Origin of the sequence: Rhodopirellula europaea 6C (assembly GCF_000338295.1) — a bacterium.
GTDB classification, from domain to species: domain Bacteria; phylum Planctomycetota; class Planctomycetia; order Pirellulales; family Pirellulaceae; genus Rhodopirellula; species Rhodopirellula europaea.
Map to the genome: position 1 here is coordinate 1 of NZ_ANMO01000102.1, position 56,303 is coordinate 56,303.

General features: G+C 55.6%; 38 protein-coding genes. 23 read left to right on the forward strand and 15 right to left on the reverse strand.

Annotated elements, in window-relative coordinates:
- On the reverse strand, window positions 1–3,136 hold a 3,136-nt coding region (locus tag RE6C_RS09730; protein ID WP_039961718.1), incomplete at its 3' end, for a [protein-PII] uridylyltransferase family protein.
- 252 nt (window positions 3,137–3,388) lie between these two features.
- Here RE6C_RS09730 and RE6C_RS09735 point away from each other — a divergent pair.
- The gene (locus tag RE6C_RS09735) at window positions 3,389–5,077 is read left to right on the forward strand and encodes an RNA polymerase sigma factor RpoD/SigA (RefSeq protein ID WP_039961719.1); all 1,689 of its coding nucleotides are present in this window, start codon (window positions 3,389–3,391) and stop codon (window positions 5,075–5,077) included.
- 54 nt (window positions 5,078–5,131) lie between these two features.
- Here the strand turns inward: RE6C_RS09735 and RE6C_RS09740 are convergent, their stop codons facing one another.
- Both RE6C_RS09740 and RE6C_RS09745 read right to left on the reverse strand, forming a co-directional pair.
- Window positions 5,132–6,346, reverse strand: a complete 1,215-nt coding sequence (locus RE6C_RS09740) for a chorismate synthase (protein WP_039961720.1) — start codon at window positions 6,344–6,346, stop codon at window positions 5,132–5,134.
- The gene (locus tag RE6C_RS09745; protein ID WP_039961721.1) at window positions 6,334–7,608 is read right to left on the reverse strand and encodes an LL-diaminopimelate aminotransferase; all 1,275 of its coding nucleotides are present in this window, start codon (window positions 7,606–7,608) and stop codon (window positions 6,334–6,336) included. The genes RE6C_RS09740 and RE6C_RS09745 overlap by 13 nt, the downstream gene beginning before the upstream one ends.
- Window positions 7,609–7,894: 286 nt before the next feature.
- Between RE6C_RS09745 and RE6C_RS09755 the strand changes: the two genes are divergently transcribed.
- From RE6C_RS09755 to RE6C_RS09770, 4 genes are all read left to right on the forward strand, one after another.
- Window positions 7,895–8,740: a sensor histidine kinase gene (locus RE6C_RS09755; protein ID WP_008656119.1), complete on the forward strand. Its 846-nt coding sequence runs from the start codon at window positions 7,895–7,897 to the stop codon at window positions 8,738–8,740.
- 292 nt (window positions 8,741–9,032) lie between these two features.
- On the forward strand, window positions 9,033–10,133 hold the full coding sequence (locus RE6C_RS09760; protein WP_008656120.1) for a redoxin domain-containing protein: 1,101 nt from the start codon (window positions 9,033–9,035) through the stop codon (window positions 10,131–10,133).
- Between the two features lie 286 nt (window positions 10,134–10,419).
- On the forward strand, window positions 10,420–11,370 hold the full coding sequence (locus RE6C_RS09765) for a thiamine-phosphate kinase (RefSeq protein ID WP_008656122.1): 951 nt from the start codon (window positions 10,420–10,422) through the stop codon (window positions 11,368–11,370).
- A 19-nt stretch (window positions 11,371–11,389) separates the two neighbouring features.
- Window positions 11,390–11,902: a glycine cleavage system protein H gene (locus RE6C_RS09770; protein ID WP_008656123.1), complete on the forward strand. Its 513-nt coding sequence runs from the start codon at window positions 11,390–11,392 to the stop codon at window positions 11,900–11,902.
- An 84-nt stretch (window positions 11,903–11,986) separates the two neighbouring features.
- On the opposite strand, the gene RE6C_RS09775 is transcribed toward RE6C_RS09770, so the two are convergent.
- Genes RE6C_RS09775 through RE6C_RS09785 form a run of 3 tightly spaced genes read right to left on the reverse strand, consistent with a single transcriptional unit; the run spans window position 11,987 to window position 16,148 of the window.
- The gene (locus RE6C_RS09775; RefSeq protein WP_008656125.1) at window positions 11,987–14,185 is read right to left on the reverse strand and encodes a sialate O-acetylesterase; all 2,199 of its coding nucleotides are present in this window, start codon (window positions 14,183–14,185) and stop codon (window positions 11,987–11,989) included.
- A gap of 41 nt (window positions 14,186–14,226) precedes the next feature.
- Window positions 14,227–15,087, reverse strand: coding sequence for an SDR family NAD(P)-dependent oxidoreductase (locus RE6C_RS09780; protein WP_008656127.1), 861 nt, complete (start codon window positions 15,085–15,087; stop codon window positions 14,227–14,229).
- Window positions 15,084–16,148 carry a DUF6807 domain-containing protein gene (locus tag RE6C_RS09785; RefSeq protein ID WP_236618074.1) on the reverse strand — a complete coding sequence of 355 codons (1,065 nt, stop codon included), beginning with the start codon at window positions 16,146–16,148 and terminating at the stop codon, window positions 15,084–15,086. Before RE6C_RS09785 ends, RE6C_RS09780 begins: the two co-directional genes overlap by 4 nt.
- A 237-nt stretch (window positions 16,149–16,385) precedes the next feature.
- Between RE6C_RS09785 and RE6C_RS09790 the strand changes: the two genes are divergently transcribed.
- The 4 genes from RE6C_RS09790 to RE6C_RS09805 all read left to right on the forward strand — a co-directional run bounded on the left by RE6C_RS09790 (window position 16,386) and on the right by RE6C_RS09805 (window position 22,296).
- Entirely contained in the window at window positions 16,386–18,383 is a 1,998-nt protein-coding gene (locus RE6C_RS09790) for a DUF1549 and DUF1553 domain-containing protein (protein WP_039961730.1), read from the forward strand.
- Between the two features lie 86 nt (window positions 18,384–18,469).
- Window positions 18,470–19,777 carry a DUF1501 domain-containing protein gene (locus RE6C_RS09795; protein WP_008656135.1) on the forward strand — a complete coding sequence of 436 codons (1,308 nt, stop codon included), beginning with the start codon at window positions 18,470–18,472 and terminating at the stop codon, window positions 19,775–19,777.
- Between the two features lie 12 nt (window positions 19,778–19,789).
- Window positions 19,790–20,839: a DMT family transporter gene (locus tag RE6C_RS09800; protein WP_008656137.1), complete on the forward strand. Its 1,050-nt coding sequence runs from the start codon at window positions 19,790–19,792 to the stop codon at window positions 20,837–20,839.
- Window positions 20,840–21,486: 647 nt separating this feature from the next.
- Window positions 21,487–22,296 (forward strand): hypothetical protein, encoded by an 810-nt coding sequence (locus RE6C_RS09805; RefSeq protein ID WP_236618076.1) that lies wholly within the window; start codon window positions 21,487–21,489, stop codon window positions 22,294–22,296.
- Here RE6C_RS09805 and RE6C_RS31555 read toward each other — a convergent pair.
- The 3 genes from RE6C_RS31555 to RE6C_RS09820 all read right to left on the reverse strand — a co-directional run bounded on the left by RE6C_RS31555 (window position 22,282) and on the right by RE6C_RS09820 (window position 26,851).
- Window positions 22,282–22,815 carry a hypothetical protein gene (locus tag RE6C_RS31555; protein ID WP_144054722.1) on the reverse strand — a complete coding sequence of 178 codons (534 nt, stop codon included), beginning with the start codon at window positions 22,813–22,815 and terminating at the stop codon, window positions 22,282–22,284. The genes RE6C_RS09805 and RE6C_RS31555 overlap by 15 nt on opposite strands.
- Before the next feature lie 846 nt (window positions 22,816–23,661).
- Window positions 23,662–25,095 carry a sulfatase family protein gene (locus RE6C_RS09815; protein ID WP_039961725.1) on the reverse strand — a complete coding sequence of 478 codons (1,434 nt, stop codon included), beginning with the start codon at window positions 25,093–25,095 and terminating at the stop codon, window positions 23,662–23,664.
- A gap of 82 nt (window positions 25,096–25,177) precedes the next feature.
- Entirely contained in the window at window positions 25,178–26,851 is a 1,674-nt protein-coding gene (locus tag RE6C_RS09820) for a sigma-70 family RNA polymerase sigma factor (protein ID WP_007331910.1), read from the reverse strand.
- 763 nt (window positions 26,852–27,614) lie between these two features.
- Here RE6C_RS09820 and RE6C_RS09840 point away from each other — a divergent pair.
- Genes RE6C_RS09840 through RE6C_RS09855 form a run of 4 tightly spaced genes read left to right on the forward strand, consistent with a single transcriptional unit; the run spans window position 27,615 to window position 32,653 of the window.
- Window positions 27,615–29,225, forward strand: coding sequence for a hypothetical protein (locus RE6C_RS09840; RefSeq protein ID WP_008656156.1), 1,611 nt, complete (start codon window positions 27,615–27,617; stop codon window positions 29,223–29,225).
- 12 nt (window positions 29,226–29,237) lie between these two features.
- The gene (locus RE6C_RS09845; protein WP_008656158.1) at window positions 29,238–30,308 is read left to right on the forward strand and encodes a hypothetical protein; all 1,071 of its coding nucleotides are present in this window, start codon (window positions 29,238–29,240) and stop codon (window positions 30,306–30,308) included.
- A 58-nt stretch (window positions 30,309–30,366) separates the two neighbouring features.
- Window positions 30,367–30,612 (forward strand): 50S ribosomal protein L27, encoded by a 246-nt coding sequence (gene rpmA / locus RE6C_RS09850; RefSeq protein ID WP_007327901.1) that lies wholly within the window; start codon window positions 30,367–30,369, stop codon window positions 30,610–30,612.
- Window positions 30,613–30,637: 25 nt separating this feature from the next.
- Window positions 30,638–32,653 (forward strand): ATP-dependent helicase, encoded by a 2,016-nt coding sequence (locus RE6C_RS09855; protein ID WP_008656162.1) that lies wholly within the window; start codon window positions 30,638–30,640, stop codon window positions 32,651–32,653.
- Between the two features lie 287 nt (window positions 32,654–32,940).
- Here the strand turns inward: RE6C_RS09855 and RE6C_RS09860 are convergent, their stop codons facing one another.
- The 3 genes from RE6C_RS09860 to RE6C_RS09870 are packed head-to-tail and all read right to left on the reverse strand — an operon-like array spanning window position 32,941 to window position 36,148.
- The gene (locus RE6C_RS09860; protein WP_039961729.1) at window positions 32,941–34,431 is read right to left on the reverse strand and encodes a sulfatase; all 1,491 of its coding nucleotides are present in this window, start codon (window positions 34,429–34,431) and stop codon (window positions 32,941–32,943) included.
- Between the two features lie 47 nt (window positions 34,432–34,478).
- Window positions 34,479–35,555, reverse strand: a complete 1,077-nt coding sequence (locus tag RE6C_RS09865) for an oxidoreductase family protein (protein WP_008656164.1) — start codon at window positions 35,553–35,555, stop codon at window positions 34,479–34,481.
- Complete coding sequence (locus RE6C_RS09870) at window positions 35,552–36,148, reverse strand: peroxiredoxin-like family protein (RefSeq protein WP_008656165.1); 597 nt, start codon at window positions 36,146–36,148, stop codon at window positions 35,552–35,554. Before RE6C_RS09870 ends, RE6C_RS09865 begins: the two co-directional genes overlap by 4 nt.
- 140 nt (window positions 36,149–36,288) lie before the next feature.
- On the opposite strand from RE6C_RS09870, the gene mch reads away from it, so the two are divergent.
- The 3 genes from mch to RE6C_RS09885 are packed head-to-tail and all read left to right on the forward strand — an operon-like array spanning window position 36,289 to window position 40,032.
- Window positions 36,289–37,290, forward strand: a complete 1,002-nt coding sequence (gene mch / locus RE6C_RS09875; RefSeq protein ID WP_008656166.1) for a methenyltetrahydromethanopterin cyclohydrolase — start codon at window positions 36,289–36,291, stop codon at window positions 37,288–37,290.
- The gene (locus RE6C_RS09880; protein WP_008656168.1) at window positions 37,287–38,294 is read left to right on the forward strand and encodes an ATP-grasp domain-containing protein; all 1,008 of its coding nucleotides are present in this window, start codon (window positions 37,287–37,289) and stop codon (window positions 38,292–38,294) included. Before mch ends, RE6C_RS09880 begins: the two co-directional genes overlap by 4 nt.
- Entirely contained in the window at window positions 38,287–40,032 is a 1,746-nt protein-coding gene (locus tag RE6C_RS09885) for a fatty acid CoA ligase family protein (RefSeq protein ID WP_008656169.1), read from the forward strand. The genes RE6C_RS09880 and RE6C_RS09885 overlap by 8 nt, the downstream gene beginning before the upstream one ends.
- 27 nt (window positions 40,033–40,059) lie before the next feature.
- On the opposite strand, the gene RE6C_RS09890 is transcribed toward RE6C_RS09885, so the two are convergent.
- Window positions 40,060–41,613, reverse strand: coding sequence for an anthranilate synthase component I family protein (locus RE6C_RS09890; RefSeq protein WP_008656170.1), 1,554 nt, complete (start codon window positions 41,611–41,613; stop codon window positions 40,060–40,062).
- 22 nt (window positions 41,614–41,635) lie between these two features.
- Window positions 41,636–44,215, reverse strand: coding sequence for an ATP-dependent Clp protease ATP-binding subunit (locus tag RE6C_RS09895; protein ID WP_008663795.1), 2,580 nt, complete (start codon window positions 44,213–44,215; stop codon window positions 41,636–41,638).
- A 407-nt stretch (window positions 44,216–44,622) separates the two neighbouring features.
- Between RE6C_RS09895 and arsS the strand changes: the two genes are divergently transcribed.
- From arsS to RE6C_RS09920, 4 genes are all read left to right on the forward strand, one after another.
- Entirely contained in the window at window positions 44,623–45,621 is a 999-nt protein-coding gene (gene arsS / locus RE6C_RS09905; RefSeq protein ID WP_008656175.1) for an arsenosugar biosynthesis radical SAM (seleno)protein ArsS, read from the forward strand.
- A 94-nt stretch (window positions 45,622–45,715) separates the two neighbouring features.
- Window positions 45,716–46,804 (forward strand): methyltransferase domain-containing protein, encoded by a 1,089-nt coding sequence (locus RE6C_RS09910; protein ID WP_008656176.1) that lies wholly within the window; start codon window positions 45,716–45,718, stop codon window positions 46,802–46,804.
- Between the two features lie 184 nt (window positions 46,805–46,988).
- Window positions 46,989–49,736, forward strand: a complete 2,748-nt coding sequence (locus RE6C_RS09915) for a hypothetical protein (protein ID WP_008656177.1) — start codon at window positions 46,989–46,991, stop codon at window positions 49,734–49,736.
- A 203-nt stretch (window positions 49,737–49,939) separates the two neighbouring features.
- Complete coding sequence (locus RE6C_RS09920) at window positions 49,940–51,493, forward strand: hypothetical protein (protein ID WP_008656179.1); 1,554 nt, start codon at window positions 49,940–49,942, stop codon at window positions 51,491–51,493.
- 27 nt (window positions 51,494–51,520) lie between these two features.
- Here the strand turns inward: RE6C_RS09920 and deoC are convergent, their stop codons facing one another.
- Complete coding sequence (gene deoC, locus RE6C_RS09925; RefSeq protein ID WP_008656180.1) at window positions 51,521–52,246, reverse strand: deoxyribose-phosphate aldolase; 726 nt, start codon at window positions 52,244–52,246, stop codon at window positions 51,521–51,523.
- Between the two features lie 259 nt (window positions 52,247–52,505).
- On the opposite strand from deoC, the gene RE6C_RS09930 reads away from it, so the two are divergent.
- From RE6C_RS09930 to RE6C_RS09940, 3 genes are all read left to right on the forward strand, one after another.
- A complete protein-coding gene (locus RE6C_RS09930; RefSeq protein ID WP_008656183.1) occupies window positions 52,506–53,477 on the forward strand; it encodes an alpha/beta hydrolase in 972 nt (323 codons plus the stop codon).
- Window positions 53,478–53,707: 230 nt separating this feature from the next.
- Window positions 53,708–55,114: an ArsB/NhaD family transporter gene (locus tag RE6C_RS09935; RefSeq protein WP_008656186.1), complete on the forward strand. Its 1,407-nt coding sequence runs from the start codon at window positions 53,708–53,710 to the stop codon at window positions 55,112–55,114.
- A 29-nt stretch (window positions 55,115–55,143) separates the two neighbouring features.
- Complete coding sequence (locus tag RE6C_RS09940; protein ID WP_008656188.1) at window positions 55,144–56,091, forward strand: universal stress protein; 948 nt, start codon at window positions 55,144–55,146, stop codon at window positions 56,089–56,091.
- Window positions 56,092–56,303: the final 212 nt, after the last annotated feature.

The window sequence follows — 56,303 nt, forward strand, 5'->3', positions numbered from 1 at the left end:
CGATCAGTTCGATGTCGACCAATCCACCGGCACCGCGTTTCAGGTTGTTTGGTCCGGCGGTCGATTCGCTGTTCTCACGCCACTCACGAAGTTCGCCATTCATGCTGTCTCGCCAACTGACGCTTCGTGTCACGCGGCGAAGCATACGTTCAACCGATTCACGCGCGTCGCGAGAACCTGAGATCGGACGGGCTTTGCACAAGGCAACCGATTGCCAAAGCGACGCCGTTCTTTGACGAAACGGTTTGAGGAATTGGTCGCGTGACATCGCCAAGACAGATTCGTCCGCTCCCCCAGCGAAAGGCAAGTCCATTTCATACAAACGTCCTTCGTTGGATTGATCCATTCGACGAAGGATATTGCCGGCGAGTTGATTGAAGAATTGACGATTGGAAAGCGTGGATCGAGGACCACCAACACGGCGTTGGGTCTCGCCTTCGGCTGTGTACACGAACGTGACATCGAGGTCGCTGTGGTAATTCATCTCGCCACCCGCGAAACGACCCAATGCCACGGTAACCAGCTCTGATGGTTCTCCGTTTGAGGCGAGTGGATCACCGTATCGTCGTGCGAGGAGTTCGTGTTCCTGATCAACCACTCGTCTCAAGCAAGCTTCTGCGATGTCAGTCAATGACCGGCTGATCGCCTCAATCGATTCTTTGCCAAGCAAATCGCGAACACCGATCCTCAGGTGAGCACTCGCTTTAACGTGTCGCAAAACCTCGACAATCTCATCAACTCCATCGCACAATCGAATCGTCTGAGCGTCTAAACGTTCGGTGGTGGGCAAGCGATCCATTACCAAAGAGTCAATCAACTCGTCGATCATTCCTGGGTGATCGATCAAGATGTTCGTCAAATAGGGGGCCAACGAACACATCGAGATCGTGAGACGCAGTGTGGCGTCGTTGGTTCTCAATAGTTCCCACAACGTCGCTTTCGCACCGATCGAATCTGTCATCGCGACCAAACGAGCGAGTGTCGAATCGGGATCGGGTGAGGCCGAGATTTCTTGCAACACGCGTGGAGCGACGGCGGCAAAGAAGTGGCGGCACCGGCGTGGGGACAAGAACGAAACCGTCTCTTGACTGAGCGCGATCACGTTCGAAATTGCTTGCGGAACATTGCTGAACCGATACTGAGCGATCGTATGCTCGAACGCATCGATCTCGGGATCCGGGTCCAAAATTAATTCTGTGATTACCGCTAGGTCGCGATGAACGCCAGTGTCACTTTCGGACCTTTCGTCCTGCCCTTCGCCAGATTCAGGCAACTCGCTCGGTGGCACTTCATCGACCATCAAGTGGTTGATGATTTTCCGGTTCACATCGAATGTTTCCTGCAACATTTTCGCGAATCGTTCGGCGTCGCCTTTGACGTGGATCGCTTTGCCGCTCTCGGCTTTCGTTCGGACGCCTAGACGCCAAGCAAGACTCGCCCGCACGTCGGGATCGTCAGGCAGATGCGAGATGCGATGATCAAACAAAACAGCCAGCAAGTGCTCCAAACGGCAAAGTTTCGCGTGGTTGGTCGACAGAATGGTGGCTTCTTGCGAAGTCAAACATCCGTGACGCGAAAGTTCGGTGATGGCGTGAAGTGTTCCGGTGACTCGAACGTCAGGAAGGTCCCCACCGTGCAGCAGTTGTAGAAATTGGATCGTCAATTCAATGTCGCGGCGACCGCCGGGGACATCGGAAATCGGTGTGCCTTCGGTAGACGTTGTTGCGAGGGCCCGCTTCTCTAGCTTGCGACGCAGGACTCTGATGTCAGCGATCTCGCTGCGGGTCAGCAGGTGATGGTAGACCCATGGTTCTATGCGATTGAGAAACTTTTGGGACAACGCTTCGTTTCCCGCCGCGTGCCTAGCTTTGACGAACGCGAGCCGCTGCCAGGTGCGGCCGTTCCTTTCGTAGTGCGTCGCCGCTTCGTTGATGCCGAAGAAGTCGATGTCCGCCCCAGAGTTGACGCTGGTTTGTCTTCCCAATGAAGGCTGAGGTCGTGTCGATTGAACGCCGAGTCGCTGAGTGTCCGACAACGCCAATTCGTTTTGTGTGGGTTGGTGATCAAACCGCAGGCTGAACGGGATCACTTGACTGCCGTTGGACTGCAGCAATTCCACCAGACTTTGCGCGACCCGCCTGTGAAATTCGACGTGGCTGGAATTTTTGCGGTCAATTTGGTCGCACAGTAGCAAAAGGTCCAGTTGCGATTCGTAGCCGATTTCTTGTCCGCCATAATTGCCCAGAGCGATGACTGAGAATTGAGGCTGACTTCCGTCGATGCGCTGAGGAGCCGGCTTTCTGGCTGAGACGGATGTGATCGCGAACGCCAACGCGGCCTCCATGATCGCGTCGGTGACGAAGCTGATCTGCATCTGAACTTTGTCCGGTGGCAATTCACGGACAAATTCGCCGTACGCAATTCGCAGAATTTCGCGACTGGCGAAACGCCGGATCGCAAAAGCGGCTCGGCGGTTTGTTTGGATCGTCTCCATTTCGCCCGATAGTTCGTCGAGCAAAACGGATCGCTGGGCGGGCGAGCCGTCGCTGGCTCGGATCAGGTCGAAGCTTTCCGGGTCATTGATCAGCAATTTCGCGATGGCGGGACTCGTGCTCAAAACTTGCAGCAACGCCGGCAGCATCATCGGGTCGCGTTCGAACAACGCGAGCAACGCCATCGGGCTGCGAGAAACGCCGATGAACTGACTCAATCGATCGATCGATTCGTCAGGATCGTCGGTTAAGTGCAGGTGCTCAGCCAAACCTGACCACAGGAATTGCAGCAAATCATCAGATACACCGCTGTCGGCGATCGCGGCCAAAGATTTGGCAACACGAAGCGGATCGGCGACATGTTCGGGGCTTAGCGGCGAGTAGTCGGCCCAGTCACTCATCCCATCCATCCAGTCGCATTCGAGGGCTCCACGGAACTTCGCGTCGTCGAGTTGCGTCCAAATGATCGAACCGCATTCGCGATTGAGCTGTTTTGTTTCGACGCGACGAGCGAGTTTAAACGGTGGGTGGGGATCGTTGTAGCGGACGGTGGGGCACCCTGATTCACCGCCGCAACTCAAGGAGGGTTTGCTATTGCTGGTCGGGTGGATCGTCGTCCCCACGGACCAGCTGGGTTGATCCACCATTGGGCCGAAATGATGACAACGAATTGCGAATCTTGCGTGACATCACTCAGACGTGACCTACGTTTTCATATGCGAGGCGGGGGAACGTCGTGCATCAAATAATCACGAAGTTGAGGCGTGTGGTGGTTTTTCATCGAGCGTTGCGGGAACGCAACATCGGTGATGTCTTGAGCCCACACGTCACGTCGCAAGCTTATCCACCCCGCAGGCGGGTAATCCGCCTAAACCTCTATGCGACAACGGTTTGCTATGATTTATGCGTTGCCTCAACAGGCGACTGGCACCGCCGGTGCTTGGTCTCATTCACCCAACCGTGTTGATGTTGTTTCGGGTGTCGAGGAGACCTTGATGGGAAAGAAGCTCAGCCGCCGTAGCTTGCAGGACGACGCCTTTGATGCCGAGGATTCGGTGAATCGCCGATCACGCACGATGGGGCAAGAGTTCTCGGATTCTATTTCCGAGGAAATCGAATTGGGTGCGGCGGGGGATGAAGACGCTGTTTCGCGTCGTGATGAGTTTCCAACCGACCCAACCGAAGATCCCGTGCGGATGTATTTGATGCAAATGGGGCAGATCCCATTGCTGACACGAGATCAAGAAGTGGCCGCTGCCCAGCAGATCGAAGCCACTCGTGAACGATATCGCCATTGCATGATGGCGACGGATTTTATGTTGCAAGCCGCTTTGAAGTTGCTGCAACAAGTCCGTGACAAGCAATTGCGTTTGGACCGCACAATCGAAGTCAGTGTGACCAACGCGGCTGAGAAGAAGGCGATCATGAAACGGATCGTTCCCAACACTCGAACGCTCGACTACTTGCTGCGTCAAAATCGTGGCGACTACATGGTGGCGATCAACTCGTCGTTGCCGATGCGTCGTCGACGTGCCGCTTGGCGGAACCTAGTGATCCGCCGAAACAAAGCGGTTCGTTTGGTTGAAGAAATGAACCTTCGGACCAACAAATTGCAGCCCATCTTTGAAAAGCTGCGTCGCAGTTGCGAACGCATGCAAGAAATCAAAGCCATTCTGGCGGACGCTCACCGTTCGACCATGCCGGGTATGCCATCAGGTGATGAGCTGCGTTCCGAGCTTCGCAGTTTGATGCGATTGACCTACGAAACACCTCGCACGCTGTCTCGCCGAGTCGAACGATGTGATACCTATCGCGATGACTATGACGCGGCCAAGCGTGTTCTGTCCGCCGGGAACCTGCGATTGGTCGTTTCGATCGCCAAAAAATATCGCAACCGCGGTCTGTCGTTCTTGGATCTGATCCAGGAAGGCAACACTGGTTTGATGCGAGCGGTCGACAAGTTCGAACATGCTCGTGGCTACAAGTTCAGTACTTACGCAACATGGTGGATTCGGCAGGCGATCACGCGAGCGATTGCGGATCAAAGTCGTACGATCCGTGTGCCCGTTCACATGATCGACACGATGAACAAGATTCGCCAGATCACTCGTGATTTGGTCCAAGAGCACGGACGCGAACCAACCGCCGAAGAAGTTTCCAAGCGAAGCGGTTTGTCGCTGGATGACACTCGTGTGATCCTGAAGATGAGCCGTCAACCATTGTCGCTGGATCAACCGGTGGGCGATCACGACGACAGCGTCTTCGGCGAATTCCTACAAGATCACCGGGACGATGATCCATTGGTCGAAACCAACCGAGAGGCTCTCAAGCATCAGATCGACTTGGCGATGGAAACGCTGAATTACCGCGAACGGGAGATCCTTCGCTTGCGATACGGTTTGGCTGACGGGTACACGTACACGTTGGAAGAAGTCGGCCGGATTTTCCAGGTCACTCGCGAACGTGTTCGTCAGATCGAAAGCAAGGCTGTTCGCAAGTTGCAACAACCTTATCGAGCCAAGTCACTGGTCAGCTTCTTGGACGGAGCTGAGGTGTCGTTGTTCGAAGGCAGCGAAGCAATCTAATATCGACGGTGCAAGACTCGCTCGGTTTCGACCGAGCGAGCAACGTTTGCCCGTTCAAAAAAGCTTGATCGAGTCACCACAATGTGCGGTGGCTTGATACGCCAACACTGAGTTGAGCAGTTCGATCGCCATGCGTGATTCCAAAGTCACGCCAGCTCGCACGCCGACGCATGGATCGTGCCGGCCCTTTGCCAATTCAAATTCAATTTCGTCCAAGCGTTTGTTGACGGAATCTTGTGGCAGGTTGATGGTCGAGGTGGGTTTGAAACCAACTCGTGCCACCAATGGACTGCCCGTTGTGATGCCGCCGATTAATCCACCGTGCGTGTTGGATTGATAACCTTGGCTGCGAATCGGATCGTTGTTCTCGCTTCCGGTCCTCTCGATGACATTGACTCCCGATCCGATCTCGCAAGATTGGACCGCATTGAGTCCACCGAGCGCTCCCATCAGCCGAACCTTTAGGCTTTGGTAGAGTGGTTGACCGAGCAGGGGCGGGACGCCGACGGCAACCACTTCCACAGCCGCACCTAGAGAATCGCCGCGTTTGCGAGTTTCCTTGATCAGCTCGCCCGCTTCATTTGCAAAGTCGTGATCGATCGATGCGATCTCGGCTTCACCAAGCGAGGTTTCGATTTCGTCAACGTTGTCGATCGTCAGCGTGTCGGCCAAGCTCTTTTTGGATTTCAGCGATCCGACTTGGCAAATGGACGAGACAAACCGCGTTCCAAAACACTCTCGCAGAATGATTCGAGCAACGCTGCCGCCAATCACATCGGTGATCGTGGAACGATAGCTCGATCGTCCGCCGCCGCGAACGTCGACGAAGCCTTTGGATTGATGAAACTTCACCAAGTCGGTGTGCCCGGGACGGACTTCGCCGGTCGGGCCGCTGAACTGGGTGTAGTCGCCTGACTTTTTGCTGGTCGACAAAACGATTGCTGCGATGGGTTCACCGGTCGTGAATCCATCTTCATAGCCTTCTGTTTCGAAGGATTGATCGTCGACATCGACCGTCAGTTTCGATCCGGTCAGCAACGCGTCCGTGTCGTCTTGATACAGACCGCTTAGAAAGACAACTTTGTCCTTCTCGTTTCGGGGCGTGCCATGTTTGTTACCGCCGGGGCGACGTCGATCAAGGAACGGTTGCACATCGCAGCGACTAATCCGGAATCCCGGAGGGGATCCATGAATAATCGTTGTGACCGCGGGGCCGTGACTTTCGCCAGCGCCCGCAACTGCGAAATGGGGACCGCCTAGGATTTCCATTGGAAACCGGCTCCGCTCAACCGGGCAGCCGTTTCGGCCATCAAAGCGTCTTCGGCGGCTTCGTCTTCGGCGATGTAGGTCACGCTGAAACGAAGGAACGAACCGGCGTCATCCCATGGCACGGTGACGATACCGTTTTCTTCGATCAAGAATCGAGTCGCGTCTTCCGCGGCAGCAAAGGTTTCGCCACTCGCCGTACCCGTGGGCGACTTGGTGTAAAGGAAGTACGTGCCGCCTGGCATTTCAGCTTCGAAACCGCAGTCACGCAGGACCTTGACCAACTTTTCCATTCGTCGGCGGTACTTGGTGCGAATGCGTTCGGGAATCGAGTCGTCGTCGAGAGCCGCGGCAGCCGCTTTTTGAGTGGCGATGAACTGACCACTGTCGCTGTTGTCTTTGACGTCCGAGAACGCTTTGACGACCAATGGGTGACCGGCGACGAATCCCATTCGCCATCCGATCATGTCGTAGCCTTTGCTCATCGAGTGAACTTCGACACCGACATCGAGTGCACCGGGAACTTCGAGGAAACTGGTGGGTTTGCCATCAAAAGTCAGCATGATGTGGGCGGCATCGTTGACGACCACGAACTCCTTTTCTTTCGCCAGTGCGATCACGTCTTCAAAGAAAGACTTCGGTGCGGTGCCGCCTGTGGGCGAGTTCGGGTAGTTGAGAATCATCAACTTCGTACGCCGATACACGTCGTCAGGAATCGCGCCCAAGTCTGGCAAGAAATTGTTCTCAGCCAGCAAGGGCAAACGGTACACGTCGCCACCGTAGTAACGAGTGTGTGTGCCGGCGACTGGATAGCCGGGCACGGTCATCATCGTGATGTCGCCTGGGTTGATGAAGCAGGCTGGCAACATCGCGTAGGCGGGCTTGCTGCCGATGCAGTGGTTGATCTGCGTTTCAGGATCCAACTTCACGCCGAATTGACGCTGCATGAAGCGAGCGGCGGCTTCCTTGTACTCGGCGACACCGTTGTCGGCATATCCGCGATTTTCGACTTGGTTGATTTCGCGGCCCATCACTTCGCGAATCGAGGCGTCGGCCATCGAGTCGTTTTCGCCGATTCCGAAATCGAGCAGCTGTCGTTCCGGGTGATCGGCGAGGGCTTTCCGCTTGGCTCGCTTGATCTTTTCGAACTTGTAAATCTCGGTGCTTTTGCCGTAGTTCGCTCCGCCAATTCGTTCGGCAAACAGCGATTGAATGTACGGGTCGGAGTTCTGAGTGGTTTCGGAAGCTGCGGCAGCGGAAGACATTTGCGACCCATCGAGATCGTTCGGGAAATGAAATGAGCGAGCCAAATGTTTTAGCTGCGAATGATGCATTCGTCGAGGTCGCGAGATCCTCGCCTTGGGCCTTCGAATCGTGTCGCATGCTTGATCCACTCGCCCACGCTGCAGATGACGGAATCAGGACGATCGCCCATGAAATCGCCACGCCGGCAATCGGCAGCGACCCGATTCAGCGATACAATTGACGGTTGCTGAGCCCTCCGGAGAGATGGGGCCGAACCGTCGCCCGCCCTTTGTCCCGCGTTCATCCATGTCCGAGCCCGTTTTTTCCAGTCAAGACAATCCCAGCCAGGACAACGCCTATCCCCCGGCCGAGTCGGGTGACGAGGTGAATGTTGGACGATCGGCGGCCTCTCGCAGCAAGCGTTCTCGCGACGAAGCCCGTCATGAAGCGGAGATGCGTGAGGCTCGCGGCCAGTATGAGGAATTGGCTGAACTGGCCGGATCGCTGGCTCACGAGATTAAAAACCCGCTCTCGATCATTCATATGAACATCGACTTGTTGAGCGAAGATCTGATGGAGATTGATTCTCCGTCGAGCCGGCGCTGCCAAAATCGAGTCGACATGGTTCGAAACCAATGCGAGCGCATGGAAGGTTTGCTGCGAGATTTTTTGCGATTCGCCCGTTTGCGTCACATCGATTTGGTTCCTGGCAGTCTGAACGATCAGATCCAGCAAGTCCTCGATGCCTATCAGGCTCAGGCTGATTCTCAGGACGTGGAATTGCAACGGTATTTGGATCCCGACCTGCCATCGATCCGTTTGCACAGTGATGCGTTGCAATCGGCACTGATGAACTTGGTGAAGAACGCTTTGGAAGCGATGCCCGACGGCGGCCAACTTTGGGCACGAACGTACAGCACTCGCGGCGGCGTGAACTTGGATTTGATCGACACCGGAACCGGCGTCGACGATAACACGGTGCTGCACATGTTCGAGCCTTTCTACAGCACAAAAGACGGTGGGTCCGGACTCGGTCTGCCGACCGCTCGAAAAATCATCGAAGCTCACGGGGCACGCATTTCCGTGCAAAGCGAAACCGGCCGCGGGACCAAATTCAGTTTGCAATTCCCGGTGCCAGCCCGATTGGGATGATCCACACCCAAGAATGACTGATGGCGGGGAATGGGTGGAAATGACCATTTCTGACCGGATCAATCGTTGACGATCGCACGGCTCGACTTCACGAAAAGACGTGCGAGAAAAACTCACTGATACCGCCTCCGCACTACCGGTCTGTCACAGCTAGAAGTGAGGGTTGATCGTCGTGAACGCCGCCATGAGTCCCTGGATTTACACCAGTTCAGGACTGGTGGCTTCGTCCACTACCCTAAAAATAAGTCGTGATAGACCACCAACGATTCTGCCTTTTCAAAAGAGATTCCCTATGTCGATTCGAGTTGTTTTGATCTTGTTCGTCGCGGCAATGGGGACGTTGTCGGCATCGTTGATGTCGCCTCCAGCGGTCGCGGCTGAACCGTCTGCCGCACCGGCTCAGCCGTACGTGTTGCAAATGATCCGTGACGATTCCGTTCACGCGGAACTGCAGCTTTCCACCGACCAAGTGGAACAGGTGTACGACGCCATTGGCGAAGTCGATCCTCGATGGTGGGTCAACCGAATCGCTCCACTGGAAAAGCAAGGCAACGAGATTCGCGAGCTGACGGCGATGTTGAAATCACGACTCTCCAGCATCTTGTCCGACGATCAGATGAATCGTTTGGAGCAACTGGAAAAGCAAGCCGCGGGGACTCGGTTCGTGGTTCATCCCGATGCGGTCACGGCTCTGGGGCTGAGCGATCGCCAAGTCGAAAACCTGAAGGAAACCTTTGCCGCAACGGACAAAGAGGTCGCGAAACTGCAGAAGCAGGTTGCAGACAAGGAACTGGAAGCCACCGAGGCGGCCGCAGACGTGGCCGCGATCCAGGCACGTGAACGCCAGAGTTTGGTAGGCGAATTGACTCGGGATCAGCAAGCCAAGATTGGGGCGTTGTTGGGCAAGACGTTTGATTTTTCCAAGGTGAAACGAACCTACCCAAGAGCACCGGAGTTTGTGCTCGACGGTGCTGAGTGGCTTCAAGGGGAACCCGCGACGATGGAAGATCTGCGGGGCAAAGTTGTCGCTGTGTATTTCTACGCGTTTCAGTGCATCAACTGCCAACGGAACTTCCCGCACTACCAAGCCTGGCATGAAGATATGGCCGACAAGGGATTGGTGGTGATCGGGATTCAACGACCCGAAACGTCCGCCGAGCGAAGCCGAGAACGTGTGTTGGCAGCCGTCAAGAAAGATGGTTTCGAATACCCCGTGTTGTTCGATGAAGAATCCGGCAACTGGAACGCTTGGGGAAATACGATGTGGCCGACGACCTACTTGATTGACAAGAAGGGGTTCATTCGCAGATGGTGGCAAGGCGAAATGAACTGGCAGGGCACCCCCGGTGAGCAGCAAATGCGAGAGAGCATCGAGCAATTACTTGCCGAGTAGGCTGTGGGGGATTGTATTGACGGGGCGTTGAGGCGAAGACAATCGCTTGTCGATTCAGCCATTTGGAATGTGTCGGCGTCCGGTAACCGCGGGCTATCGCCGATCGGATGATTGTTTGATCCCCGAACTTATCGCATCGACAGCCTATTCACTTCGGTTTCGGTGGAAGGAACCGTGGCGAACGCCAGCACGGCTGATACGATTGGAATGCAACGAATCGAGGTAAGTCACATTCGGTGTGTCGCTGCCAGCTAATTTACCCCTGACATAGAAGCTGAAACTCAGAATGGAACAGTCCTTTCTCGCCTACCTTCGCGGTCGAACTCGCCAATTGCCTCAGGTCGCGGTCGGCATTGGCGACGATGCGGCTGTGATCGATTGGCCGGGATCCGCCGCGTCCGACCAACCTCAGCTTCGTCAGGTCGCGTGCACGGATCAGATTCTCGACGGGGTCGATTTCCGATCGGAAGATCAGTCGCTGTGCGACATTGGTTTCAAAGCCATGGCGATCAACCTCAGTGATATCGCGGCAATGGGAGCGAAGCCTTCTTCGGCGTTGGTGACCCTGGCGTTGCCCGCCGAAAACGCAACCGAGATTGCCGGCGAAGTCTACGAGGGCATCCTCGAAGCGGCACAAAAGTATCAAGTTGCGATCGCGGGCGGCGACTTGTCGACCTATGACGGCCCTCTGTCGATCAGCATCACCATTCTCGGTTGGACGGAGAAACCATGGTTGCGTACGGGTGCCGAAGAAGGTGACGCTTTGTTCGTCACGGGAGCTTTGGGCGGTAGTTTGCTGGGGCGACATCTTCGACCTGAACCACGCGTTGAGTTGGCCGCAAAGCTCAAAGACAAAGTCAACGTGCATGCTGCGATCGATGTCAGCGACGGATTCAGTTTGGATCTCGACCGGATGCTCGCCGCCAGTCGCATGGGGGCGGAGTTGGAACTTGAAACACTGCCGATCTCAGAAGCCGCACATCAGTTTGCTGAGAAAAGTGGCCGGACTCCGCTTGAGCATGCTTGGAGCGACGGCGAAGACTTCGAACTGATTTTCTGTGTGGCGCCCGAAGAAGCGGCGATCATCGAATCGACCGATTGGGGCGTGCCGGTAACGCGAGTTGGCAGAGTCGTTGGGCGAACTGGGCTATGGAAACGAGTTGCGACCAGCAAGTTTGAACGAGTGTTCCCGCAAGGTTTCGTGCATGGCGAAACCGATGTCGCCGCGACCAATTGATCCAACGAGCGCAATCTAAATGAACGATTCCGATTCGGACCTTGGAAAGCAATTCACGTTCGCAATGGGCGAGTTTGATGCGTCGTTTCCCAAAGGTTATCGCTACGCGAAAAATCACATGTGGGCGACGCCATCGCCGGACCAATCGGCTGCCACCGGCGATGATCAATGTGTGTGGCGGTTTGGTTTGTCGGCTTACGCCGTGCGTCTGCTGCAAGACGTCTACTTCCTGGATTGGATCGTGGACCCCGGGACGCCCTTGTCGGTCCGCAAAACGATCGGATCGATCGAAAGCAAGAAAGCGGAAAGCGATTTGTTTTCGCCCATCGCCGGTGAATTGGTTGCGATCAACAGTGACGCGATGGACGAACCTTCGGTCATCAATGCGTCGCCTTACATCGACGGATGGCTGATCGAAATTCGTGGCAACTCATCCGAAGAAAATCTGTTGTCTTCTGACGTCTACGCCGAGCATCTCAACGAGGCCTGGGAAGTCGCTCAGCGAACGATCAAAGGCCAGGCCAACCACTGAGCCACAAAGCTTGTAGCTCGGTGGTCCCTCACCGAGTTAAAGCTCTGCGACCTCAAACGACGTTCACATTGATGATCTTCGCGATCATTTCACCGGACGAACCAGGACCTGCAGTTTCTTGCTGGCGTACTGAGCCGCGTTGCTGGTGAAGGTCCAATCTTTGTGCTCGCCAGAATGGTTGCCAATTCCCAGATCAGCACCCGAGCCTTTCTTCCAATTGTTGATGGCAAAGACGGTTTGGCGAGCACTCACATTGTGAACTTGCATGCAGCCGTAGCCATCCACTGGCATACCGGGATCATCGCCAAAGTCGAAAGCGGTCCCGGATGCGCCCGGCACTTTGGCGGCATTGCTAGGGCTGTAATTGTTGGGCCAAAATTCAATTCTGCCGTTCTTGATTTCGTTCCCCGACGACACGCTGCTGTCACTGGCGTAGACATTCATTGACTCGACGGTTTGTTGGAACTTTGCCTTTGCGTCGACGGTCGGAATTCCAATTTTCGCAATGTCGTCGGTGAATGCGTCCATGCTGACAAAGACTGACTTGACGTTGCCGCCGGCATCTTCGAGAGACACCAAGTAAGCCACTCGATCGAACTCGGAGATGTCTTCATGTCGGTCGACGTCGTACTGGATCTTTGATCCCAGCTTGCTCAGGTCCAACTCATAAACCAGTTCGTAGTCCGCCGCGTTTGGAATCGTTTGAGCAAACTCGGGCACCTCGCCGGCTCGGAATGCAGAAAGCGGCAGTCCGGTTGCTCCGCGAAGATTGGGTTCGGCAAGTTTGTCCCATCCAAATCGCATCGCGGTTGGTTGCTGGACTTTTGCAGAAGACAAAACGATTTCATCGCCTTCGATCTTGGCATCTGCTTTTTGGAATCCGCCGGAGTTGGGGCCGATGATTTCGAACCAATCAGGCGCCTCACCATCGCTGGTTGTTAGTTTGCCGCCGGTGTGTTTGAACCGAAGACGCAGTTGATTGTCCTCCGTTTGTATCGAGTCCAACACAGGGCTGTGCGCGACCAGATCGGTTTTTCCGTAATCGTGGTGCAGTGCCAAGTCGGCCAAACGCTTGCCAACATCTTGTTTGTTCGGCGGGTGAATGTCATTGACGGTCGCGATGTCGTTGGTGACGACCATGCCCGTGTTTGGAATGGCTAGAGCAGCTGCTTGTGCTTCCCAGAACTTGGCCAAGATCGATCCCGCTTCGTCGCCATATTGATAAGGTGCGATCTGTACGAAGTAGAACGGGAACGGCCCTTGGTTCCACTTGGCTCGCCAACCTTCGATCAGAGCCCGCATTTTCGCGGTGTACAGCATTCCTTCGCGATGATTGGCTTCACCTTGGTACCAAATCGCACCTCGGATCGGCATGTGGATCAACGGATGAATCATGCCGTTGTAAAGCGTTGTCGGTTGGCTGCGGGTTGTGAACGGCGTCAACGAGCTTGGGTATTCAGGGGCAGGCTCGATGAATGAGTCGTTTGCCAATGCTTCTTCGGCTTTCGCGACCCAGTTTTTGGTCGATTGCAGGTGCTTCTGAAGTGCTGATTCAAACGCGTCTGTTCCCGGTGTGCGTTGCGTGACCGATTCGGAGATGTCTTTGAGTTCTTCGACACCTTCGAACCCAACCGGTGGCGTCCATGGTTCGATACGAGTCCCGCCCCAAGATGAGTTGACCAGTCCGATCGGCACGTTCAGCTCTTGGTGCAGTCGCCGAGCCATGAAGTAGCCGGCGGCGGTGAATTGGCCAACGGTTTCGGGGGAGCAGACTTGCCAAGGTGCGGGAACGTCATCCGCGGCAACCGGCGAAGGAACACGCGGTACTTTCATGTGCCGGATCTGCGGGAAGTTTGCCGCTGCGATTTCTTCTGCTGCGTTGACGCTGGACTGGACTCGCCATTCCATGTTGGATTGACCCGAGCACAACCAAACTTCTCCGACCAAAATGTCGGTGAGCTGAATTTCGTTGTTGCCGGTTACCTTGATCGCAACCGGATCGGCGCTGGCGGAGCGGGCGGGAAGCTCCACCATCCAATTCCCCTTGCCGTCAGCGGTCGCGGTCGCTCGATCGTCTCCGATAGAAACTTCGATCTTCTCCGATGGCTCGGCCCAACCCCAAACTCGGATCGGCTTTTCTTGTTGAACGACCATGTGATCGGTGAAGAAGCCTGGCAACTTCACATCGCCGTGGGCGATGAGCGGTTGCAAAATGCTCGCGGAAAGAGCAAGAGCGATGGCCGCAAACAGCGAACTTCTGGGACGCGAACCGAGTTGTGTCATGGTGAAAAACTTTGCTGGGAAGGAGGGGGAGGGAAAGCAGATCAACGTTCTGCGGGGAGGTCGGGTTGTTGCCACGCACTCATGCCGCCATCGACCAGCAGCGTTTGTCCGTGAACGTGCTGGGCGACATCACTGAGTAAAAAGATTGCCGCACCCACGCATGCATCAGGCGACGGGATTTGGCCATTGGGTGTGTGCAATTGCATCCACGATTCGATGGAAGCATCGTGATTGACCACATCGGTGAGTCGGGTGCGAACCAGACCGGGGGCCATTGAGTTGACACGGATTCCATGTGGGGCCAATGACACGCAGAGCGAACGGACCATCGAAGCCACGGCGCCTTTCGAAGTGTCGTAGGCGGTGTGATCGGGTTCGGCTAAGAAGCCATTGATTGAACCGGTGAATAGGACGCGACCGGCGATTTGGTTTTGTACCCAACGTTTCGCGAAGGCTTGCGTCAGAAAGTACCCTGCCCCGACGTTCAAATTCATCGTGGTCTGATAACGCTCGGGAGTCATTTCCAGAAACGGCACGTCGATGAACGTTCCCGCGTTGTTGACCAACGTGTCGACTCCCGGCAACGCCTCGTCAATCTTGGCTAGCAGGTCATCGATCCAGGTTTCGGCGGGCTTGGACAAATCGCAGAGTATCAGCTCGGCGGTCCGGCCGTTTTCGCGGCAAGCGGTTAAAGTGGCTTCGGTCGCGGCGTCTCGTTCCAGACCAATCAAAACCAGGTCCGCGCCGACGCTGCTTAGTCCACGGGCGATCGCACCGCCGACACCTTGCGTGCCGCCAGTGACGACGACGCGGCGTCCGTCCAAACGAAATCCATTTGGATGAAACGCCGCTGCAGCAGATTCCGGTGAAGCGTCACCGGGGGATGCATCTGGCGAATTCAAAGCGACGGTTTGGTTTCTGAGTAATCAGCGAAGTGCTGCTCTGTTTTTTCGCGATCAAAGTCACCGTCGTGCAACACGATGCGGAAATGAAGATCCAAGTGTTCTCCATCGGCAATCTTGACGCCGTCGTATTCCGGTTGGCCAAAGTGATGGCGTCCAAACGGGTTGGCCGCGAACAAACCGTACGTGCGAACGTGCCAGTAGCAGTCGGGTTGCGAGTTATCGGGATGATAAAACATCGTGATGCCCGCTGTTGGCCAATCAGATGGCTCGTCCGAATCGGCTTGTAGAATTGGGCCGCTGTAATCAACCCACGAAGACTTCTTGCCCCATGCGGCTCCGTCTTTCAAGCCTTCCGCGTTCTGTCCGGTGCCGCCGAGTTTCGCATCGACTTTCATCGTGCCTGCCACCCGGGCTCCCAGTGTGCCTTCCTTGGTGTCACCAAATACAACGTCGCCATCGGTTGCCATCAAACGAACGTCCAAGTCGATGACGGTGTCGCCCTGCGATTCGGAAAAACTCCAACGTCGTTGATCACTCAAGACGCGGTTGCCATCGGGGTCGTTCCAATCGTTCTTCGTGGTCAGGGTGACTCCGTTTTCAGTTTCTTCTTTCGAGAGTGATGTCTGTACGACGTAGCCGGTGTGTGGCGTTGGCTTGTCCAACCAGAAGTCGAACTCGTTGACGATCCCATGGGTGAACCAAAGCGAACGATGGTGATGGTGATCGTCTTTTTCGTACTTCCCCTTTTCCTCCATTGGGTAGTCGCGGGTCAGCGGTTGTCCCGATGGCGAATGCAACGGATAGAGCCCGGGCGTGCCGAGGAGGCTGGAGTGGTGACGGGCGATCAATTTTCCACCCCGATAAATCTCAACATCCTGTTGATTCGAATCCTTATCATCAGACGCGACGGTTTTGGCTTCCCACGTGGCAGTGGCGTCGGCGGTTGCTGCTGCAGGTGGGGCGGCGGAAACGGCCTGAGCGATCGACAACGCTGCGACGGCGACGCAGGCATGTTGAGTCAGTGGCCGAAGGAACCGGTGAAAACAGAGTTGATTCATCAAGGTGAGTCCGTTTGGGTTCATAGTCAGTGGGAATGCGTTTGAATGATTGGCGGCAATCGTTGACCGAAGTGATCGCGGTCCCAATGGCATCGGGAGTTTTTCGTGATCGCGGTGCAACCAGTTGCTGCAAGGGTGGGATTGGGAGGGGGGAGCGAAAATCAGCGAGCAAACTGAGCGTCTGATTGGCCGGTTGCTCGCAGGTCGATGGATTATGATAGAGGGGGACGAAGCACGATGCCATCTTTTCTGATTTCTGTTTTTTCCGGAGCGGACACAATGTGTCACCGAGGCGGTTCGAAGTGTTTGATCTGGGGTGTGTTGTTGCTGTTTTGCGTTGGCGGACCCAATGCGGACGCCCAACGAACGAATCAGAGAAACGTCAAGAAGCCAAACGCAAAAACAAAGATTCGGCTCCCTGAAAGCGTTCGCACGAAGAAGCCGGTGGACATGGACGTCGCTCCCGTCCGGCAATCCAGTCGCGATGAGATTCGCTACGCGGCAAACGAACTCGATACCTTCATCGAGCGAGAGTTATTGGCCGAAGGAATCGCCCCTCAAGAATTGGCCAGCGACGAAGTCTTTCTGCGCCGGATTTACCTGGACGTTGCCGGCCGTATTCCAACTCTGCAAGAAGCGGAACAGTTCCTCGCATCGAAATCAAGTGATCGTCGAGAAGAGCTGATCGATCAATTGCTCTCCAGCCCCGACTACGTCAGCCACACGTACAACTGGTGGGCGGACACGCTGCGTCTGGTGGATCGCCCTCAACCCAACTTGGTTGCCGATCCATACAACGGATACGTCAAGGAATCGATCGCCGAGAACAAACCGTACGACCAATGGGTCTACGAGATGCTGACGGCGGACGGCAAAGTTTGGGACAACCCGGCCGTCGGTTTCCAGCTTCGTGACGATGGAATGCCGCTGCCATATATCGACAATACGGTGCGAGTTTTCCTGGGCACACAGATCGGATGCGCTCAGTGTCACGATCACCCGTTTGATGAGTGGTCGCAGTACCAGTTCTATCAGTTGGCTGCGTTCACCGCCGGTACCAGTACCCGCATGCGAAAAGGCGATCCCGGTTATGAAAAGACGAACCCCGCCAACGCCCTCATCAACGAAGGCAAGAAACGATTCGACAAGGGCCGTGTGCCCGGAGAGTTCCAACGTATCGCTCGAGCGAACACTTACATCGTCAGCGAACGACCTCGACGTTTGCGTTTGCCTCATGACTATGCCTATCGCGATGCCAAGCCAAAGGATTTTGTCGAGCCAAAGGTGCTGTGGGGAGAGATCCCATCGTCCGCCGCCAAATCCTCACCCCGTGAGCAATTCGCGGCGTGGGTAACCAGCCCCGAAAATCCTCGGTTCAGCCAAACGATAGTGAACCGCCTGTGGAAGCGTCTGATGGGAGTTGGCTTTGTCGACCCAGTCGATGACTTTCGGGATGAGAATCCATGCGTCAACGAAGCCGCGATGGATTACTTGTGCAAAGAGCTGGTTCGCCGCGGTTTTGATTTGAAAGAGCTGACACGCATTGTGCTGTACAGCCAAACCTACCAACGCAAAGCCGTCGACTATGACATCACCGACGGTGACTTGTACTACTTCCCCGGACCCACCGTTCGTCGGATGACCGCCGAGCAGGTTTGGGACTCGATCTTGACGCTGGCGGTCGACAACCCTTGGCCATTTCAGCGTCCAACGGCAGAAGAAATGAAGCCAGTGATGGACCTGGATTTTTCCAAGGTCGATTTCGCGGAGGTCCAACGACGATCCGCGAAGTTCAAGGAAACTTATTTCGCGTCCGTTTACAAACGGAATCTCAATCAACACGCCTATCAACGCAACGTGTTGTGCCGTGCCAGCGAATTGCCAGCACCATTGCCTGCGGATCACTTTCTGCGTCAGTTCGGACAGGGCGACCGAGAGGTCATCAATGGTTCTCAAGACGAAGCCACCGTGCCGCAAATTTTGGCGATGTTCAACGGTCCAATCACTCACGTGATGCTGGAGCCCGGATCGGCTTTGGTCGACAACGTTTTGGAAAAGAACAACATCAAGAAACGGATCGATGCCATCTTCCTGAGCGTCTTGACGCGCGAGCCATCGACGGAAGATCGCGTCCTCGCCTCTCGCGAATTATCGAGTCAGAACCAGACCGGTGTCGGTTACGGAAACATCATTTGGGCATTGCTCAACACTCGAGAATTCCTGTTCGTCCAGTGACGCGGACTGTCACGAATTGATGTTTCTTTTCAATCCTCATCCCACTCATCACCCGCGTTGCGGTTCAGCCCCCACGAGATCGAATCATGGCCGGAATTGAATTCACCCTGGAAGATCGACGACGATTCATCAAACGATTGGCAAAGCAAACACTCGGCGTGTCGTTCGCCGGTGGCATGCTAGGTGGACCGTGGTGGGATGAGTTGTCGCCTCAAAACCGTGCACATGCGGCATCGGCATCCGCCAAGAAAGCCAAGCACATCATCTATCTGTTCATGGATGGTGCGATGTCACACTTGGATACCTTTGATCCGAAAGAAGGCGTGGAGGAGGCGGGGGAGACGAAACCGATCTCAACGCGAGTGCCCGGCATTCAGTTTGGCGACCGATTTCCAAAGCTGTCGTACCTAGCAGGTGCAATCGCGACGGTTCGGTCCTTGTCGACAGAAACCGGGGCTCACGAACAAGGCCGCTATTTGATGCGGACCGCGTACAAGCAAATCAATTCCATTCAGCATCCCGGTATGGGAGCGTGGATGGTCGATCGACAAGGTCGCGCAAACAGAGAACTGCCGGGCAACTTTTTGATCGGCAGCGGCAACCGGCATCCGGGAGCCGGCTTCTTACCGCCGGCGCTCTCGCCCGTCCCGATTGCGAATGCAAACTCTGGTTTGCAAAACATCAAATTGCCAAAGTATCTGGATGAGAAACTGTTTTACCGACGATTGGCTTTGGCCAACCGATTCGACAAATCGTTTCAGTCACAGCGCACGAACAACGACGTCGAAGCCTACAACCAGCTTTACCTGGAGACTCGCAAGCTGATGGGAAGCGAGCATTTGAAGGTCTTCGATTTGAACGAAGAAGATGCAAAGATCCGCGATGCCTATGGTCGCAATTCGTTTGGCCAAGGTTGCTTGCTCGCACGCCGTTTGGTGGAATCGGGAGCTCGGTTTGTCGAGGTCAATTTCGGTGGATGGGACATGCACCAAGACCTCTATTCTCGTTTGGACGAGAAGGCGACCCAGGTCGATGACGGGATGGGCTTTTTGCTTCGCGACCTTCACTCGAAGGGATTGCTGGATGAAACGCTCGTGGTTTTAACGACCGAGTTTGGGCGAAAGCCCAAGATCAATGCGAATGCGGGTCGGGATCACCATCCCGGAGTGTTCTGCAGCTTGTTGGCAGGTGCCGGAATCAAGGGTGGCCAAGTGTTGGGGGCATCGGATAAGCACGGCAGCTATGTCGATGAATACCCGGTCAGCGTTTCATCGTTCAACAAAACCATCGCTGCGGCGGCCGGATTGCCGTTGGACGAGGAGTTCTTCGCGCCCAACGGACGTCCCTTTAAGATCGGGGGCGACGACGATCCCATCCCCGAACTTCTTGCCTGATGTAAGCTCCCATTGTCAGAAACAGCTCAGTTGGTCTCGCATCGTCGTGCTGTTCTGGCGTTGGTCGTTGTCAACGTTCTCTGGGGATCTTCTTTTCCCTTCATGAAGACGTTGAATCTTCTCGCTGACGAACACTTTGGTGTGGATGAGCACACGGCCTCTGGAGCTTTTCGGGCGGCGGCATCTGCGTGGATGATCGGTTTGCGATTTACATTGGCCTTCGCGATGTTCGCGATCTGTTGCCGGGGCGTGATGAGACGCGTTCGCTGGCCGCACTTCCTCGCCGGAGTCGCGATCGGTTGCTTGTTCGTCATCGGCATGGTTTTGCAAGTAGCCGGGCTATCGACCATTCCCGCATCTCGCAGCGGGTTCCTGACCAGCCTCGCTGTGGTTTGGACGCCCGTACTCGCAACGCTTTTTGAACGACAACGTCCACGAGTAATCGTTTTGCTCGCCGCCGGAGTTTCCTTGTTCGGTGTGGCGATTCTGACTGGATTGCTGCAGTGGGCCGACGGCGGCCTGCGTTTCGCACCCGATGGACTTGGGCAATGGAAAACTGGCGACACGCTGACGCTGCTGGCGGTGCTGTTCTTCAGCGGCCAGATCGTTGCGGTCGATTGGTTTGGAAAACGGTTGGATTCGCTCGCATTCACACCATCCATGTTCGGAACCACCGCCGTGTTGGCGTTGCTGTTCTTCGTGCTGATCCAGCCCAGCATCCCTGAGTTATCGGCAATCGATTCGGCTAGCGCGGGATGGTACGCATTGACGATTCAGCCGAGGTTCTACGTTCTGATCGTGTTGCTTTCGATCTTTCCGTCGTTGGTCGCGTTCTCGCTGATGAATCGATTTCAACCTAGCGTGTCACCGACGCAAGCATCGGTGCTCTACACCCTGGAGCCTCTGATGGCGTCCACCTGGGCCATGTTCGTTCCCGGGCTGCTCAGTGTTTGGTGTGCCGTCCAGTACGCAAACGAAACGTTGACCTTTGAACTCGTGCTCGGCGGAACCATCCTGATCCTCGCCAACCTGCTGGCACTCTGGCCATCAAAGGAAGCGTGATGAATACGCGAGAACTGTCCTAAACGGTTCCGTCACGTGGCCGTCCGAACCGAAGCTTCACAGTCCCGGCAAGGGCTCTGTCACCACTCCCGTAACCAAGAACGCAACTTCAAACCTCTTGCCTTGGGAAACCGATGCTCTTGCATCGGAATGTCTTTTCACTAATAGAGACTCCCCAGAAATTGCTAGCACCGCCCCCGTTGGGGCTTTGCAATCTTGGTGCCGTCACAACCCAGGGCCTTGCCCTGAGCTGGCATAGGGTTGCCCCGTTGGGGCGAAGTCGTGGAACAAAACCTACGCAGCCCAAAGCAGCGTCCAACCCAAAGATTGAGCAACCAGCCTCATCACCACACAACTCATTTTCTAACCTCACATCTTCGAATCGATTCACGGCTGCCCTCACTCCGTGACCACGCGAGATAATGTGACGCGACAGAACCGTGCTGCGCTGACATCCTTCAGCGAGCCGCAAAGGGGGCACCCTGACGCAGGGAATTCGATGGGCATTTTGGCTGCGAGATTGAACGCACCGGCGGACGCGAGTGTTCTTCCGCAGCCCCTTCGGATGTGTAATCTTGGTGCCCCGTCCTCGGGATGACGATCCTGGCGGTCACCGAACCGAACGCACCTTCCCTGCCGAAACCAACATGTCTCACGAATCAGCCGATGCCCAGAGTTCAGCTGCACGTTCCACCGAACCCAATCTCGATTCGACGAAATTTGCCGAGGTGACATCAGGGGTCTATCGTCGCTTTGATGCGGAATCGGTCTGGATGGCGTTGCGTTATGCGGTCGGGCAACGATTGTTCGATGAGAACCCGACGATCATGTTGATGTTCGTGCGAATTGCGGAGATCTATCCGGAGGCTCATGCACGATTGCAGGAGATCCGGTCCCAGGAATCCGGTCCGTTGCGTCAAGCGATTGACTTGATTGTCGATCCCCCCAGCGAGCTTCGTGAAGCGAAGTACCTGCCCGATTCGATTCAGTCGCCCGGTGAGATGGATCTGTGTTGGGCGGAATTTCTAGTGACCGGGAAAACGGAAGTCATCGAGAAGATTGTTGCAGTGCTGGACCGTGACGACCGGACTCGTGAATTCCTCAATGAAACGCTCTCCAGCGACGCGACTGATTTTCAATTGTCCGATGCGGAGCGCACTGAGCTTCAACAATTCGGAATCGGAATCGGAAAGTTGTCGGAAGATGACTGCTGGGAGGTCATGACGCCAGGTGATTGCGATCTGTTTCTATGGCTGGCGATCAAAGACCAAAATGAAACCTGTTCGCGAATTTTGCAAGCCATGGACGAACCACTGAAACTGCACTTGGCGAGCAAGGGAGCCGCGTTATGGTCACTTCAGGCGAATGCTACGCAGCACGGGACAATTCGCTTGCTTTGTGAGCAGGCAAGCAAGCAACCTGGTGGCTTCGGGCGAAAACTTCTAGTCATCGCCTAATATTGATTCGAACTCACGGGGGATCTCACCGCCGTCGCCGGTTGCCCGGAACATCCCCCCATCAATGTTATCTGAAATCACAGCACCCTCCGGAAAGACAATCGAGACGTCGTTGGGATCGACCGTTCCGACCACGTATTCGAGGATGCTGGTTGTAAACACATTGACGGTTGGAGTCCCGTAGCGATTATTCATCGATTTAGAACGCGTCGTGTCATCAACCGTTTCCAAAAGCACTCGACCATCCAAGCTGCTGTCTTCGTAGGAAAAAACGACGGACCTTTCAAGTATCGGCTCAATCGCGCCATCCGCAATGATCTCACGACGGTCTTCCACCAGGCGGAAACCGAGCTTCTCGGAGAATCTTAGGACGCGAGTCCCAATTCTTTCATTGGATGATTCATTGTGTATCGGAAGCGTTAAGGAAGGATGTTCTTTCTCTCCCTTGGAGCTCAGCTGCCAATCGCTTTTCGAACTCAATATTGAGGAAAGAAACGTCTGACCATTCGCGTCTTCCATTCCAAAAAAGTAATATCCAATCCGAAAGAGACGTTCAGACCCATTTCGCCCTTTGTGAATCCGACCATAGGTAGTCGCGGTCGGACCAGCAACTGGGTCATAAACCTTTGACTTGTCATCGCTGCCGTCGTACTCCAAGACCGAATGAAACAGTTGTTCTCCTGCATTCGCGTCTTGACCCTCCGTCGCGATCACCTCCAAACGAAATGAGTCATCCAACACGTGTGCCGTATACGCGTATCGCTTATCGAATTTCAACAAGCTGCCGACCGTCCCCGATTCATCCTCGAAGAACGCATTTGTAGCAGTTGCCTTAACTTGCACGTTCTTCGGAACCGAGCACTGTTGCTTCAACTTCCCAGCAATGAAACTAACCGACCAGCCTAGCGTCGGCGACGACGTACTGGCTGGGGGAACACTTTCGGCTTCATCAGCACCTGCAATAGGAAGAGCGGAAAGACAGATCAGGCAACAAGCCAGCAGGCGTCTATTTGACATTGCAACGGTACTATTTCGAGTTCGAGCAACTGTGATGAGCAGGAACTCGTTACGTGAGTCAAATAAGGGCGGTTCGTTGCCTCGGCTTGCGTCGCCATCGTACTGCCGGAAACAGGTCGCGTTTGCCTGCGAGTTATTTACCCCTGTTAGAGTCGCCGAAAAGTTTCAAAGGGAGGCAATTGACTATTGGCAGAACCGCGGGAGTTGCTTCGTTAGTGGCATCGTCGCCGGGTGCGATTGAGGCGGTTCTTTCTTTGGTGGAACCGCCCCTGAAACGTTTTCGATTCAGAGGCGGTAGGTTGTCTGCTTTGCCGTAAGACGCCAAGCAGCTTTTGGTAATCCGTCTCTTTAGGAGCCGATCAGTTCGCCGGAAAGTTCAAGGTTGTCGCCGAGTTCTTTTTGCAAACTTTGCAGTTGCTCGAAGAGGTGTTTGACGATCGGTTGCATGGCGGGATTGGTGGCCAGGTCGGTTTGCTCGCCGGGATCGTTTTGCATGTCAAACAGTTCTACCGTTTGGGCTTTGGGGAACACGATGAGTTTGTGCTCGGGTGTGCGAATGCTGCGTTGCAGATTCAGGTAGGCGCCGTAGATGGCTGGGTACGGTGTCACGCCTCCGTCCATCAATGGAAGCACGCTGTGGAAGTCAACGTGATCGGGTTTCTCGATCTTTGCTAGTTGCAATGTTGTTGGCATCACGTCTTGCAGGTAGATCGGTTCTTCAATTCGTACGCCCGCTTTAACGCCAGGGCCTTTGACGAGAAACGGCACGCGAACGCTGTGGTCGTACGGGTTCTGCTTTCCGAGAAGACCATGTTGGCCGACTGCGAGGCCATGATCAGCAGTGAAGAAAATCCATGTGTTGTCGGCTTCTCCGGATGCTTCGACCGAATCGAGGATGCGGCCGATCATCGCGTCCATGTGCGTTAGCAACGCGTAGTACTCGCGACGATGAACTCGAACGGCGTATTCGGTTCGTGGAAACGGCGCCAGACGCTCATCCCGAAGTTTGCGTCCACATCCAATTTCTTCCGCATAGGGATGCAGTGGCTGGTAGTTTGCAGGAACCAAGATGTTTTCCGCAGGGTATTTGTCGAGGTATTCCTGCGGAGCCTGGCGGGGGTCATGAGTGGCGTTGAAGGCCAAGTACATGAACGCAGGTTGGTCGTGCTTGGCCGCGTCGGCGAAGAAGTCATCGGAGTGGTTGGCGATGACCTCGCTCCAGTGCGTGCCGCCTTCCCAGAATCCGCCCCACTTGGGATCTGATGGCGACCACGGATCGGGTTGGCCCTCAATCGGCCGGTTGTAGCCTTCCGGGAAATCTTTGGGCATGCCGGGGCGGGTATCTCGAACGACGTCAAATGACTTCTCGGCGTTTGCCCGGCAGTGCCACTTACCAGTCATGTAGGTACGGTAGCCGGCGGACTTCATCATCTCGCCCCACCAGCGTCCTTCCTGACGTTCCTGTTCGGATTGGTTGTAGATTTCCTGTGCTTGCCAAACAAAACGTCCCGAGTTCAGCATCGTGCGGCTGGCTAGGCAAACGGCACCGCTCCAAGAGCCCATGTTGTAGGCGTGATTGAACGACGTGCCTTCGCGAGCGAGGCGATCGAGGTTGGGAGTCTCAACCTCTTCATTGCCAAGTTCCGCGATGGAATCAAAGCAAAGGTCATCTGCGAAAATGAAGATGATGTTGGGGCGTTCGTCCGCGAAAGATTGAGCCGCGGAGAGGTTCAGGAAAAGCGTGCCTAGAGCGAGGCACGCTGCGATCATTGAGCGAGGCATGAGCAAGAAAGCTAGGTGGGAGGTGGGGAAGAAGCCTCCCAGTCTAGCTCAATGAATTTGCTTTGGGGGAACTCGATGGAGTTCAGCTGGCACCGAGTTCGACGTCAATTTTGGCATCTCGTGCTGCGTCGCGAAGTTTGCTCAGTGCACGAGCTTCCAATTGACGAACTCGTTCTTTGGTCACGCCCATTTCTTCGCCGACCTCTTTCAAGGTCAAAGGTTCCACGCCGCGTTGCAGACCAAAGCGAGCGGTGATGATCTTTTGTTCGCGTTCATCCAGGCGATCCAAGATGCGAGCCAACTCACGTTGACGTTGCAGCTGAACGGTCTCTTCCAAGTACGGGTCCAAGCGTTCGTCTTGATGTGCGACGAACATCTCGTCCGGCGTTGCTCGGAAGCGATCGCGATGTTTGAATTCATTCGGAATGGTCCGAGCGAAGTTCTTCATGATCGCCCATGAGGCGTAGGTGCTGAACTTGTTGCCTCGCGAGTAATCGAATTTCTCGACTGCTCGGATCAAGGACATGTTGCCGTCGCTGATCAGCGAGAAGAAATCTTCCGCCGATGCAACGTGGCGTTTCGCGATGGAAACCACCAAGCGCAAGTTCGCTTGCACGATCTTGTTCTTGACCTTGACCGCTTCTTCGTACAGTGATTGGATTTGGTCCATCACTGCCGTATCCATGCGATCGGCGTCTGTCAATGATTGACGCAGTTTGTTCGCACGGTGCTTCAGGTAGTTCATTTTGCGGAAGAGGTGACCCTCTTGTTCCCGCGTCAACAGCGGCACGTCGTACAACGCAGCCAAGTAGCTCGGCAATTCCGAAGGGGCTCGCACTTTACGAGCGGTTTCGGAAACGGGCATCTCAGCCAAGTACTCGCTTTCGCGAGACGTGTCTTCGAAGTCTTCGTTGTAGATGTACTCAAGCGGCATCTCGAGCAAATGCTGCATCCGAACTTCGTTCAAAATCCGCTGGATGCTTGTTCGAGTTCGTTTGAACCGTTTGCACAATTGCGGGATGGTCGCACCGTGCAATTGCAATTGGTGAATGACTCGCTTGTCTTCGTCGCTGAGTGTTTCTCGGTGATGAGGGAAAATGGCCAGTTGGCGATTCTTGGCGTCGAAATTCTTCAGCGTGTAGCGAACCGTTTCAGGCGAGCGATGCATGATCGTCGCGATTTGCTGGATCACTTCGGCGAAGGTGGCGCCACCCTCGACCAATTGCCGAGCACGTTCGACCATCTCGGTCTTTTCGTTGTCGGTCAGTTGGCTGAATCGTTCGCCACGACGGACTTTGTCGCGGTTGTTGGCGATGAATCGATCGACGCTGCTGTTGAGAAAGCCAACGCGTTTTCGTTTGCCAAACAAGAATTTGCGACTGACCAAACCGGCGTCACGCCAGCGGCTGATTGTTTTAGTTGAGACGTGGAAATTGCGGCTGAGGTCGGCCACAGTGTGCACGTGTTCGCCGGCTTCGTTGGCGCCGATGTCGGCCGAATCCGACAAGTCTTCGATTAGCAAACGCAGGTCGTGCACCAAATCAGCCGACGCGATTGTTTGTCGCAGCGATGATTCGGGACGGTAGTTGGTGATGCGGAACGTGACGTAATCCATCGAATAATCGCGATCGGGCTGAATTTCCGACAGCAACTTTTCGGCCAACAACGACTGTTCGATCTTCTTCGCTCGGGGGCTAAAGCGAGACAATTGATCGCGAAGTTCTTTGACAGCAATGTTTCGGTAAGACGTATGCATAATCTAGGTTTCCCATGCCAGATTGTCCGTGCCGTTGTCCATGCGACCCCGGCGGGTCGTCAGCACGTCAATCCAATTTGCCCGGAGGTCGCCTTATCCATAAGACGATCGGTTAGATCGGGCGGGGAGACTTTGTCTCTGGAACCACCAAGAAGGGGGCTCTCAAAAACCATCCAATTTCTCACCACCGTCTCTTCCGGCGCGACTCCGTGCCACGCCAGTTGAAGAAAACCGAGCATCAGAGCACTGAATTTCGGCAGACTTCGTGGGCTGTACTGATTAGAGCGTGTGATCTCGTCGAGAGTTCGCTGAGACCACCGTTGATAGCGAAAAAGACGAGTTTTTTCGTCTCCGACACGTCGCCAAGTTTCCCTCGTTGACCCAATGTCAAACCGATAGTGAACCTGTCGAAATGCGCGGCTACCCTGCCCAAATCAGGACGGAGGGTCACTAGTGAAAGTTTCAGGCCAAACGATGCTCCCAAAGTCGAAAATCGCATTTGACTTTGCAAGTGTCCCGCAAAACGCTTGGTTTTCGCTGGCACAAAATTTTTGAGCACGCGGCAAGTGTCCTTGTCGCTGTCAAAAAAGTGCAAAGTTTACAATCAGTTTGAAACTTTGGCGGTCTCACAATGAGAAAGCCGGCAAGAAGGACGAGATCGGATCAACCGCGAGAACCGGTCGAGCCGATTGAACAGATTGAGACCGCTGCTGCGATGCGGTCGCGCGATTTTCGACTCTGCCGCCAATCCGCTGAATAGATCATGACGAATTCGACTTCCAAACGTGTCACTCCGAATTCTTCGCCCGCATCTCGCCGTGCGTTCCTGGGACGCTTGGTCGCAATCGGCGGCATAGCAGGAACCTTAGGAACGAGCCAAATCGCCTCCGCGGCAGGTTCATCGACGAACGACGTGATTCTTCGGCCGCGTCTCGACCTCGGGCTCTACCGCGTTCGAATGGAGATGGACGTAAAAGGCAACGTCAATCTGACGAAGGATCCGTTGCTCGCATTGACGGCGAAACCGAGTACCAAACAGCAATTGCCGATCACGGCGAAAGTCGCATTGGACTACGAAGAGCGTTATCTGCGACCCAAAAATGCCGATATGGAATCGCCAATCATTGCCGCCGAACGGCACTACCACTCGGCTCAGGGTGTGAGCCGGTTGAGCCGGATGGATCAGACCACCGAATTGCGTGACAATTTGGGCCTCGTGGTGGCTCGTCGTGACACATTGCCGGAGGCGATTTATGCCTCCGACGATTACTTGAATCACGACGAATTGGATCTCCTGCGGACCCCCATCGCCAGCGTCGCTCTGGACCGACTTCTGCCGACTCAAACGTTGTCGATTGGCGAAAAGGTCGCGTTGGATTCGAATGATTTGGCATCGGCTTTCAACCTGAGTGGCGTGGTCAAAAGCGACGTCGAAATCAGTTTGGTTTCCAACGATGCCAGCAACGCGAAGTTGCAGTTTCAAGGAAAGATGGATGGTTCGGTCAGTGGTGTTCCGACGCAATTGCGAGTGTTGGGCAAATTGACATTCCAGCATTCCACTCGGACCGTCACTTGGGCGGCAGTCGCGATCCACGAGACTCGCGAAATTGGAATGGCGGAACCTGGATTCGACGTCACCGCGACGATTCGAATGATCCGCAAACCGCTTGAGAAACCTCAGGTTTTGCCCGCTTCCGCGGTCGCCGTCGACTTTGACTCGCCGCCACCATCGGACCGAATGCTGATGGCAGTGGATTGCGAGAAAATCGGCGTCAACGCGCTTCTGGACCGTCGTTGGCGGATCATGCAGGACGGCGCCGGACAGGCGATCCTGCGAATGATTGAGAACGAGCAAAGCATCGCTCAGTGCAATCTGCGGTCGCTGCCGCGTCTTCCGGAAGGCAATCAGTTGACGCTGGAGGCATTCGAAGCCGACGTTCAGCGAACTTTGGACAAGCAGCTCGACCAATTGGTGCGGTCCGAAGAGCAGTTGTCTGACTCCGGCCTGCGAGTTTTGCACGTCACTGCGACGGGCGAAGTCGAGGGGATTCCGATCCAGTGGATCATGATGCACTTCAGTGACGATTCGGGTCGCCGCGTCCAGGCCACCCTGACGATGGAAGGCGACAGCGTGAATGATTTAAGCGGATCGGACGTCCAATTGGCGGCATCGTTGCAGTGGTCCGGCCCGGCGGTCACCGCGGGCGAGGAAATCGAGCTGGATCCAGCAGAAAAATCCGGCTTGGACGGCACGGAAACAGCTTCCTCGGCCGGTCAGCAATTAAGATTAGAGCCGGCTGACCTGGTTGCTCCGAGCAAAAATCGTCCGGAGCACGTAATCTCAGCCAGTGACCTTCCCACGACCAAGCGTTAACGACGGCTTTTCATGTCAATCATCGCCACACGAACTCGATCTTTGGACGCCTCTTCGGCCGGCTTGCCGCCGCGGTGGGGCTGGACCGGCGTGATGGCGCGATGGAGCCAAAAATCGATCGTCGCTGTCGCGATGTGCGTTTCGGCGAGCACCATTTGTGGCTCCGCACACGCACAAGAGGCTGCTCCGTCGGCCAAGGTGCAAACTGAATTCGCACCGGGAGTTGTGACCGCGATTCCACCGGCTCCGGATCCGAAGGAAACCTTCGATGGTCCACTGACGCTGAAATCGATTATCAACAGCCATCCCGAGATCGCTTGGCAGAGCGACAATCATCCCAACGGCGAGCCTCATTTCGAGCCACGCTCGCGCACGCTGGAAGAAATGGCGAAGCAAGTGATTTTGCGTCGCGAAATCTTTTGCTTTGAGTTTTCGTTCAAACCACTTCGCCAGATGTACCTCGATCTGCCTCGTCCTGACGGCCGATTGCAACGCAAATTGGTGCATTACATGGTGTATCGCGTTCGTTACCGCGGCGGCGATTTGCGTCCCGCCGTTGACGATCCGGACAATCCGATCTACCAGCGAATCGAATCGGTCAGCTACAGCTCCCGCCGGTTCTTTCCGATGTTGGTGCTGAGGGATCACGAAAGCGATCGCAGTTATGTCGATCAAATTCTGCCGATCGCCCGCGATCGCATCGCGATTCGTGAGCAAATCACCGCTCCACTGCACAATTCGGTCGATATCAGCACGGTCAAAATTCCACGAACCTCCGACGAGAGCGCACCTGGCGTTTGGGGGGTGGCGACTTGGGTGGACGTGGAACCCGGTTTGGATTTCTTCTCAATCGACGTGTTCGGTTTGACGAATGCATTCGAACAGGACGGTGAAGGCGAAGACGCACCGTATCGCCGCAAAGCGTTGACGTTGAACTTCTATCGCCCTGGCGACAGAATGGACCAAACGGAAGATCGCGTTCGCTTTGGCGTGCCCGCGTATTCGGATCCGGAAGAGCAAAAATACATGCTGGATCAATATGGGCTGGAACAACGACTTGATTACACGTGGACGTTCCGCTAACCTCTCGCCCTCTCAAAAATCTACAACCATTTCTCACTGATCAAAACGCAGAACTTCGATGGCACACAAAAAGGGTCAGGGCAGCAGCCGCAACGGTCGTGACAGCAACGCTCAACGTCGTGGTGTCAAGAAATTCGGCGGTGAAGCCGTTATCGCCGGCAACATTTTGGTCCGTCAGGTTGGAACGAAGTTCCATCCAGGTGCCGGTGTTGGAATGGGCAACGACTACACCTTGTTCGCATTGGTCGACGGCAAAGTCCGTTTTGACCGCGAAGGTCGTCGCGTCAACATTGACGTTGCCTGAATAAAAACCGGCTGACTCTTCTTCCTTGAGCACGTTTGATGTTGCGGGTCTGAACCCGCCGCAAGCCAAAGCGGTGCAGACGTTGTCTGGCCCGCTTCTGGTGCTCGCCGGTGCTGGCACGGGAAAAACCCGCGTCGTGACGTTTCGCATTGCGAATCTGATCAAGCACGGCGTGAAGCCTGATCGCATCTTGGCGGTGACGTTCACCAACAAAGCGGCTGGTGAAATGCAGGATCGCGTCGGCGAACTGCTGGGCTACAAGAATCAAAAACGTAAACGTGGCCAAAAGGGCCCGCCGAAGCCCACCATCAGCACGTTCCATGCTCAGTGCGTGAGGATCCTCCGCGAGCATGCGCCCGCGATCGGATTTCCCGCGACTTTCGCGATCTATGACCGCAGTGACCAAGAGTCGCTCGCGCGGGCGATTCTGCGTGAGTTGCGGTTGCCGAACACGGCTTTAAAACCCGGTGACATGCTTTCGATCATCAGTGGTTGGAAGAGTGCGTCCGTGTTTCCGGAACAAGCGATGAGCATCGCGAGCACCGACAAAGAGCATTTCGCAGCGTCTGGTTACCGCCGATATCAAAACGGTCTGCGTGCTCGCGGGGCGATGGATTTTGACGATCTGCTGCTGCACACTGAGACGTTGTTCGCCGAGCACACCGACATTCGCGATCGCGAAGCGGGCAAGTATGACCACGTCTTGGTTGACGAATATCAAGACACCAACGGCAGTCAGTACCGGATCACCAAGCACCTGACTGAGGTGCATCGGAACCTTTGCGTCGTCGGCGACGATGATCAATCGATCTATGCGTGGCGCGGTGCGGACGTGTCGCACATCCTTAGCTTCAGCAAGGATTGGCCGGACGCGGAAGTGGTTTGGTTGGAAGACAACTATCGCAGCACCGGTGCCATCCTTGAGATGGCCAACACGCTGATTGATTTCAACACGGTTCGTCACGACAAGGTGCTCAAGCCGTTTCGCCCATCAGGCAAGCGTCCTCGGATTGTGCAGCACAAGGATGAGCAAGCTGAGGCCGAGACGGTCGTTCGTGAGATCAAGCACCTGATTGAAAACGAACACATCCAGCCCAAAGACATCGCCATCCTGTTTCGCACCAACGAACAGCCTCGTTTGTTCGAGACGGAACTGCGAAAGCATGATGTGCCGTACGTGATGTTGGGTAGCCAGTCGTTCTTTGACCGACGTGAAGTCCGTGACATCGTTGCGTATCTGAAATGGATCAATCAGCCCGACGATGAGATCTCGCTGTTGCGCGTGATCAACACGCCCGCTCGCGGACTGAGTAACAAGTCCGTGCGGATGTTGGTCGATCGCGCCGTGTCGAAGGGCATCCCCGTTTGGCAGGTGATGAACGATCCTGAATCGGTTGCGGATCTGACCCCGGCGGCTCTTCGGGGGATCGATCAGCTGAAGCAATTGCTGGGCGATGTGCAGCAACGGTTGGCGAACGAAACGATGCGGGAGGGTCTGGAGACGCTGTTGCAGCGGACCGCCTACGCCGATGAAATCGCTCGGCTTTACGATCAACCCGATGAGCGTGAATCGCGCATGGCATCGATCGGCGAAGTCGCCAACGCGGTCGCGGCTTACGAGGACAAGAATGAAGAGCCTGATTTGTCGGGTTTCTTGTCCGACATCGCATTGGCCGGTCGAGAGATGGGCAGCGAAAAGGACAAGTTGGCAATGAAGAACGCGGTTTGGTTGTTGACCATGCACGCGGCCAAAGGATTGGAGTTCCCGGTCGTTTACATGGTCGGGATGGAAGATGGCATCCTGCCTCACAGTCGAACGCTGAAAGGCGGGATGGAAGAAGACATCGCCGAAGAGCGGCGTTTGTGTTACGTCGGCATCACACGCGCCCAAGATCAGTTGACGATGTCGCTGGCTTTGACGCGTCGCAAATGGGGCAAGCCTCGTCCGACCAAGCCGAGCATGTTCCTGTACGAGATCACCGGGCAGGCCGACAATCCAAACAAGTATCGCAAGCGGAAACAGGGCGCGTCACGGTCGTAACGTGTGGAGTTGAAGACGTTGCTTCAGCGATCGTTTGTTCTTCAGAAGATCGTTCGGCTTTGGCTCGGGGAAGGTAACACGCGCCGCTTCCCGTGCTCGGCCCTCACCCTCGCGTACGCCTGAACGGCGTCGCTCGACCTCTCCCCAAACTTCGTTTCGGGAGAGGTGCACCGTGTGTAAATCAGCCGGAAAGCGGCATCAAAAAACTGCACGACCTCAGGGAGGGTGATGGTGAAATGTCTGACGATACGAACTAAGAAGCCGCACGATTCCTTCAACAACGGCGATCAGTCCTGGAAGGGATGCCAAGGCTGTTGCCCATATTTGGACTGTAGGAATTTCGCGTCGACTTCTTTGTACCAGCGATGCAGGCGGTCTCTCATCGCCGCAACTCGTTCGGCGTTTTGCTCGGCGACATCGTTGAGTTCGCCGATGTCTTCTTTCAGGTTGTAAAGGTGCACTCGGCCGTCTTCGTAGCGTTCAACCAGCTTCCAATCCCCTTCGCGAATGGCGCCGCCGGGGAAGCCGCCTTGGTTGCTGTAGTGAGGGTAGTGCCAGTACAGCGATTCGCGATCGAGGGTTGGTTCGCCACGAAGCAATGGTTTCAATGACACACCGTCAACGATCTTTTCCGCGGGTGGCGATTGGCCACAAAGATCCAAAATGGTCGGATAGAAATCGATGCTGCAAACGGGTTCGCCGCTGGTCGTTCCTGGCTTTGTGATTCCCGGAGCACGAATCATGAACGCCTCGCGGATTCCACCTTCGTAGACCCAACCCTTGCCACCTCGCAGCGGCAGGTTCGAGGTTGGCCAGCCTTCGGAGGTGCTCAGGCCACCGTTGTCGGAGGTCAAGATCACGATGGTTTCTTCGGTGAGTCCCAGGTCATCGATTTGCTTGAGCACACGGCCGACAGCCTGGTCCATTGCCTCGACCATCGCCGCGTAGGTGGCATGGTTTTGCAGGTGACGCACCGGTCGTCCTTCCCACTCAGCCTTTCCCCAAACCTTTTCCTCTTCTCCAAAAGCTTCTTTGTCGGTCAGGCCGAGACGCTTGGCTTTGTCTTTGTATTTCTGCACCAGTTCGGGCGGAGCCATCAACGGAGTGTGGACGCTGTAGAACGACAGGTACGTGAGGAACGGTTCGTCTTTGTGTTGCTCGATGAACTTGGAGGCTTCTTTGGCAAGGCGATCTGGAAGGTGTTCGCCGGTGGTGTTGTCTTCGAGACGCGGATTTTCGAACGGAGAAAAGTATCGTTTGCCGCTGTATGGACCGCCGGCGTTGTGACCGCCTTGGTTGACATCAAAACCTTGGTGTTCGGGCCAGTATTCTTCGGATGGTCCGAGGTGCCATTTGCCAGCGAAGAAGGTGGCGTAGCCAGATGACTTGAGTGATTCAGCAAGCGTGGTTTCTTCCAGTGGCATCCGGTTGTTCAGCGGCGCGGGCCGGAACTTGCCTGGGCGGGTGCCGGTGAAGAAATTGGTCGCGTCGACGCGAGTTGGATACTTGCCGGTCAGGATGCTGTATCGGGTGGGGCTGCAGACCGGGTTGGCGGCGTAGCCGTCCGTGAATCGCATGCCCGATTTCGACAATTGGTCGATGTTGGGTGTCTCGTAAAACGTGTCCGGGTTGTTCGCACCAATGTCCATGTAGCCAAGGTCATCGACCAAGAAGAACACCACGTTAGGCGGCGACTTTTCATCTCCACTAGCTAGCGTGGATGTTGCGACTGCAAGGAGCGGCAACAGTGCCATGGAAAGGAATGTGCGGTTCAACATGTCACAGAGTTCCGGTTGTGTCTGGCAAGAGGCGGGCGACGTGAATTTTAGTCGCTATTGGAGTGACCGTGCTGGTCGTCCAATGAATCCAAGGCGATGTCGACCATGCGGCGAGAGTATCCCGTCAGTTTCGCGTGTCCGGGACACCATCCTTCTAAGAAGCGAACAAAGTCCGCCCAAGCGACCGGGTACAGTTTACGCCAGGAAATTTCCAGTGACGTGAATTCGACTTGCTCGATGCCGCGAGTTGACATTGCGTCGCGCAACACTTCGAAGTAGGTCGCGAGATAGCGTGATTCATTGCGTTGGCATTCCGATTCACTGACGCAGCTGCTCAGGAAATAAGCGACGTCTTTCATGCCGCAGCCTCGACCAACGTATTGGAAATCCACCATGGCGGGCGGCCGGTGTGACTTGGTCGCGAAACACATGTTCGCGACTTTTGCATCGCCATGAACCAGCGTTTGAAACTCGCTCTGATTCAATCGGTCGTCCAGTTTATTCGCGGCATCTTTGAGTTCTCCCGCCGGCATCGCGTCGAATTCATCGGGGCGAGTCGACAGGTGCCAGTAAGTGCCAATGGGCCAAAGGTCTTTCCATTGATCGGATTGTTCCGCCGTGTGCAGGAAGCTCGCGTGAAAATTCGCGAGCCATCGAAGTCCTTGGTCGACCCCCGTCGCATCGAGACCGTGGTGTCGGATCGGATATCCTGCTTGATCAAGGTCTTCGAGAACCATGATCTGCCCCGACGGCAAGTCTGCTTGCGCGAGGCACTCGGCGACTCGGCAGGATTCGTCGCATCGGCTGGCGTGATGAGAATAGAAGGCCGATTCCACTTCGTAGGATCGAAGTTTGCGATTGTGAGATTGGGATGTGTTCCATCCGCGAGGGTGACCGCCGCCCTGCTCTTCCAAAGCGGGCGGCGAGATTTGCTTGACGATGACGCTGGTGAATTCGCTCGCCTCCGTGGTCGACGCCGGATTCAGCCAATTGGATTGCTTCAGTTGGACTCGCAGGATTTGTCCGTAACCACTCCAGAGTGTTTGGACGTGGCGGACCTCTTCGATCGAAGTGGATCCGGAGATTTCTTGCAGCCAATCGGCCGATTCGGGCGTCAGTGTCAAAGTTGATCCAGAATGGTGGTCGCTGCCGTGCGACCTCGGTGAGTTCGACTGATATTCACGAAGTCAATCTTGCCATCTTTGCCGATAACGATGGTGGTTGGGTAGGCGGTTTCGTGAGGAGCATCCCAGCGAAGGCCATATGCGCTGACAAGTTTGTAGTCCGGATCCAACAACATCGTGAACGGGGCGGGCAGTTTGGTGTCCTTGAGGAAGTCTTTCGACTTCGCCTTCAGTTCTGCCGCGGGACCCGGGTAGACCAACAAAACTTCTGTGTTGCGTGCCTGGAAGTAATGGGCATGCCGGATCAAGTCGGCGACCTGGCCAGCACACGCGGGGCACTGGCGGCCGGGAAAGCCTCGCAGGATTGCGATGACCACCGGGCCTTCGCCGGTGATTTCGCTGAGGCGAACGGTGTCGGAACGTTTTCCCGCGGCCACCTCCAATTCGAAGTCCTGGGCCATGTGGCCGACCTCGGGTTCGGATCGAACGATTTTGAGTGTCGATTCGACGGCAGTTGCGGTGCCAATACAGAAAACGTTGCTTGTCGCAGCAACAGCCAGCGTAATCGCCAGCCAATTGGGCTTGGAAGTCATTGTGTCGTCTCATTTTGGGGCAGAAAGATCAACGCACTTGTGCACGCATAAATGGCGTGTTCAAAATGAGCATCGGTTCTCCGCAGTGCACCGCTTGAGGGCCAATCGTCAATCCTGAGCGGGGTCGCTAGATTGGTCGCATGAAATCCGCGACACCCGACGATCTTCCCCGAACCGGAGTGAAGCCTGATCTTTCCCGGTCAGCGTCTCAATGCTTTGAATCCTTGTGGAGCCGGGCGATTGAGTTGCGTTCTGTGCCGCTGACGATCGCTGGAGCACGTGTTTTGGACGCCGGTGTGACGTGCAGTGGATCTTTGGAAGCGGGGCTTGGGCTAGCCAGGCTTTGTTTGGGTGATTTGGCGAATGTCCGGTATGTGCCGGCGACTGCCGACGATTTGGTTGGCTTGTCAGTGGCGATCCAAACGGACCATCCGGTACTGTCCTGCCTGGGTGGCCAATACGCTGGTTGGCCGGTTTCGGTCGACGACTACTTCGCGATGGCGAGTGGGCCGATGCGGTGCTTGCGTGGTAAAGAAGCCATGCTGGAAGAACTGCAGCTTTCACGTACGGCAAACGAAGGTGAATTCGCGGTTGGGGTTTTAGAGTCCGACAAATTGCCCGGCGATGACGTCATGGAAGCGATCGCGGACGAGTGTGGCGTCGACCCCAGTCGTCTGTGCTTGGCGGTTGCTCCGAGCACGAGCATTGCCGGCAGCGCCCAGGTGGTGTCGCGAAGCGTCGAGACCGCCCTGCACAAGTTGCACGCGTTGGAGTTCGACGTGACCCGTGTTGTGTCCGCTCATGGCGACGCACCACTGCCTCCTCCCGCGAAGAAAGGCGATACGATCGGTGGGATCGGGCGAACCAACGACGCGATGCTCTACGGTGCTCGGGTATCGCTTTGGGTCGATGCGGAGGACGACGCGATCGAAAGCGTTGCGGCAAAGGTACCGAGTGAATCCTCCGAGGATCACGGGCGACCCTTCGCGGAAATCTTCAAAGAGTACGAATACGATTTCTATCGAGTCGACCCAATGCTGTTCAGTCCCGCCGTTGTGACGATCCACTCGTTGCAATCGGGAAGAACGTGGCGTCATGGTCAGATCAGCCTCGACGTCATGCGAAAATCGTTCGGGCTATGAGTCGCGAAAGTGTGTTGGTGCTGGGCGGGCGAGATGCGTTGGTTGGGGCATCTCGTTCACAACCGCTCGGCCGAGCCGCGACGTTGGGATGGCATTTGTCCGAGCTGCAAGCCGCGGCTTCGCGTCGGTCGGTTCAACTTCACTTCGCCGACTACGAATCGTTGCGAAGTCAAATCGGTCGCAAGGCAGATTTGGAATCGCTGCATTCTGATTCGCTGCATTCGACAGTGTGGTGCCAACGGCACGATGGATCGGATTCGAGTGAGCGATCTTTGGATGACTTCGGTGCCATTCTGACTCGCACCATGCCGGCTGGATCATTGGAACAGATCACGTTTCGGTTGGCGGTGTTGCATGATTTCGTCCGACGGCAGAGCCGGTTGAGAACGACTGCGATCGTCAATCCTCCGGCCGCGTTGGAGCTTGCCATCGACAAGTTCGCAACCTTGGCTCGCGTGAAGTCGCTCGGTATTTCGACACCCGCAACGCATGTCGTGCAATCCCGAGTTGCGGCGATGCAGGCTTTTGAAGAGTTGGGCGGTGACGTTGTGGTCAAACCAATCTTTGGCGGCGAAGGTCGCGGTGTCATGCGAGTTTGCGACACGGAACTTGCCTGGACCACGTTCTCGACTCTCACGCAAATGAACGCGGTTTGTTACGTTCAGCAGTTCGTGCCTCCCGGCGGGGTCGACTTGCGAATGCTCATTGTTGGCGAGCACGCTCATGCGATCCGTCGTCGCAGCAATTCCGACTTCCGTACCAATGTTCGAGGCGGCGGTCAAAGCGAGCTGGTTCCAATGCAGGCATGTTTGGAACAATCGGCTCGGCTTGTTTGCGAGGACTTTGGATTGAAGCTCGCCGCGGTCGATTGGTTGGAGACAGACTCGGGTGAATTGCAATTGATTGAGGTCAACGGAATTCCCGGTTGGAAGGGAGCCCAGCGAGTCGTGCAAGAATCGATCGCGGATCAAATTCTCGAAGTTTTGGTGAGTGAAAATGAGTGATGGTCCATGCGGTCGAGAGTCGTCTCAGGTCCTCGCCGAAACCGCGGGCTCATCCGGCAACGTTGCGTCGCGACTGACCGCAATCGCGAAAATATTGCCTGGTGCGATCGCCATCGCGGAACCCTCTGGACCCGCCAAGCGGGATGGATCGGATCGTGACTACGCGCTGACAACGTTCAAGACGTTGGACGAACGAAGCACTCAGACCGCTCGAGGATTGTTGGCCTCGGGAATCGAACCTGGCATGCGTATGGTCAGCTTGGTTCCCTTTGGAGCCCAGTTCATCGAGCTCGTTTTCGCGATGATGAAGGCCGGCGTCGTGGTCGTGCTGATTGATCCCGGGATGGACCGAAAACACCTGATCGGATGTTTGCAGGAAGTGAACCCGGATGGCTTTTTGGGGATCCCAAAAGCACAGGCAATCAGAACGATTCTGCGAAGCAAATTTCCCAATGCGAAACGCAACATCACGGTGGGGCGGCGTTGGTTCTGGGGTGGCAAAACGCTCAAGCAGATTTTGGAGCTGGGTAACCAAAATCCCTCGCTGTCACTTCCCGATGTTCAGACGCTCGACGATGCGGCGGTGATCTTCACAACAGGCAGTACCGGGCCGCCCAAAGGCGTCGCCTACACGCATCAAACCTTTCATGCCCAGATCGATCGAATTCGCAGCCGCTACGAGATTCGCCAAGGCTCACGCGATTTGGCGTGCTTTCCCTTGTTTGGTTTGTTCGATGCGGTGATGGGAGTGACGACGGTCATTCCTGACATGGATCCCACACGACCCGCTGATGTGGATCCGCAGAAGTTGATTCAGGCGGCGCGACAATGGGAAGTGGATCAATCGTTCGGTTCACCTGCACTTTGGAAAACGGTCACACGGTGGTGCGAAGCGAACGCGGTCGGACGACCATTTCCAACTTTGAAACGCGTTCTGTCGGCAGGGGCACCCGTTCCAGCGGCGACGCTGCAATCGCTTCGACGATTCGTTCACGAAGACGCCAAAATCGAGACGCCGTACGGAGCGACCGAGGCGCTACCAATCGCTTCCATCGAATCGCGAGCTGTCATCTCGGAAACCGGTCCAGCAGCATCGAAAGGCAAAGGTGTTTGTGTTGGTTCTCGGTTTGACGGTGTGCAGTGGAAAGTGATCGAAATCGATGATGGTCCAATCGCAAACATCGATGAAACCAAAGAGTTGCCACGGGGCAAGATCGGTGAGTTGATCGTGAGTGGGCCGATGGTGACTCGGCGATATGTCACGCGAGCGGACCAAAACGCTCTGCACAAAGTGCATGATGAGTCAGGCGATACTGCCGAACAGTTTTGGCATCGGATGGGTGATGTTGGTTACCTCGACGATCAAGATCGTTTTTGGTTTTGCGGTCGAAAAGCACATCGGATCGTATCGGCCAAGCGTACGTTTTTCACGATTCCATGTGAGTCGGTTTTCAACGTGGATGAACAAGTCGATAAATGCGCATTGGTCGGCGTTGGAAAGCCGGGTGAGCAGACGCCGGTGTTGGTCGTTCAGCCCATCGACCTGACCATCGGTGGCGATACCAGTCGAGCGAAGGAATTGGAGGCGAGGCTTCGCGATCGAGCAGCTCGTAATCCGCTGACGCAGCGGATCGATCGTTTTGTCATTCGTGATCAACCGCTACCGGTCGACATCCGGCACAACAGCAAGATTTTCCGCGAAAAGTTGGCTGCGGAATTGAATGGCGACATCCAGTGAATGGAGGCTGGATGTTTCGAAGGATCGTTAGCTTTCCGTCGGTCGAATCGCACGCAATAGACCAGCAGCTTTGGTCCATGTTTCTTCGAGTTCGCTTTGCGGTTCGCTGCGAGCGGTGACGCCTCCGCCGACGGGAAAGTGCCAGTGGCCGTCTCGCTGGGTGACGGTTCGAATCAAGATGTTGAAATCCGCGTTGCCGGAAACGCTGATGTACCCGATCGATCCGCAGTAGGCTCCGCGTGGTTGCCCTTCGAGTCGGGCGATGGTTTTCATCGCTTCGATTTTGGGAGCACCAGTGATGCTTCCACCGGGGAAACAAGCTGCCAACAGCTCGCTGATTGTGACGTCGTCACGCAAGTCGCCTTGGACGGTCGACACTAGGTGTTGAACACTTTGGTAGCGTTCAATTTCGCAAAGTCCGGAGACGCGAACGCTATCGTCTTTGCAGGCGATGGAAAGATCGTTTCGCATCAGATCCACGATCATGATGTTCTCGGCTCGGTCCTTGGCACTGCCGCCGAGAACCTGAGCCAAGCGTTCGTCTTCGATCTCATCTCCGGTGCGCGGCACGGTTCCTTTGATTGGGCGAGTGACAACGTGGCGATCACGCACCTGCAGAAAACCTTCCGGTGAGGAGCTCAGGATTTGCTCGTTGCCGACATCAAAGAAGGCTGAATAAGGTGCCGGGTTTGATCGGCGCAAACGACCGTAGAGTTCTTCGGCGTCGCAAGTCGCGGGATGCGAAAGCGTCTGAGCAAGATTGACTTGGAATGAGTCACCCGCACGGATTCGGTCGATGATCTCGGCGACCGCCTCGACGTAGCGTTGCGAGTCGATGTTGCTTCGGACACCAGACTCTTTGGTCGGATGGCCTGTTGATTCTGAGTTTTGGTTCGGTGGCGGTGAGCTGGCAACAGAATGTTCGGTCGTCGAGTTCAAGCGTTCCAGCGCTTCTTCACCACGGCGGCGAGCTCTTTCAGGATCTGCCTTCAGCGAGCCATCCAGGCCGTTGCTGATCAAGGTTGCTTCGCCGGAGGAATGGTCCACCGCGATGGTCCAGTCGTAGATTCCGATCGCCATTCCAAGTTGAGGTCGACCGCCTAAGAAGCTCTCAGGCATTCGGGTCGTTGGTTCCAACCACCAGGCCGCTTCGTACGGAATCAGCCCCGCCAGCCCGCCGCAAAAGGGAGGCAGTTCGGGAGAGTGGCCGAAGTCCGCGATTCGAGAACACCAATTGTGGAGTTTGGGCCACGGATCGGGATCTGTGAGGGAGGCATTGAGCCAGCCGACCGGGTCCGCTGCCAGGAACGAGTATCGTCCTCGGTCGTGCTCGTGGTCGGACGCTGAGTCGAACCAGAGCCGATGTTTCGTTCCCGCGAGCCTTCCGAACAGGTCTTCCAGGTCACTGACCCGGCCGAGCGAATGCGTCCACAGAGCGATCTTTTGTTTGTTGATAGCGGAGTGGGCTTTCTTGGCAGTCTGCTGCATCGCGATCAATCGGGATCGAAAATTTGCCCGAGTGATATCGGGCCATTGGTGCAAAAAAAATGCCTCGGCGAGGGTTGGCTCGCCGAGGCACACTGATTGTCATTCGCGGAGCGAACTACGATTCATCGGACTTCGATTGATCGTCGCTGCTGGCGGCAGGTACCGTTTCCTCTTCGGAATCGCTTTCTGCCCAGCCGCGGCTTTCGCCTTCGAAGTTCAGACGCGTGATCTTGCCACTGTCGTCTTTGTGAACGTCGATGATGATCGTGTCCTTGCCTTCGAAAGCACCACGCAGCAATTCTTCGCCGAGTGGGTCTTCGATGCGTTGCTCGATCGCACGACGAAGTGGACGAGCCCCGTAATCGAGGTTGCTGCCTTTCTTGATCAAGAACTCCTTCGCTTCGTCGCTCAAGTCGATGGCCAAGCCACGGTCGAGCAAACGTTCGCGAACCTTCGACAGTTCGAAGTCGATCACGCCCTTCAGGTCGGTCGTGGTCAAGTGACGGAAGATGATCGTGTCGTCCAAACGGTTCAGGAACTCAGGTCGGAAGACGCGTTCGATTTGGTCCATCACGCGAGACTTCATCGAGTCGTAGCTCGCATCGCCGTCGGGTTTTTGGAAACCGAATGCCGATTCGTTCTTGATCGCTTCCGCACCCGCGTTGGTGGTCATGATCAAGATCGTGTTTCGGAAGTCGACGTTACGTCCGAACGAATCCGTCAGGCGACCTTCTTCCATGACTTGCAACAACATGTTGAAGACATCGGGGTGAGCCTTTTCGATTTCGTCGAACAGCACGACCGCGTACGGACGCCGGCGAATCTTCTCGGTGAGCTGACCACCTTCTTCGTAACCCACGAATCCGGGAGGGGCACCGATCAGACGGCTGACGTTGTGTTTCTCCATGTACTCGGACATGTCGATGTGCACCAACGCATCGGCGTCACCGAACATGTATTCAGCAAGAGCCTTGGCGAGCAACGTTTTACCGACACCGGTTGGACCAGCGAAGATAAACGATCCGGTTGGACGCTTGGGGTCTTTCAATCCCGAGCGACTTCGGCGCACTGCCTTGGCAACTGCCGTGACAGCTTGGCTTTGACTGACGACGCGTTTGTGCAGTTCTTCTTCCATCTTCAGCAGACGCAGGGAGTCTTCTGTTGACAGTCGAGTCAATGGAATGCCCGTCATCTTGCTGACGACTTCTGCGATGATTTCTTCGTCGACGACGCCATCGGTTTGCTGACTCTTTTCACGCCACTCTTGGGTGATCTGCTCTTTCTTCTTGCGAAGCTTTTCAGCTTGATCACGCAGGTTGGCGGCTTTTTCGAAGTCTTGGTTGGCAACCGCGTCTTCTTTGTCTTTGTTCAGCGTTTCGACTTGTTCGTCGATCTCTTTCAAGTCTGGTGGACGAGTCATGGTGCGAAGACGCACGCGAGCACCCGCTTCATCGATCACGTCGATGGCCTTGTCAGGCAAGCAACGGGCGGTGATGTAGCGTTCGCTCATTTCGACGGCCGCTACAACGGCGTCGTCGGTGAATTGAACGCGGTGGTGCTCTTCGTAACGTTCACGCAATCCTTTGAGGATCTCGATGGTTTCCGTCTTGCCGGTAGGCTCGACCATGATTTCTTGGAAACGACGCGCCAGCGCGTTGTCCTTTTCGATGTACTTGCGGTACTCGTCCAGGGTCGTCGCACCGATGCACTGGATTTCGCCCCGAGCCAAGGCTGGCTTCAGAACGTTGGCAGCGTCGATCGCGCCTTCCGCACCACCGGCACCGACCAGCGTGTGAAGTTCGTCGATGAAGAGAATCGTGTTCTTGACGCGACGCACTTCGGTCATGACCGCTTTGATACGTTCTTCGAATTGACCGCGGTACTTGGTACCAGCGACCATCATCGCCAAGTCGAGAACGACGATGCGTTTCTCGGCCAAGATTTCAGGCACTTCGCCGCCAACGACGCGTTGTGCAAAGCCTTCGATGATGGCGGTTTTACCGACACCAGCTTCGCCCAACAGGACGGGGTTGTTCTTGGTACGACGGCAAAGGATTTGGATGGCGCGTTCGATTTCTCGTTCGCGGCCGATGACTGGATCCAGTTCGCCTTTCTTTGCCAGTTCGGTCAGGTCGCGGCCAAAGCTGTCCAGGGCAGGAGTCTTGCTCTTGCCGCTCTTGCTGCTTCCGCTTCCGCCGCTGCTGCCTTCGCCATCGCCACCACGGCCACCGCGTTCGCCAACTTCAGCGCCTTCGAGCCCGTGTCCGAGCAAGTTGAGGACTTCTTCGCGGACGTCTTCCAGCTTCAGACCCAAGTTCATCAGAACCTGAGCGGCGACGCCTTCTTGCTCACGCAGCAAACCCAGCAAAATGTGCTCGGTGCCGACGTAGCTGTGATTGAGATTGCGAGCTTCTTCCATCGAGTATTCGATGACTTTCTTCGCACGTGGTGTCTGTGGCAATTTGCCAACGGTCACCATTTCAGGCCCGCTTTGCACCAATTTCTCGACCTCGAGGCGAATTTTTCGCAGATCGACCTCGAGATTTTTCAATACGTTGGCAGCAACGCCGCTGCCCTCTTTCACCAAACCCAACAAAATGTGTTCAGTGCCGATGTATTCGTGATTGAATCGTTGAGCCTCTTGGTTAGCCAATTGCATGACTTTCCTGGCTCGGTCAGTAAACCGTTCGTACATATTCTCCGTCCCTTAGACCAGACCGACTGTCAAACTGGCGAATCTTTCGACCCGATGTTTCCCTACGCAAACCGTACGCCACAAGTCACCCACAAGACGAGGGAAGTCACGTTCCGTCGCCTCAAAAACCAATCAATTGCAGGGAAAATCGATTCGCAAATGCAATTCGCGAAAACGAGCTTCGACGCACAACCGGCCGGTTCCCCATACCGTGCTCACTTCATCCTACCGTTTTGTCCCAACAACGGGGATAGGACTTCGTTGGTCATCTTGTACGTTGGAACCGCTTTGATGGTTTCCATTTCGGCTTTGTCGACCTCAGTGCTCGAACTGTGCTGTTGTCGATGACGGATCGTACGATTTGAATCGGTCGTGCCGGCACCCAATATTCCCTGGAGAATGCACCTGTGACGAGTTTGCTACCGATTGTGAATGAAGGTCTACCCACCGGATTGGTGCCGACATTCGCATCTCGGGTCGCAGGTGGGGCTCTCTGGCGCAACCAATTGAACCAGTTGCAGATCAACCTCGGCAAACTTTGCAATCAAACGTGCACCCACTGTCACGTGGACGCCGGTCCGACCAAGAAACGCGAAAACATGGACGACCGCACGGCGGATCGTTTGCTGGAGTTGGTGGAGGAGTGCTCGTCGATCACCACGGTTGATTTGACCGGCGGCGCACCGGAGATGAACCCGAATTTCCAACGGCTGGCCGCCGCGTTTCGAGCAGCGGGGCTGCGTGTAATCGACCGATGCAATCTCACAATTCTCAGCGAGCCCGGTTTTGATTGGGTGGCTGATTTTTTGGCCGAGCACGAAATCGATGTCGTGGCGTCACTGCCTTGTTACTTGGAAGACAATGTTGACGGGCAACGCGGCGGCGGCGTGTTTGGACGCAGCATCGATGGGCTGGTGAAATTGAATGAACTCGGGTATCGCCGCGGCAGTGACACGCATCGGCTGGATTTGGTCTACAACCCCACCGGACCGTCGCTTCCGCCGGATCAAGCCAAATTAGAAGCCGACTATCGCCGCGAATTGGCCGCTCGGTACGGGATCGAGTTCGGCAGTTTGCTGACAATCACCAACATTCCGATCCGTCGCTACGCCCAGTACCTTCAGAAACGTGGTTTGTTGGACGACTATCTGCGGTTGCTGTCGGATAACTTCAATCCAAATGCCACGGATGAAGTGATGTGCCGATCGCTGGTGTCCGTCAGCTGGGATGGCCAAATTTTCGATTGTGATTTCAACCAGATGATTGGTTTGTCTCAGAAACCTCGCACGGTTTGGTCCATCGAATCACTGGACGAGCTGGTCGACCAACCGATCGCTTTGGCCGATCACTGCTATGGATGCACCGCCGGTGCCGGCAGTGGTTGTGGCGGCGCACTGCTCCACTGATAGCAACCCCCTTTTCTACCAATACAGTTTTCGCCTGATCCGTTTGTCTTTCCCCGCAGTACACCGCACCCTGAAGTAACCCGCAATGTCGTCAATGAATGTGGAAGCCGCTGTCCGTGAACGCTATGCCCAAGCAGCCCATGAGCGCGAGGCCGAACTTTGTTGCCCGGTCGACTACGACGCGAAGTACCTGAAAGTCATTCCGCAAGAAGTCATCGATCGCGACTACGGTTGCGGTGACCCATCAAAGTACGTTCGTCCCGGTGAGACGGTCTTGGATCTTGGCAGCGGCGGCGGAAAGATTTGTTTCATCGCCTCGCAAGTGGTGGGCGAGCACGGTCATGTGATCGGTGTCGACATGAACGATGACATGCTCACGCTGGCTCGCGATTCGCAACCCAAGGTTGCCGAAGCGATCGGTTACGACAACATCACGTTTCGCAAAGGCAAAATCCAAGATCTCGCGATCGATCGAGATGAAGTCCAGGACTACCTGAAGCAACATCCGGTGACCGACGATGCTGGCCTGCGTGCACTGGAGGCGTACCTTGCCGAGCAGCGTCGCGAGTCGCCCATGATTGATGACGAAACGATCGATGTCGTGGTCAGCAACTGCGTGTTGAACTTGGTCGACGCCGATGAAAAGGAGTTGTTGTTCGACGAGATCTTTCGCGTTCTGCGACCTGGCGGGCGAGCGGTGATCAGTGACATCGTTTGCGACGAAGAGGTTCCCGAGGCGATGCAAGCGGATCCGGAATTGTGGAGCGGCTGCATCTCGGGTGCATACAAGTTGTCAGCGTTCTTGGAAGCGTTCGAAAACGCGGGCTTCGAAGACATACAAATTGCGGTCCTGCAAACTGAACCGTGGCGAGTCGTCGAAGGCATCGCGTTTCGATCGATGACCGTGATCGCAACTCGCCCCGATGAGGATGCTCTTCAGTCCGGCGATGTTTCGGCGAGTGGATACCAACGGGTTTATCGTGGTCCGTTCAAGTACGTGTGTGATGACGCCGGTCGAATGTACACGCGCGGTGAGGTATGCACCGATGAACTCGCCGAAGCGGCGTCGCGGGAAACCATCGCCGATCAATTCGCGGTCTACACCAGCGACTCAAACGCAAAGCCCAAAAGCTTCTCCCTGCCAACCGCAACCGACTGCTGTTCCGGCGACAGTTGCTGTTGAGCCGTTCGGCTGGCTTGTTTGATCTCAGCTTCCCATTGTCTCGCTTTGGTGGGGTTGGTGTGCCACCCTGCGGCGATCGTTGAGTTAGAATGTTCGGACGAACGCAGGGAGTGGCGGATGCTGGTGTCGATGACGTGGCAACACCCCTGCGCAGGCGAATCGAACGCAGGCGGAATTGTTGGGCATGTCAAAATCGGAGTTGAAATCGAGCGGAAAGACCAAGAGTCGACTTTTGTTGAAGGTCTTGCTGTTAACGCTGGTACTGATTGCCATCGTGGTTGGTGGCATCGGCTTGTATCTCTATCAGGCGGAGCAAAACCGGTTGGCAGCTTCGGCGGCTTCGTCTGCCGCCATGGCCGAACGGATGAAACTGCAGGCCGAGCTGATGAGGTATCGGGACGAATCCAAGGTGACTCTGAAGGATCTGGAGTCGGAGGAATTCGTGGCATGTCTCGACCAGATTCCGATCGATGAGGAAACTCAAAAGTTGCGGCTTCGCGATGCGGTGAAGGCGCGGACGAAAGTCGACCCCCATCTGAAGACGGCATTGCTGGATGTGTTCAATGCCCCGCTGGTCGGCGACCGAACTCCCGTTCGGTACGCGGATCTGGTCGATGAATTCGCGAGCGATATCGATTTGATGCTGGAACGTTTTGTCGCGCGCAATCAGCAAAGTGAAAATGTCGAGCGTGTCAAAACGGCCCTTCGCCAGTGCTTGTTGGACGGATTCCGTTTCGAGCATCCGTCTGAAAAGGTCCTCGAGACAGTGAAGGCGGCGGAGACGCTTGGGGATCCGATTGTTCTTTTTGCGTTGTTCAAAACGGATGCCGGAGTTTCCTACGAGAAGAAGTGGGAGCGAGTGACAACCGCATCGGATCGCATCGCTGAATCGCCAGAATTGTTCGATCCGATGTTCGTCGCGATGGTGCACGTGGACGCGTTACGGTTTCATGCCGACGACAGAACCTCAGATGAGTACGATGCGGCCGTGCAACGGTATCTTTCCGCTTGGCCTGCGGCCTGGCAGGAAGCGGCCAGGAGAAAACCAAGTGTTGGACGCGATCATATTTGTCTGAGTTCATTGTTCTTATCGCTTGGGCTTTTGAACTCCATTGCTCAGATGGATCTGGTCGAGGCATTGGTCTCCGTCGAGCAACCGAAAGTTCCCACGTACGTCGTTCATCACATCGTTGGGCAGCTATTTCGCGAAGTTGCGTGGGATCATCGCGGTACAAAGTTCGTATCGGATACGGATGCCTCTGCGATGGAGATGTTCGACAAACTTGCAACGATCGCCTCATCGCACGCGGTCGAAGCTTATTTGCTGCGACCGGAGTTGGCTTGGTTGGCTCGGCAACCATTGAAGCTGCAAATGGCCAATGGCAGCACTCCCCTGTCCGTGCATCATTGGTTCAGGCTGGCACTGAGCGGGCACATTGATCATCAATCCGCCTACTCGGACTACAGCTTGGCATTGATGCCTCGATGGGGCGGAAGCGAAGATTGGCAAAAGAACATCGCAAATAAATGTCTCGAGACGGAGACAGAAGATGGGGTGGTTGAGCTGCGTTCCAACGTTTTCATGGATGACTATCTGATGCGTCGCACGCCCGATGTCACGATGGTCGACGATCCGGCGAATCTATCGTGGGCGAAACGTTCCATTGCTGCCTGGAGCAAATTCAATCAGAGCAACCGAACATATGGGTTCGGGATACGCGGTGCCGAGCTTGCCCTGCAAATTCTTTGGGAAGCAGGGCAGTTTGAGGATGTCTCTGAACTATTGGAAGTTCTTGGTCCCCGTACCGAACAGATCAACTGGGGAACACGCAACATGAACGAGGAGGAAGTGCGTTTCATTTGCAAGATGGCCGACGGCCCCGCTTACTTGTGGTGGATGCCGATTCAACAGCGACTGGTGTTCAATAGCGAAAGGTTGAATGACACCAATACGTCGGCTCTGCACTTGAGTTTGGATGCGTTGGAGACCGTTTGGCTTGATGATCAAAGTTTCGTTGCGTCACGATTTCCCGGGCTATCGGACGAAGAGATCGAGTCGAAGCGTGCCTACGCCAAACAAATCTTGGACAACCGGCGAACCCAGTTGAATCTCTTGGAACGGTACCATCGCGGCGAGATGATTCACTTCACCACCAACGAATTGGCTGCCAGTTTCACCCCAATCGGCACGCCCGAAAGTGTGGAGTTGCGTTCCAGTGCGAAGTGCCATCAGGACGCGATGCAAATGGCACGTGAGTTCGAAGACTTGGATGCGAATGAATTGGCCGATGCCGAAGCGGACGGCGGATCTGAGGTGCCGCAAAACGAAACGCTCGATGAGATTGCTGACGTCGCAGGCGGTTTTCGGGTGGCGACCGATTGGCTGGATTATACGTTCCTGCTTCGGAATCAGATTCGGTATCCGCTGCCAGCCACCTATGAAGTCACTGTCACGTTCATCGAAGCGCCCAGGTCGCCACACGGGGTGAGTCTGCTTTGTGGTCCCGATGGACTGGGCGGGCTGATGAACGAGTTGCGGGGAACGCAAATTCGTTTCTCACCCGGGGGTGAGTTCCTTCTGACCGATGAGCTCCCCGAGCGTTGGGGACGTACGCCCATCTTCCGCCAATGGATTTTGAAGGGGACCAAGAAACGAACGCGGCGATTGCGACTGGATATTGGCGAAAGTGGCTACCGAATCTTCGTCGATGGGGAGCAACTTCACGAGAGGGAAACCTCGCTCCAAACGAACGGTCTGTTCCAAGTCGGCTGTGCCAGTTCACGTCGCTTTGATCAAACGCCTGGCATACCACACGTTTTTAATGTTTATGACTTTCGTGTGCAGAAATTGGAGGAACCTCCCTTTCCAGATGCACCAAGTTACGACTCTGAATTCTTGGATTGGGAAGCTGGTTCGGATGGATTTCTTTGAACATCAATGCTCTGGTTGATACGCGTTCTCGCCGGGAGGGCTCTCTGCGAGATTCGCCGGTGGCGGTAGTCTCGAGCAGTCTGAAAAGACATTTGGATGAATTGTTGCTGATCGGGTAATGTGAGTCGTTGTTGGCCTTCTCCTCGCATTAAAGTTCAGTCACCGTCGTCCAATGTCCACCATCACCTCATCGGAGCCTATCGTTGAAGTACGAGCGTTTCACTGACGGCGGTCGTGCGAAAGAGGAGGTGCGTGCCTCGGGAGGACGACTTCGACGCAGGCGTTGGGTGAAGCGGTTGATGGCGATGCTGGTGGCTTGCTTGCCGGTCGTGCTGTTGGAGTTGGGGCTGCGCGGAATGGATGATTCCGCCGACCTGGCAATCGACTACGATCCCTATGTGGGACTCAATCAACTGCGGCCCTTGTTTGTTCTGAATGAGGATTCAGATCGGTGGGAGATTCCACCGGAACGATACAACTTCTTTCGGCCCGAATCATTCCCGGCGAAGAAAGCACCTGGGACTCGACGGGTATTCGTTTTGGGCGGGTCGACGGTTCAAGGCAGGCCGTATGCGACGGAAACTGCTTTCTCGACTTGGTTGCGTTTCCAGCTGGAATCAGCCGACAGTGATTTCGAATACGAGGTTATCAATTGCGGTGGAACATCCTACGCCAGCTACCGGGTCGCAAAGATCCTGGAAGAGGTTTTGGCGTACGAGCCCGATGCAATTGTTCTGTACACCGGGCATAACGAATTTTTAGAGGATCGCACCTATGCGCACGTTCGCGACATGGGCGTGGTGAGCCGCTGGGCCACCGCCGTTGGCTCCAAGCTGCATACGGTCCGCTGGGTGCAATCGTTTTTTGTTGCCTCCAAAAGACGAACGGAGTTGACCGCGAAGGTCGACACAATCTTGGACCGCCCCGGTGGATTGGAAAGCTATCAGCGTGACCCAATTTGGCAACGCGGCGTGGAAGGGCATTTTGCCACCTCGTTGGAAAAGATTGCCAAGCGAACGCGGAAGAATGATTTGCCTTTGCTCATGTGCGTTCCCGTATCTGATTTGGTCAATACGCCACCCTTCAAGATACAAACGCGATCGGATTGGACCGAGGACGAAGAAAATCGTTTTCGTTCGGCTTGGTCAATCGCCAGCGATTCGGATCAGAGCCCATCTCGCCGCATCGATGCTCTTCGCGATTGCTTGGAAATGGATCCAGCCCACGCGGGAGCAAACTATGCCTTGGGACGGCTTCACTATGACCGGGGTGACAGCGAACAAGCACGGCAGTATTTGATCGCGGCTCGTGATCATGATGTTTGCCCACTGCGAGCAACGAGTGCGATCGTTCAATCGACCAAGGCGATCGCCGAGCGATATCGGGTTCCGTTGATTGATACGCCAACGTTGCTGGACGAACGAGATTTTCGTGGTGCTTTGATCGCTGATCAAATTCCCGATCCGAGTCGGTTCGTCGATCACGTGCACCCCAGCATCGTCGGGCACCAAAGGATCGGTGCCGCGTTGGCACAGCAGTTTGAGAAGCTCGGTTGGGTGGAGCTGACCGAGCAAAGTGCGGTGCGATACGAGAACGCCGTCAAAGAACACCTGAGCAAGCTTGACCAGGACTACTATGTTCGTGGCAAACAGCGTTTGGAAGGGTTGCGGCGGTGGACGATGGGACGCGCAGGGCAGCTTGCAACAGAGATGGCGGACGATCCATCCAACTTGCAAGAAGACCAGCAACAACCCTGATCCATCAAATGGCTTGTGCGATCACAATCAGTACCCGGAGCTGCCGGTGGCGGTGACTTCGATCGCGGGAAGGCCAAGTTGTTTGCGGGCTTCGCCGAGCATCTCGGCGGTTCGGCTTGCACCGCAACGGGTTGCTCCGATGGCTCGGACTTCGAGCAACGTTGCGAGATCTCGGACGCCACCCGCCGCTTTGACTTGGACGTTTTCGCCAGAGTGTTGTCGCATCAGACGCAGGTCGTCCATCGTCGCGCCTCCGGTTCCGTAGCCGGTTGATGTCTTGACCCAGTCCACCTTGAGCTCGGTGCAGATCTCGCAAAGACGAATCTTGTGTTCGTCTTGCAGGTAGCAATTTTCGAAGATCACTTTGATCTTTTGTCCCGCCGCATGGGTCAGTTCCGTCACGACGCCAATTTCGTTTTGGACGTAGTCCCATCCGCCGCTCAGGACTTGCGAGATGTTGACGACGAAGTCGAGCTCTTCGCAGCCGTCTTGAATGGCTTGTTCGGCTTCGGCTTTTTTGATCGCGGTGGTGTGACCGCCGTGAGGGAATCCGATCGTCGTTGACGCTTTCACTCCGGTGCCCGAAAGCTTCGCAGCACAGCGTTTCAAGTAGTAAGGCAAAATGCAAACGCTGGCGACTTCGTAGGCGATCGCCAAATCGATTCCGGAATCCAAGTCCGCTTCGGTCAGCGTGGGTGGAAGCAGCGAGTGATCAACCATCTTGGAGACGTCGTGATATTGATAATCAGCCATGGTGAGCAAGTTTCCGTGAAGCGATTGCGATGCGGCGGGAGGTCGGATGTCGCGAAAAGGCGAAGCCGAAACCCCAAGAGCTTACCGCCCCGTCGCGGTGTCCACAATCAAAGCCCGGTATGCGAAAAAAACTCGGGACGCGAAAGATGATTGGCGGAAACGTTGCCGCTTCACTCGAGGCGTTGCGGGAAGCCTGGGGTGCAAACGAAGTGGCGATTGATACGATAACCTCGTTCAACCGACATCCAGGGACCAATCGATGACTCTGCATCCTCAAGCACAAACGTTCGTTGCTTTGCTGAGGGAACTTCAGCCACCGCGGTGGGAAGACCTCGGCGTTGCCAAGGCGCGCCGTGGATTTTCAGCGTTGGTCGATAGTTTTGGTGCGGGGCCCACGATGGCATCGGTCGAGGATCGGATCGTGGAGGAGCAAAATTGCGACGGGGAAGTCTTGCGAGTCCCGGTGCGGATCTATCGTCCGGATGGTGTCTCAGAACTTGCTCCGGTCGTCATGTTCTTTCATGGCGGTGGCTGGGTTTTGGGAGACGTTGAATCACACGACACAACTTGCCGTCGTCTCGCGGAGGCTTCGCAGGCGGCGGTGGTGTCGGTGGAATATCGGCGATCGCCCGAGTTACCATTCCCCGGTCCCGTCCACGACTGTTTGGTCGCGACCAAAGCGGTTGCGAAGCATGGTTTTTCTTGGGGCCTGGATGCGAGTCGTCTGGCGGTCATGGGTGACAGTGCCGGCGGCAACTTGGCCGCGGCCGTGACGCTGTCGGCCAAGGATGATCCCGATGTCGAGGTGAAGTACGTGGTGTTGGTCTATCCGGTGGTAACGCCGGCCTTTGACTCCGGATCGTATCGCGAATTTGAAACTGGGTTTGGGCTGACCAAACGAACGATGCAGTGGTTCTGGGGAAACTACTTGGGTCACGGTGGAGAAGGCTTGTTGGGTGTCGATGGAGTGAACGATGCCGAACCGCTGGCCGATTTGATGAAAGCCGACTTCAGCGGTTTCCCTCCGACTCACGTCTTGGTCGCCGGCTACGATGTTTTGCGAGACGAAGGGTTGGCTCTGGCGGACAAGATCGAAGCATGCGGTGGGCACGTGACGCGAGAAAACGCGTCGGACATGCTGCACGGTTTCGTTCACTTCGCGGGCCAGTTCGAAACCGGAGTCACTGCGATGCAGTCGCTCGGCAAGCGAATCGCGAATCAGCTTGGCTGATCGCTGACGCCCCGTGATCCCCCGGCGATTTGCCGAAAACCCGCTTGGGATCTTGGCATTTTTTTCGCTTGCGACGAAAGCTTTCCCGTTGATCGAAATCGTCGGTTGGCAAACCGACTGTTGTCTGCCGCCGGTTGGTGGCGAGTCGGGTGCGCGGTAGGCTGCCGCGAATTCATCGCTTGTGCCAGAACGGCCTCTGCAGTGATGTTCGTTTCATTTGGAGAAATGCAATGATGTTGGCTGCATCGCTAACCGAGATGCCCACCGCGTCCGCGCCAGCTTGGGTGATGGTGTTGTTCGCCGTCGTGATGATGGCGACCTACGTTGGGGTCGCGGTCGAACGATTTCACAAGACGGTGGCGGCACTTTGCGGTGCAGCGGTCTTGGTGATCCTGAGCGTCGCGTTGGACTTGTTCGAATATCCAACCGTCTACAACTTTCTGAAAGAAGATCTCAACATCTTCGGAGTCATCATCGGCACCGGGGTATTGGTGGATGTCGTCGGGAAGAGTGGACTGTTTCACTTCATCAGCATGTGGATCGTGCGGTTGACGGGTGGGCAAGCCAACCGGCTGTTCATGACGCTGTGTGTGGTCACGTTCTTGTTCGTCAGCGTGTTGACGATCGTTCCCGCGATGTTGATCCTCAGTTCGTTGGTGCTGGTGATTTGCCGCTCGCTGGGATACAAGCCGATGCCGTTGTTGCTGTCGGTGGCGGTGTGTGCCAACAGTGGTGCGATCGCGACGTTCGCCAGCGGATTGCCCAACATCATGATCGGGACCGCGGCCGGTATTCCTTACGTCGATTTCTTGCGAGTCTCGCTGCCCTACGCCGTGGTCAGTTTGGTGGTCGCGATCGCGGGTTTGCGTTGGTTCTTTCGAAATGATTTGCCGTGGAAGCAATCCGACGAAGACAAAGCCGCGTTGAAACAGCAAATCGAGGGTTTCGATCCTTGGGCGTTGGTCGAGAACAAAAGCGTCTTGTTGCGAAGCTCCTTGATTCTGCTTTGCACCGTGATCGGTTTTGCGTTGGCACAACCACTCGGGGTTGGCATGGATTTTGTCGCGATGGTGGGAGCCACCGCGGCGTTGCTGTTTGCCGGCAAGGGAGTGGAGGATGCGATTGGAAAGGTGAACTGGACCGTGATTTTGTTTTTCATGGGACTGTTCATCATCATCGGCTGCGTGAAGCACACCGGGGCGTTGAAATGGGTGGCTCAGCAGGTCGTCTTGGTTTCCGACAATCGAATTGAATTGTTGGTGCCATTGATGGGCGGTTTCTCGGCCGTGGCCAGCTCGATCGTCGACAACATCCCGGTCGCCGCGACGTTGATTCCAATTGTCCAAGATGTGTCGGGCGGTGACACGGGAGTGCCCGCCGAGCCGCTGTGGTGGACGTTGGTGATATGCTGCAACTTAGGTGGCAACGGAACGCCGATCGGATCGATTTCGTGCGTGATCGCGATTTATGCGCTGAAACGCGAAGCCGGCATTCATGTAGGTTGGGGCACTTTTTTGAAGCTCGGCGGTGGCATCATGGTGGTGCAGGTCATCGGCGCGATTGTCTATGTCATGTGGATGCACCATCAGGGATACATTCCCGATATCACCGCGACGCCAGTGTTGCCTGCCCACTGAGTTTTCTTTTCTAACGAGCGACTGAAGTAATGGATCAATCACCCGATTTAGATCGTGACGTCGACGATTCGATGCGCATGTTCGAGCGAGCGAAGGTGGGATCGGCAACTCCGATGACGCCCATCCGGCCGTCGCGCGTGATGTTGGTTTTGGATGGTTCGCCGCAAGACGCGACGTCCATTGAAACGGCAAAAACGCTTCGCGAAGAATTCAACACCGAGACGTTGGTGTTGGACGCCCGAGACGCTGCTCAACCGACCGATGCGGCGACCGAAGATGCGATTCAGGCGGCTCGGCAAATGAGCGGTGCTCGTGCGATCGCTCGTGGAGAAGGCGAAGCGTTCGAAGTCATTCTGCAGGCGTTGCGAACGCACGACGTGAACATGGTCCTTGTGCCCTGCCCATTTGGACGCTCCTTCGAGCGAGTCGGAACGGACAGCGTTGGGACCGTGATGGATGTTCTGCTGTCTCGGTGCCCGGTTCCGATTTTGGTGACCCGCCGAGAAGACCAGGTGTTTCAGACTTGCCGTGGGCGAGTCCTGTTGATGGCGGGAAGCGAGTGTGACGTCGAGAGCCGAGCGGCGGCGTGGGCGTTTGGATTGGCGTCGCCGGGAGCCGAGGTCTCGTTGAACTTGATCGTCGAGAAAGAGCACTTCGAAAACGTGCGAAGCATTCTAGAGGCGATCCGTCCGGATGAAGCGTTTAATGTTGACAAGCTGAGCGATGCTCTGGCGCGATCGCACACGCAATTGCACGCCGCGATGAATGCGACCGCTCGAGAAATGAAGATGAGCTACGCATTGATCCCGCAAGCAGGCGAGCTCGCACCGCCGCATCCACTTTCCGATTCGACTCAGCAATTGCTGGTGATGCCATTGGAAGTCGATGACCGATTCATCCAAGGCTTTGTGAACGATCGTCTTCGTCGCAGCCCGCATCCACTGTTGATCGTGCCCGGACACGTTCTGTCAGAATAGGTTTTCGCTTCGCGAATCCTCGCGTGCTATCCGGAACGCCGCGAACGGAAAGAGCCCTTCTAGTCCGCACTCCAATCAGCCGATTGGCGTTAGCCACGGTTCCCACACGCTCCTCGAAGGAGCCTGAGCCGTTTCCGGTAACACGTTTGGTTGCCTTTCTGCACAAGACCTCCCCGAATCGAAGTTTCGGGGGAGGTCGAGCGACGCCGTTC

Excerpts from the sequence above, each read along its gene's own strand:
- RE6C_RS09770 (WP_008656123.1), top strand. The coding sequence starts at position 11,390 with ATGAACGATTCCGATTCGGACCTTGGAAAGCAATTCACGTTCGCAATG.
- RE6C_RS09915 (WP_008656177.1), top strand. The coding sequence starts at position 46,989 with ATGTCAAAATCGGAGTTGAAATCGAGCGGAAAGACCAAGAGTCGACTT.
- RE6C_RS09930 (WP_008656183.1), top strand. The coding sequence starts at position 52,506 with ATGACTCTGCATCCTCAAGCACAAACGTTCGTTGCTTTGCTGAGGGAA.
- RE6C_RS09845 (WP_008656158.1), top strand. The coding sequence starts at position 29,238 with ATGTCAATCATCGCCACACGAACTCGATCTTTGGACGCCTCTTCGGCC.
- RE6C_RS09795 (WP_008656135.1), top strand. The coding sequence starts at position 18,470 with ATGGCCGGAATTGAATTCACCCTGGAAGATCGACGACGATTCATCAAA.
- RE6C_RS09860 (WP_039961729.1), bottom strand. The coding sequence starts at position 34,431 with ATGTTGAACCGCACATTCCTTTCCATGGCACTGTTGCCGCTCCTTGCA.
- deoC (WP_008656180.1), bottom strand. The coding sequence starts at position 52,246 with ATGGCTGATTATCAATATCACGACGTCTCCAAGATGGTTGATCACTCG.
- RE6C_RS09785 (WP_236618074.1), bottom strand. The coding sequence starts at position 16,148 with ATGAATCAACTCTGTTTTCACCGGTTCCTTCGGCCACTGACTCAACAT.
- RE6C_RS09790 (WP_039961730.1), top strand. The coding sequence starts at position 16,386 with ATGCCATCTTTTCTGATTTCTGTTTTTTCCGGAGCGGACACAATGTGT.
- RE6C_RS09755 (WP_008656119.1), top strand. The coding sequence starts at position 7,895 with ATGTCCGAGCCCGTTTTTTCCAGTCAAGACAATCCCAGCCAGGACAAC.
- RE6C_RS09885 (WP_008656169.1), top strand. The coding sequence starts at position 38,287 with ATGAGTGATGGTCCATGCGGTCGAGAGTCGTCTCAGGTCCTCGCCGAA.
- RE6C_RS09895 (WP_008663795.1), bottom strand. The coding sequence starts at position 44,215 with ATGTACGAACGGTTTACTGACCGAGCCAGGAAAGTCATGCAATTGGCT.
- RE6C_RS09935 (WP_008656186.1), top strand. The coding sequence starts at position 53,708 with ATGATGTTGGCTGCATCGCTAACCGAGATGCCCACCGCGTCCGCGCCA.
- RE6C_RS09870 (WP_008656165.1), bottom strand. The coding sequence starts at position 36,148 with ATGACTTCCAAGCCCAATTGGCTGGCGATTACGCTGGCTGTTGCTGCG.
- RE6C_RS09765 (WP_008656122.1), top strand. The coding sequence starts at position 10,420 with ATGGAACAGTCCTTTCTCGCCTACCTTCGCGGTCGAACTCGCCAATTG.
- RE6C_RS09805 (WP_236618076.1), top strand. The coding sequence starts at position 21,487 with ATGTCTCACGAATCAGCCGATGCCCAGAGTTCAGCTGCACGTTCCACC.
- RE6C_RS09840 (WP_008656156.1), top strand. The coding sequence starts at position 27,615 with ATGACGAATTCGACTTCCAAACGTGTCACTCCGAATTCTTCGCCCGCA.
- RE6C_RS09880 (WP_008656168.1), top strand. The coding sequence starts at position 37,287 with ATGAGTCGCGAAAGTGTGTTGGTGCTGGGCGGGCGAGATGCGTTGGTT.
- RE6C_RS09820 (WP_007331910.1), bottom strand. The coding sequence starts at position 26,851 with ATGCATACGTCTTACCGAAACATTGCTGTCAAAGAACTTCGCGATCAA.
- RE6C_RS09735 (WP_039961719.1), top strand. The coding sequence starts at position 3,389 with ATGATTTATGCGTTGCCTCAACAGGCGACTGGCACCGCCGGTGCTTGG.
- RE6C_RS09740 (WP_039961720.1), bottom strand. The coding sequence starts at position 6,346 with ATGGAAATCCTAGGCGGTCCCCATTTCGCAGTTGCGGGCGCTGGCGAA.
- RE6C_RS09910 (WP_008656176.1), top strand. The coding sequence starts at position 45,716 with ATGAATGTGGAAGCCGCTGTCCGTGAACGCTATGCCCAAGCAGCCCAT.
- mch (WP_008656166.1), top strand. The coding sequence starts at position 36,289 with ATGAAATCCGCGACACCCGACGATCTTCCCCGAACCGGAGTGAAGCCT.
- RE6C_RS31555 (WP_144054722.1), bottom strand. The coding sequence starts at position 22,815 with ATGGAAGACGCGAATGGTCAGACGTTTCTTTCCTCAATATTGAGTTCG.
- RE6C_RS09760 (WP_008656120.1), top strand. The coding sequence starts at position 9,033 with ATGTCGATTCGAGTTGTTTTGATCTTGTTCGTCGCGGCAATGGGGACG.
- RE6C_RS09815 (WP_039961725.1), bottom strand. The coding sequence starts at position 25,095 with ATGCCTCGCTCAATGATCGCAGCGTGCCTCGCTCTAGGCACGCTTTTC.
- RE6C_RS09940 (WP_008656188.1), top strand. The coding sequence starts at position 55,144 with ATGGATCAATCACCCGATTTAGATCGTGACGTCGACGATTCGATGCGC.
- RE6C_RS09745 (WP_039961721.1), bottom strand. The coding sequence starts at position 7,608 with ATGTCTTCCGCTGCCGCAGCTTCCGAAACCACTCAGAACTCCGACCCG.
- rpmA (WP_007327901.1), top strand. The coding sequence starts at position 30,367 with ATGGCACACAAAAAGGGTCAGGGCAGCAGCCGCAACGGTCGTGACAGC.
- RE6C_RS09775 (WP_008656125.1), bottom strand. The coding sequence starts at position 14,185 with ATGACACAACTCGGTTCGCGTCCCAGAAGTTCGCTGTTTGCGGCCATC.